A 55950-nucleotide genomic window follows, 5' to 3' on the forward strand; every position below is an offset into this window, starting at 1 on the left:
GAGCTCAATGGTGTCGCGGTCGAACGCAACAAGCAGGCTTTTGCCTGGGGCCGGGTTGCCGCCGCCGATCCGGACTTCCTGCCCAAGACGAACGAGGCGCCGAAGGCCGAGACGCTCGACCAGATCATCGTCAGGCGCTCCGATTTCCTCAGGGCATACCAGGACGAAGCCTACGCGGCGCGCTATCGCGCGCTCGTCGCAAAAATCCGCAACGCCGAAGCTGCTCTCAATAGCGAGGTTCTGACCGAGGCCGTCGCACGTGCCCTGTTCAAGCTGATGGCCTACAAGGACGAATATGAAGTTGCGCGCCTGCACATGCAGAGCGGCTTCCTCGATGAGCTGAAGCGCGAATTCGAGGACGGCTTCAGCGTCCAGTATCATCTTGCGCCTCCTTTCCTGCCGTCTGGCCTCGACGCGCGCGGCCGTCCGCGCAAGCGTGCTTTCGGCCAGTGGATCCAGATGCCGCTCGCGGTGCTGGCGCGGCTGAAGAGGCTGCGCGGAACGCGGTTCGATCCGTTCGGCTACACCGCTGATCGTCGCACAGAGCGGGCGCTGATTGCCTGGTACGAGGGCATCATCGCGCAAATGCCGGGCAAGCTCGACGCCACGCATCTGGCCGACCTCGTCGCCATCGCCAAAGCGCCGATGGAGATCCGCGGCTACGGACCGGTGAAGGACGTCGCGATCGCGACGGTGAAAACCGAGGTCGAGCAGTTGCTCGCGCGGTTAACTGCATCTTCGCCGGCAAAGATGCGCGCCACCGGTTGACGTGACGCCACCAAGGCTTCAGCCTTGCGTAGGAGGCGACTCCCTCATGGAGCCCCGCAATCGGGTGGCGCATCATGGATTTCGACGAGTTGACCCTCACCCAAGCCGTTGCTGAGCTCGCGGCCGGAAAAATCACGAGCCATGCGCTCACCTCTGCGGCGCTCGCCCGCGCCAAGGCCAATGCCGATCTCAATGCCTTCGTCACCCTGGACGAAGAAGGTGCGCTGAAGGCCGCCGTCGCGTTCGATGCGCAGGGCGCAGGCGCTGGAAATAGGCCGCTCGGTGGCGTTCCGATCGTGATCAAGGACAATATCGAGGTGGCGGGTCTGCCCTGCACGGCGGGAACACCGGGGCTCAAGAGCTTCGTTCCAGGCACCGACGCACCTGTCGTGGGGAAGCTGCGGGCCGCAGGCGCGGTGATCATCGGCAAGACCAACATGCACGAGCTTGCGTTCGGCATCTCCGGCTACAACACCGCGTTCAAGACCGGCGCCGAATTCGGCGTACGCAACGCCTATGACCGCGCGCTGATCGCCGGCGGCTCCTCCTCGGGCACGGGGGCCGCAATCGGCTCCCGGATCGTCGCGGGTGGGCTCGGCACCGACACCGGCGGGTCGGTGCGCGTGCCTGGCGCGCTGAACGGTTGCGCCTCGCTGCGGCCGACCGTTGGCCGCTATCCACAAGCCGGCATCGCGCCGATCTCGCACACCCGCGACACCGCAGGGCCGATGGCGGCCACGATGGCAGACGTCGCGCTGCTCGATCGCATCATCGTGGGCGGCGATGCGATTGCGCCGGCCGATCTCAGCCAGGTCCGTCTCGGCCTCGTCAAGAGCATGCTGGCCAACCTCGACGGCGACACGGAAGCGGCCTTCCATGCCGCCCTCAATCGACTGAAGGCGCAGGGCGTGACCGCGGTCGACGTCGAAATGCCTGAGCTTGCCGAGCTCAACGGCCAGGTCGGCTTTCCGGTCGCGCTGTACGAGGCCTATGATGACATGGTCGCCTATCTCAAAAGTACAGGCACGGGCGTGACCATCGAGGCGATGGTCGCGCAAATCGCGAGCCCTGACGTCAAGGGCACCTATGAGGGCCTGGTGCTGCCGCGCAAATTGCCGGCGCCCGACGGCAGCTTCGTCGATGCCAAGCCGCTCTACGACCACGCCCTCGACATCGCGAGACCCGCGCTGCAGGCGCTGTACGCACAGACTTTTGCTGGCAACAAGCTCGACGCCATCGTCTTCCCGACCACGCCGCGGGTTGCAATTGCGTCCAATCCGGAGTCCAGCAGCCTGGAGAATTTTGCATCGTTCATCCAGAACACCGACCCCGGCAGCAATGCCGGGATTCCCGGAATCCAGATTCCGATTGGGTTGGGTGAGACCAGCAAGCTGCCGATCGGGCTGGAGCTGGACGGCCCCGCGGGCAGCGACGAACGGTTGCTGGCGATCGGCATCGCACTCGATACCGTGTTCGGGCGACTGCCGGCGCCACGCTGACGGCACCGTCGTCTTGGCTTCACGAATACGGGTTGATCAGCTTCTGCTGCTCGGCGCTGTGATGCACCAGCATGTCGATGAAGGTGCGCACCTTCGCCGACAGATGATGGCGATGCGGATAGACCGCGTTCATCGACATCTCGACCGGCCGGTATTCCGGCAGCAGCCGCACCAGCCGGCCGGAATCGAGATCGTCGCTCACCAGAAATCCTGCGAGCAGGCCGATGCCGGCGCCCTCGATCACCATCCGCCGCAGCGCCTCGCCGCTGTTGGTGACGAGGCTGCCCGAGATGCGCACCGAGGCCGGCGCGCCCTTGCGATCGAAGAAGCGCCATTCGTCGCCAAACGGGTAATTCAGGTGGCGGCCGCAATTGTGCTCCGAGAGCTCGGCGAGCTGCTGCACCCTCCCGTGCTTTTCCAGATACTCGTGCGAGCAGCACAGCACGTGACGCCAGGTGGCGAGGCTGCGGACGATCAGGCTCGAATCCGGCGGCGGTGTCATGCGCAGCGCGACGTCATAGCCCTCCTCGATCAGATCGACATTGGCTTCGCCCATACGCAAATCGACCTTCACCTCCGGATAGGTCGACAGCAGCTTCGCCACGACGCCCGCCACGAACGGCACCATGTGGGTGGCGGAATGAATCCGCAGCGTGCCCCGCGGCACCGACTGCAACGCGCCGGCGATGTCGTCGGCCTGCTCGATGTCGGAGAGGATCTGGACGCAGCGATCGTAATAGGCCTTGCCGATCTCGGTGACGCTGACCTTGCGGGTGGTGCGGTTGAGCAGCCGTGCGCCGAGCCGCTCCTCCAGCGCCTGGATGTGGTTGCTCACCATGGTCGTGGACATCCCGAGCTTGCGGGCGGCGGCGGAGAATCCGCCGGTATCAACGACCCGGACGAAAGCGGTCAGGCTGGTCAGCCGGTCCATGGGCGCCTCGGATTATGCAGCAGGGGTGGACAATCATTTTGCTTTTTGGCGGATTATCACAAGCTCCGGGACAGCGCATCTTCCACTGCGACAACAGCGCCCCTTCGGAAGGGGACGTCTGGGGAATTCGGAGAGTGCCATGTCGAACGCGGCCTATACCACTGAAACCAATGACAAAATCACCCTGAAGCCGTCCCGGCGGGCGATCAAGCGGGCGGCCCTGGCGCTCGCACTGGCCCTTGGCGTCGCCGCCGTGGGCGACTTTGGCTACAATTACCTGACCACCGGCCGCTACCTGGAAACGACCGATGACGCCTATGTGAAGGCCGATTCCACCATCATCGCCCCGAAGGTCTCGGGCTACATCGCCCAGGTGCTGGTCGGCGATAACGAGAAGGTCCGGGCCGGCCAGGTGCTGGCCAGGATCGACGACCGCGATTTCAAGGCCGCGCTTGGCCAGGCCCGCGCCGACGTCGCCGCAGCCGAAGCCTCGGTCCGCAACCTCGATGCCCAGCTCGAACTGCAACAGCCGATCATCGAGCAGAGCACGGCCGACGTGGCCGCTGCCGACGCCAATCTGAAATTCGCGCAGGAAGAGCGCGCCCGCTACGACGACCTCATGAAGTCGGGCTCCGGCACGATCCAGCGCGCGCAGCAGACCGATGCGGCGCTCCGCGCCAGCAACGCGCAGATGCAGCGTGCCAAGTCGGGCCTGGTCGCCGCCGAGCGCAAGGTCGATGTGCTGACAACGCAGCGTGCGCAGGCCAGTGCGCAGCTCGATCGCGCGCGCGCGGTCGCGGACCAGGCCGAGCTGAACCTGTCCTACACCGAGATCACCGCGCCTGTTGACGGCACAGTCGGCGCCCGCTCCTTGCGCGTCGGACAGTACGTGCAGGCCGGTACGCAATTGATGGCGGTGGTTCCGCTCGATGCGGTCTACGTGGTCGCGAATTTCAAGGAGACCCAGCTCACCCATGTGCGCGCGGGTCAGCCGGTCGAGCTTCACGTCGACAGTTTTCGCAATCGCACGCTGCGCGGCCATGTCGACAGCCTTTCGCCGGCCAGCGGTCTTGAATTCGCGCTACTGCCTCCCGACAATGCCACCGGCAACTTCACCAAGATCGTGCAGCGCGTGCCGGTGAAGATCGTGCTCGACGACCACAGCCTCACCGGCCTGCTGCGACCCGGCATGTCGGCGGTGCCGACGGTCGACACCAAGGCAACAGTGGTGGCTGAGCGAGAGACCACCAAGCGCGTGGCCGACAACGCGCCGCGTCCGAACGGAGGCTGATGTCGCGGAGGGTCGCGGCGGGATTATCAAGTCCTGCCGGATGATCCTTCCCAGACTTCCCCGATTATCGAAACCACCTGGCCAACGCATCCTGTCTCCGCATCAGAGACGAGGCTCCCATGAGCACGCTTCAACCGACCCTCACCGCCGCTTCCGCCGCCGATCTTCCGGCGCCGCAAGCCGCTTCCGTCACGCCTGGCGTCTCCGCCAAGACCTGGATCGCCGTGATCGGCGCCACGCTCGGCGCCTTCATGGCGGTGCTGAACATCCAGATCGTCAACGCCTCGCTTGCCGACATCCAGGGCGCGATCGGCGCCGGGATCGACGACGGCGGCTGGATCTCGACCTCCTATCTGATCGCCGAGATCGTGGTGATCCCGCTGTCCGGCTGGCTGGCGCAGGTGTTCTCGATCCGGATCTACCTGCTCACCAACGCGATCCTGTTCCTGCTGCTGTCGGCAGCCTGCGCGCTGGCGCAGGACCTGCCCCAGATGATCGTGCTGCGCGCCGTGCAGGGCTTCACCGGCGGCGTGCTGATCCCGATGGCGTTCACGCTCATCATCACGCTGCTGCCGCGTGCGAAGCAGCCGGTCGGCCTTGCACTGTTCGCGCTGTCGGCGACGTTCGCACCGGCGATCGGCCCGACCATCGGCGGCTACCTCACCGAGAATTTCGGCTGGCAGTACATTTTCTACGTCAACCTCGCGCCGGGCGCGATCATGGTCGGCATGCTCTGGTACGCGCTCGATTCCAAGCCGATGAAGCTGACGCTGCTGCGCGACGGCGACTGGGCCGGCATCATCACCATGGCGATCGGCCTCTCCGCACTTCAGACCGTGCTGGAGGAAGGCAACAAGGACGACTGGTTCGGCTCGCCCTTCATCGTCAAGCTCAGCGTGATCGCGGTCGTCTCGCTGACCGCGTTCCTGATCATCGAACTGACAGTGAAGAAGCCGCTGTTGAACCTGCGCCTGCTGGTCCGCCGCAATTTCGGCTTCGGCATGCTCGCCAACTTCCTGCTCGGCGTCGCGCTGTACGGGTCAGTGTTCATTCTGCCGCAATATCTGTCACGCATCCAGGGTTACAATGCCGAGCAGATCGGCACGGTGCTGGCCTGGACCGGCTTGCCGCAGCTCGTGCTGATCCCGCTGGTGCCGTGCCTGATGCAGAGGTTCGACGCGCGGATCATCATCGGCATCGGCTTCGTGCTGTTCGCCGGCTCGAACTTCATGAACATCTTCATGACCAGCGACTATGCCGCCGACCAGCTATTGTGGCCCAACGTCGTCCGTGCCATCGGCCAGGCGCTGGTAATGGCGCCGCTGTCGGCGGTGGCGACGGCAGGCATCGAGGCGGAGAATGCGGGCTCGGCCTCCGGCCTGTTCAACATGATGCGAAATCTCGGCGGTGCCGTCGGCATTGCGCTGCTGCAGACCGTTCTGACCAAGCGTGAGCAGTATCACTCCAACGTGCTGATGCAGTCGGTCTCGGCGTTCGAACAGGCCACCCGCACGCGACTGGAACAGCTCACGCAGTATTTCATCAATCACGGCGTGCTCGACCGTGCCGACGCCGCGCATCGCGCCTATGTCGCGATCGGTCATGTCGTGCAGAAGCAGGCCTACATCCTGGCCTTCAGCGACACCTTCTACCTGCTCGGCATGGCGCTGATCGTCGCCTTGATCGCTGTCCTCTTCCTGAAGAAGCCCGGCCATGTCTCGGCCGGGGAAGCCCACTGACCTCAACTCAAAGCAAGGAGAACGACCATGAAGCCACGCATGAATTTCTACCAGGCAGCCCCCGACACGATGAAGGCGCTGATGGCGCTGGAAGAGCAGATCCAATCGACGGGTCTCGAGAAATCGCTGATCGAGCTGGTCAAGATCCGGGCCTCGCAGATCAACGGCTGCGCCTTCTGCATCAACATGCACACCGAGGACGCCCGCAAGCGCGGCGAGACCGAGCAGCGCATCTACCTGCTCAACGCCTGGCGCGAGTCCCCGCTCTATACCGACCGCGAGCGTGCCGCGCTTGATTGGACCGAGTCGGTGACGCTGATCGCTGAGACGCACACGCCCGACGACGTCTATGAGCAGGTCCGTTCGCAGTTCTCCGACGCGGAGACGGTGAACCTGACCATGCTGATCGGCGCGATCAATGCCTGGAACAGGCTGGCGATCGCGTTCCGCGCGGTGCATCCTGTGAAGGTGAAGGCGTCGGTGGCGTAGGGGATGATGGAGACGAATGCGCCTCCACATATTCAACTGTCATGCCCCGCGAAAGCGGGGCATCCAGTACGCCGCGGCCCGTCGATGGAAACACAACCGTGTCGGAGTACCGGATCGTCCGGTCAAGCCGGACGATGACACCGAAGTGTGGGGATGCAATGCTGCGACACTCGCTCTTCGCTGAGCGTGCGGCTTAAACCGCCGTCGCCTTGGCGAACTCCACATAGATCTCACGCAGCCGCGTAGAAAGAGGACCGGGCTTGCCGTCGCCGATCGTCTTGCCGTCGATGGCGATCACCGGTTGCACGAACAGCGAGGCCGAGGTGGCGAACGCTTCCTTCGCAGCCAGTGCTTCCTCAACCGTGAAGGACCGCTCCTCGACGCGGAGCTGGCGCTCCTCGGCGAGCGCGACCACGGCCTTGCGGGTACAGCCCGGCAGGATCGCGTTCGAGTTCTTGCGGGTGACGATGACGTCGTCCTTGGTGAGGATGAACGCGGAGGACGAGCCGCCTTCGGTGACGTAGCCGTCCTGCAGCATCCAGGCCTCGCCGGCGCCGGCTTCGGCAGCGGCCTGCTTCGCCAGCACCTGCGCCAGCAGCGCCACGCTCTTGATGTCACGGCGTTCCCAGCGGATGTCGGGCACCGTGATCACGTTGATGCCGGTCTTGGCCGAGGCGGCGTTGATGATGTCCTTCTCGGAGGTGAACATCACCAGGCTCGAGACGACATCACCCTTGGGGAAGGCGAAGTCGCGGCCCTTGTCGGCGCCGCGCGTGACCTGGAGATAGACGAGGCCGTTTGCGACCTTGTTGCGCGCGATCAGCTCTTTCTGGATCTCGGTGATGCGCTCGAGCGTCTCCGGAAGCTTCAGCTTGATCTCGCCGACCGAGCGCTCCAGCCGCGCCAGATGCGAGGCGTTGTCGACCAGCTTGCCGTCCAACACGGCCGAGACCTCGTAGATGCCGTCGGCGAACAGGAAGCCGCGATCGAGCACCGAGATTTTCGCGTCCGAGAGTGGGACGAATGAGCCATTGACGTAGGCGGTCGAGTCCAAGGCGGGTCTCCTGGTCGGGAATGGGATTTGCGCGCTTATACGCCAGTTGAGGAAACGGATCACCCCTCTATTCGTCATTCCGGGGCGGCGCGTAGCGACGAGCCCGGAATCCATGACCACCAGCCGGGGTTATGGATTCCGGGCCTGCGCCTTCGGCGCATCCCGGAATGACGGCGGTGGTTAGTGGGACAGAATCTTCGACAAGAACTTCTGCGCGCGGTCGCTGCGGGGCTTGCCGAAGAAGTCGTCCTTCGGGGCGTCCTCGACGATCTCGCCGCGATCCATGAAGATCACGCGGTTGGCGACCTTGCGGGCAAAGCCCATTTCGTGGGTCACGACCATCATGGTCATGCCTTCGCGGGCGAGATCGACCATGACATCGAGCACTTCGCTGACCATTTCCGGATCGAGCGCCGAGGTCGGTTCGTCGAACAGCATCACGATCGGATCCATCGCGAGCGCGCGCGCGATCGCGACGCGCTGCTGCTGGCCGCCCGAGAGTTGCGCCGGAAATTTCTGCGCCTGCTCCTTCAGGCCGACGCGCTCCAGCAGTTGCATGCCCTTCGTGACGGATTTGTCGTGCGACCGTCCCAGCACCTTCTGCTGGGCGAGGCAGAGATTGTCGATTATCTTCAGGTGCGGAAACAGTTCGAAGTGCTGGAACACCATGCCGACGCGCGAGCGCAGTTTCGGCAGATTGGTCTTGGGATCGTTGACCTTGGTGCCATCGACCGAAATGTCGCCGCTCTGGAACGGCTCCAGCGCGTTGACGCATTTGATCAGGGTCGACTTGCCCGAACCCGAGGGTCCGCAGACCACCACGACCTCTCCCTTGGTGACGCTGGTGGTGCAGTCGGTCAGCACCTGGAAAGTCGGGCTGTACCATTTGTTGACGTGGCTGATTTCGATCATGTGTCTCTCAGGCCCTGCGGCAGACTCGGTTCACCTCTCCCAAGGGAGAGGTCGGCGCAAAGCGCCGGGTGAGGAGTTCAGGTCTATCGATGGAGCAAACCCCTCACCCGGATCGCTGACGCGATCCGATCTCTCCCTATGGGAGAGGTGAAGGGGCACCGCACGTCGGGATATCAATTTCACATCACACCTAGCGGATGATGGCGATGCGCGCCTGGAGGCGGCGGACACCGAAGGACGCGATACAGGAAATGGTGAAGTAGACGACGGCGGCAAACAGGTACATCTCGACCAGACGTCCGTCGCGTTGCGCGACCTTGCTGGCGGCACCGAGGAAGTCGGTGATCGACAGCACGTAGACCAGCGAGGTGTCCTGGAACAGCACGATGGTTTGCGTGATCAGCACCGGCAGCATGTTGCGGAACGCCTGCGGCAGCACGACGTATCGCATGGTCTGCGCATAGGTCAGGCCGAGCGCGCTGGCGGCGGCCGGCTGTCCGCGCGAGATCGACTGGATGCCGGCACGCATGATCTCGGAGAAATACGCCGCCTCGAACATGATGAAGGTGATCAGCGAAGAAGCGAACGCGCCGACGCTGATGGGACGCGAGGCGTCGGTCAGCCACTGTCCTATATAGGGCACCAGGAAGTAGAACCAGAAGATCACCAGCACCAGCGGCAGCGACCGCATGAAGTCGACATAGAGGCCGGCGATGCGCCCGAGCGCCTTGTAGCCGGACAGCCGCATCAGGGCGATGGCCGTGCCGAAGACGAGGCCCCCGAGCGCTGCGAGGCCCGTCAGCGTCAGCGTGAACGTCATGCCCTCGTAGAACAGATAGGGCAGCGCGCGGCGGATGACGTCGAAATCGAAATTGCCGAGCATTGTCTATTTCCCCGTGATGTAGCCGGGGATCGCGACGTAGCGCTCGAGATAGCGCATGGCAGTCACGACGACGGCGTTGACGAGGAGATAGAGGATGGTCGCGGCCGTGAAGGCCTCGAACACCTGGAACGAGAATTCCTGCATCGAGCGCGCCTCTCCGGTCAGCTCGATCAGGCCGATGGTGATGGCGACCGCGGTGTTCTTGATGGTGTTGAGGAACTCGGAGGTCAGCGGCGGCAGGATGATGCGGAACGCCATCGGCAGCAGCACGTAACGATAACCCTGCACCGTGGTCAGGCCGAGCGCGGTGGCAGCCATCTTCTGCCCGCGCGGCAGCGAGGAGATGCCTGCCTGCAATTGCACCGCGACGCGCGCCGACATGAAGAAGCCGATGCCGATCGCCGCCGTCCAGAACGGCGCGTTCGGCAATTGCTTGAGCCACAGTCCGGCGGCCTTCGGCAGCAGCTCCGGCAGCACGAAGAACCACAGGAACAGCTGCACCAGCAGCGGCATGTTGCGGAAGAACTCGACCCAGCAGAAGCCGAACCAGGAGGCCGCCTTGGAGGGCAGCGTCCGCATCACGCCGACGATCGAGCCGAAGATCAGCGCGATGATCCAGGCGAGCACCGCCGTCTTCAGGGTCACCACCAGCCCCGACAACAGCAAGTCGAGATAGGTGCCGGTGCCCATCGGGTTCGGTTCGAAGAAAATTCCCCAGTTCCAATGGTAGTTCACGTTTCCCCCGCGCGAACGCGCCAATCAAGATTGGCTCGAAAGAAGTCCTGGGCGCTTATGCAAATGTCCGGCCACTCTGGTGTCAAGAGTGACCGGACATGATCCCGATCCTGAGATCGAGGTTATATCTTACTTATAGTCGTCCGGGATCGGCGAGTCCGAGGGTTTTGCGAACTCGTGCTTCAGCTGATCGGAGATCGGGGTGTTGAGGTTCAGACCCTTCGGCGGGATCTTGGACATGAACCACTTGTCGTAGATCTTCTGGCCTTCGCCCGAGGTGTAGAGCGCGGCGGTTGCAGCGTCGACCACCTTCTTGAACGGCGCGTCGTCCTTGCGGAGCATGATGCCGTAGGGCTCGGGCTTGGAGAACGCATCCTTGGAGATCACATAGTCGGACGGCGTCTTCGAGCCGGCGACGAGGCTCGCGAGCAGGATGTCGTCCATCACGAAGGCGACAGCGCGGTCGGTCTCGACCATCAGGAAGGCTTCGGCGTGGTCCTTGGCCGGAATGATGTTGGCGCCGAGCTTCTTCTCGACGTTGGCTTCAGTGAGCTGCTTGATGTTCGTGGTGCCGGCGGTCGAGACCACCGTCTTGCCCTTGAGGTCGTCGATCGACTTCAGGCCGCTCGACTTCTTGAACACATAGCGGCTGGCGGTCAGGAAGTGGGTGTTGGTGAAGGCAACCTGCTTCTGACGCTCGGTATTGTTGGTGGTCGAGCCGCATTCGAGGTCGATGGTGCCGTTCGCCATCAGCGGGATGCGCGTGGCCGAGGTCACCGGGTTGAGCTTGACCTCGAGCTTGTCGAGCTTGAGCTCCTTCTTCACGGCGTCGACGATCTTGTAGCAGATGTCCATCGCGAACCCGACGGGCTTCTGGTTGTCGTCGAGATAGGAGAACGGGATCGAGGAGTCGCGGAAGCCCAGCGTGATGGCGCCGGTGTCCTTGATGTTCTTGAGCGTGCCGGTCAGTTCTTCGGCGCCCGCCTGGCTGACGGCGAAGGTCGCGGCGAGCGCGAGCCCGATGCTACGGAAATGTTTCACTTTTTTGTTCCCCTTTCAGGATGATGCGGCCGAATGCAAGCACAAATCGGGCCGGATTAGAATGTGACTTTCGGCTGGATGACGGATCAGGTTAACGGGGCTCAGGTCAGCGGCTTCTGCAATTCCCCGAGATCCCAGAACAGCCCGGCCATCACCGTCAAGGCCTCTTCAGTCAATGGCAGCAGGATGTGCTCATTCGGCGCATGCTGGGAGCAGCCGGGATAGGAGTGCGGGACCCAGATCGTCGGCAGGCCCAGGACTTCCGAAAACACGTCGTTCGGCAGCGAGCCGCCGAAGTTCGGCAGCACCGCCGGCGCCTTGCCGGTGGTGTTTTGGACGGAATCCGCCGCCCATTTGATCCAGGGGCTGTCGAAATCGGTACGCGATGCGGCAAAGCTCTGTGCCGCCCGCACCTCGACCATCGGAAACCCCTTTTCGACCAGGTGCGCCCTGACGGCATCGATCAGGCCATCGACCTTGGTGCCGACCACGAAACGCAGTTGCAGCACGGCATTGGCGTGGCCGGGAATGGCATTGGCCGGCTTCTCGATGTTGCCCGACGACATCGCCAGAACTTCCAGCGTATTCCAGGCATAGAGCCGCTCGGCTGCGGACAGACCGTCTTCACCCCAATTCTCCGCAAGCGCGGGCTCATCCTCGGTCGGGACAACCTGCACATCGGCCAGATAGCTGCGGATCTGGTTGGTGAGCCGCGGCGGCTTCAGGGCACCGAGCTGAAGCCGGCCATGGCCGTCGACCAGCGTCGATATCGCGTTGACCAGGATGGTCGCGGGGTTGGCGAGGACGCCACCCCAATTGCCGGAATGATGGCCGCCATCGCGCAGGTTCACGTCGAGGTGGATGCGAATGCCGCCGCGGCATCCCAAGAACAGGGTTGGCCGATCCGCCGACAGCCTCGGCCCATCGGAGGCCATGAACAGATCGGCCTTGAGCGCGTCGCGATTGAGGTCGCAGACCTTGCCCAGATCGGGCGAGCCGATTTCCTCGCCCATCTCGACGATGAATTTCGCATTGAAGCCGAGCTTGCCGCCGCGAGCCTCGCGCACCGCGCGGAGCGCGGCCATGTTGATGCTGTGCTGGCCCTTGTTGTCGGCCGTCCCGCGGCCATAGAGGCGAACGCCTGCAGTCGTCGTGCGCCACGGATCGCGGCCATCGCGCCACTCGCCTTCCATGCCGTCGACGACGTCGCCATGGCCGTAGATCAGAACGGTCGGCGCGGACGCATTCTCGTGGTGCTCGGCAAACAGGAACGGCGACTTGCCGCTCGGGGATTCGACGATACGGCTGGTGAAATCGAGCGCGGCGAAGGCCGGCACCATCTCCTGTTCCAGATAGGCGCGCAGTTCGGGGCCGCGTGATGGATTCTGGCTTTCGGTCTTGTAGGCGACGCGGCGGTCGAGTTCGGCGAGGAACGCACCGGATCTGAAGTCGTCCCGGGCGCGGGCGATGGCATCGGCTCTGGTCATTCGTATCGTCTTCAACTCGATGGACGAGGCAGCGTAGCGGACTACGCGGACGCTCGAAAGTGGCGGGGACTTGCGATTTCGTTCTTGCTCTCTCGAGCCTGGCTTGCAGGTCTTTCCATTCTTGGCCCTTGCCAAGGGCCAATTATATGCAAGAACTTCGCCAGGTTGGGGCGCACGTCTATCATTCGAAGAGCGCTCAGTACAGGGCGCCGGGGGACCAGCATGGCCAAGCAGATCAGGCTCAACGCATTTGCGATGAATTGCGTCGCGCATCAATCACCGGGCCTGTGGACCCATCCGCGCGACCGCACCGCCGAGTATAACCGCCTGCCCTACTGGATCGATCTCGCCAGGACGCTGGAACGCGGCCGTTTCGACGGGCTGTTCCTCGCCGACGTGCTCGGCGTCTACGACGTCTATGGCAACAGCCCTGACGCAGCCTTGCGCAATGCAGCACAGACACCGTCGAACGAGCCGCTGCTGCTGCTGTCGGCGATGGCGGCGGTGACGAAGAACCTCGGCTTCGGCGTCACCAGCAATCTCTCGTTCGAGCCGCCCTACCCGTTCGCACGGCGGATGTCGACGCTCGACCACCTCACCGAGGGACGGATCGGCTGGAACGTCGTCACCGGCTATCTCGACAGCGCCGCGCGCGGCGCCGGCAAGGACAGACAGACCGGTCACGACGACCGCTACGACATCGCCGACGAATATATGGAGGTGGTCTACAAGCTCTGGGAAGGAAGCTGGGAGGACGACGCGGTGCTGCGCGACCGCAAGCGCGGCGTCTTCACCGACCCCAGCAAGGTTCACCGCATCAATCATGAGAGCGCGAACTACCGCATCAACAACACCATCCATCTCAGCGAGCCGTCGCCGCAGCGCACGCCCGTGCTGTATCAGGCCGGCACCTCTCCGCGCGGCCGGCAATTCGCCGCCAAACATGCCGAATGCGTCTTCATGTCGGGACCGTCGGCCAAGATCATTGCGCCGCGCGTCTCCGCAATCCGCCAGGAGGCCGCCGCGCTCGGCCGCAACCCGGCCGAGATCCTGATGTTCAACATGATGACGATCATCCTCGGCAACACGGAAGCCGAAGCGGCGGCGAAATATGCCGACTACCGCTCGCATATCAATCCGGAAGGCGCGCTCGCGCTGATGTCGGGATGGACCGGCATCGACTTCTCCGGCTACGAGCTCGACCAGCAGGTCCGTCACGTCCAGAACGATGCCGGTCGCAGCGCGCTCGACAACGTCACCCGCGGCGATCCCGATCGCATCTGGACCGTGCGCGATGTCATCGAGCATGTCGGCATCGGCGGCGCCGGCCCGGTCGTGGTCGGCACACCCGAAAGCGTCGCGGACAAGATCGAGGACTGGTTCGAGAAGACCGACGTGGATGGTCTCAACGTCGCGTTTGCGATCTCGCCCGGCGATTTCGAGGATATCAGCGACATGCTGGTGCCGGAGCTGACCAAGCGTGGCCGCTACAAACCGGAATACGCCAGGGGCACGCTGCGGGAAAAACTATTCGGCGACGGACGCGCGCGGCTCGATGCGCCACATCCCGCGGCCGGGTACCGGGTGGGGAAGACGGGGTAGGCTCGCCGCCTACACCTTCCCATCCACCATCACCTCGATCAGCTTGGTCCCCGGCCGATTGAACGCCGACGCGAGCGTTGCCTTCAACTCCCTGACATCGCTGATCCTGATCGCCTCGCAGCCGAGCGCCTTGGCAACACCAGCGAAGTCGACCGGCGGATCGGCAAAGTCCATGCCGACGTAGTTGTCGTCGCCGTGGAAGGCGAGCAGGCGCTGCTTGATGATGCGGTAGCCGCCATTGTTGGCAATGACGACGTTGAGCGGCAGCTTGTGATGCGCCGCTGTCCACAGCGACTGGATCGAATACATCGCGCTGCCATCGCCGGAGAAGCACACGACGGGCCGATCCGGATTGGCGATGCTGGCGCCGACGGACGCCGGCAGACCCCAGCCGATGCCACCGGAGGCAAGGCCGTGATAGCCATAGCGGTCGCGATGCGGACGCAGATTGGTCACCTGGCGGCTGGAGGTGAGGCCTTCGTCGACCAGAATCGCATGGTCGGGCATGGCCTCGACCATTTGCAGCACCAGATAATCCGGATCGATCGGCGCGCGGCCGGCAGTCTTGCCGATCTGCTCGACCAGTGCAGCGCGCCGCGCAGTCCAGTTCTTCGGCGCAAGCTCCGCGAGACGCTGTTTGGCGCGAGTTGCGAGCGCGGCACCGCCCATCTCCTTCAGCATCGGGATCAGCGCGCGCAGCGTTTCCTTCAGATCCGCCTTCAGCGCGATCTCGGCGCCATAGTTCTTGGCGATCTCCCAGTCGACGAGACCGATCTGCACGATGTCGAGCCCGTCGGGCAGCGCATCGATCTCGCTATGAACCGACATGCGCAGGGGATCGCCGCCGAGCGCGATCAACAGATCGTAAGGCGCCAGCGTATCGCGCGCGACCTTCTGCACGCGGGCCAGCGTGCCGACGAAGCTCGGGCTCTCGGACAGGAAGTGAGAGCCGTAAGGCGTCGAGGATTGATAGGCAGCCGCGCCGAGCAACTCGGCGAGTTCGGCGGCTTCCTCTAGCGCGTCGCTCTTCACCACCTCATCCATGGTGACGATGACCGGGCGCTCGGCCTTTAGCAGCCGCGCGGCAAATGCCCTCAGCGCCTCATCCGACGGCTTCGTGCGCGCATCGATGCGGGTGGAGCGGCCAAGGTCGATGCCGGCCTCGCTGTTGAGGATGTCTCCGGGCAGCGAGATGAACACCGGGCCGGTCGGCGGCGTCATCGCCACCTTGGCGGCGCGGCGCACGATGCGCGGCAGGTCCTCCAGCCGCGTCACCTCGACCGCCCATTTCACCAGCGGCTCGGCCATGCGCGCCAGCGGGCCATAGAGCACCGGCTCCATCAGGCCGTGGCCCTGCTCCTGCTGGCCCGCGGTCAAGATCATCGGCGTGCCCGTGAACTGGGCGTTGTAGAGCGAGCCCATGGCGTTGCCGAGGCCCGGCGCGACATGGACGTTGCAGGCAACGAGCCTGCCCGAAGCGCGGCTGTAACCGTCCGCAATCGCGACCACCAGGCTCTCCTGCATCGCCATTACGTAGGTGAGATCGGGATGGTCCTTCAGCGCATGCATGATCGGCAGCTCGGTGGTCCCGGGGTTGCCGAACAGATGCGTGATGCCTTCGTCCTTGAGCAGCGCGAGAAAGGCGGAACGGCCGGTGATCTTGTTCTTCATGTTTCCTCCAGGAGCGGACGTTGCCGCAAGGACGGACGGCATGATGGCCGAAGTTTTGGGGGCCGCGCAAGGAAGCGCGGTCATGGCTGCGTTGCAAGCGAGCGGCGCGTTACAACTCTTCCCGGCCCAACTCGAACGGATCCTCGCCACCGACGCGTTTCTTCTTTTTCGAGCGTTGCCAGACCACCCCCGGAAACCCCTTCAGCGGTACCAGCGGCTCGCCGGTATAGGCCCATTCCTGAAGCTCCTCGATCGCGATGTGATAGAGCGGCTGGCGGCCGGTGCGCTCCTTGAACAGTGCGCGGGGAATGTTGACCATGTGCGGGCCGCGTGGGCGCTCATAAGCGATCGGCGTGCCGCAATGCGAACAGAAGCTGCGGGCGGTCCTGGTTACCTTGTCCTCGTAACGGGTCAGCGCGGTCTTGCCGGACGTGATGCGAAAACGCTTCTTCCAGCTGCCGACATAGGTCGCGTAGGCCGCGCCATGGGCGCGGCGGCTACTGGCGGAGTGATCATGCCAGGCCCAGCGCGCGGGAACGTCGATCTCGAAGGTGACCTTGCCGCAGAGGCATTGGCCGGTGGCGGTTCCTGCGGCGACTGCGGCTTTGGCCATGGTGTTTCCCCGTCGTCTTTGCGAGGGCGACAATACACGATCGTCATTCCGGGGCGCGACGAAGTCGCGAGCCCGGAATCCATCGGGCGGCGAGCGGGAATGTGAGATGGATTCCGGGTTCGATGCTGCGCATGGCCCCGGAATGACAGGAGAGATCAGGCCGGCGTCAGCTCGTCAAAAACAGGGTAATCCGTGTACCCCTTCTCCTCGCCGCCATAGAACGTCGCGCGGTTGTACGGCGTGATCGGGTAGTCATGCTCGAGGCGCCGCGGCAGATCGGGGTTGGAGATGAAGATGCGGCCGAAGGCGATGATGTCGGCGTGGCCCTCGGCGATCGCCGCATTCGCGGTTTCGCCGGTGAAGCCGCCGGCGGTCATCAGCACGCCGCTGTAGTGCGGGCGGAACAGTACCATGGCCGAAGGCACGTTCTCCCAATGGACATCGGCGCGGCCCGCGCCGCTGGAGCGCGGCTCGATGAAGTGCAGATAGGCGAGACCGAGCTTGTCGAGCGCCTTCACCACTTGGATGTAGAGCGGCATCGGATCGGGCTCACCGGAATCGTTGGCGATGCCGTGCGGGGACAGGCGCACGCCGACGCGGTTGGCGCCCCAGACGTCGATCGCAGCCTGGGTGACTTCGAGCAGAAGCCGCGCGCGGTTCTCGATCGAGCCGCCGTATTGATCAGTGCGCTGGTTGCTGCGCGATTGCAGGAACTGCTCGAGCAAATAGCCGTTGGCGCCATGGATCTCGACGCCGTCGAAGCCGGCCGCGAGCGCGTTCCTTGCACCCTGACGGAACGCCTCGACGATCCCCTTGACCTCGTCGGTCTCCAGCGCGCGCGGCGTCTCGTAGTCGGCGATCTTACCGTCGGCGGTCATTGCCTTCATGCCTTCGGCCTTGATCGCAATCGCCGAAGCCGAGACCGGCAGCTCCCCACCGTGGAAGGAGGAATGCGAGACACGGCCGACATGCCAGAGCTGGAGGAAGATGATGCCGCCCTTGGCGTGCACGGCATCGACCACCTTGCGCCAGCCGGCGATCTGCGCCTCCGAGTAGATGCCTGGCGTCGCCGGATTGCCGCGACCGTGCGACAGCACCGGCGAAGCCTCGGCAATGATCAGGCCGCCTCTGGTCGCACGCTGGCCGTAATATTCGGCGTTGAGCGGCCGCGGCGAGAAGCTGTCGCGCTCCGCACGCATGCGCGTCAGGGGCGCCATCGCGACGCGATGCGCAAGCTTGTACGGACCGACCTGCAACGGTTTGAACAACGCCGGAAATTTCATGACTGCCCCGAATGGCTATGGAAGGACGTGGATCATATAGCGAGGGGCGGCCACCGGGAAAGGCGCCGCCCCACAAAAGAGATATTCCCTCGCGCGGAACGCGGGAGAGATCAGGCCTTACGCCGTCTTGATCCAGACGGCCTTCACGTTGAGGTACTCCTCGACGTGCTGCTTGCCGGACTCGCGGCCATAACCGCTCATCTTGTAGCCGCCGAACGGCACTGCGGGGTCCATTGCCTGGTAGCAATTCACCCACACCGAACCGGCGCGCAGGCGCTTCGCGACCGCATGCGCCTTGGTGACGTCGCGCGTCCACAGGCCGGAGCCGAGGCCGAAGGTGGTGTTGTTGGCGCGCTTGACCAGCTCGTCCATGTCCTTGAACGCGATCGCGGAGATGACGGGACCAAAAATCTCCTCCTGCGCGATGCGCATGTTGTCCTGGACGCCCGCGAACACCGTCGGTGAGACGAAGAAGCCTTTCGACAGTGCGCCTTCGGTGGCCCGGCCACCGCCGGCGAGTGCCTTGGCGCCTTCCTTCTGGCCGATGTCGAGATAGCCGGTGACGCGCTTGAGCTGCTCCTCGGACACCAGCGGCCCGATCTGCACGTTGGGATCGAGACCGTTGCCGACCTGAAGCTTCTTGCCGAACTCGGCGACGCGGCCGACGAACTCCTCGTAGATCGCCTGCTCGACGAACAGGCGCGTGCCGGCGCTGCAGATCTGGCCGGAATTGGCAAATACCGCCATCGCCGCACCGGGCACCGCCGCATCGAGATCGGCGTCAGCGAACACGATGTCCGGTGACTTGCCGCCGAGCTCGAGCGATACGCGCTTGAGGTTGCCCGCGGAGGCACGGATGATCGACTGGCCCGTGACATGCGAGCCGGTGAAGGCAACCTTGTCGACGTCGGGATGCGAGGCGAGCGCCGCGCCGGCAGTCTCGCCATAGCCGGGCACGACGTTGACGACGCCGGGCGGAATGCCGGCTTCCATCGCGAGCTCGGCGATGCGCAGCGACGTCAGCGGCGCCTCTTCGGCGGGCTTGAGCACCACGGTGCAGCCCGTCGCGATCGCGGGGCCGATCTTCCAGATCGTCGCGGTGAGTGGACCATTCCAGGGAATGATGGCGCCGACGACGCCGATCGGCTCCTTCAGCGTGTAGGAGAAGATCTCGCCGGGCAGCGAGTTCTCGATGGTCTCGCCATGGATCGCGGTAGTCTGGCCGGCGTAATAGCGCAGCATGCCGACGGCGCGCAGGCGATAGGCGCGGGTGCGGCTGAGCGGCGCGCCCATATCGAGCGTGTCGAGCTGCGACAATTCGTCGAAATTCTTCTCGACGAGGTCGGCGAGCTTGAGCAGCAGGTTCTGCCGCTCGAACGGCTTGACCTTGCTCCAGGGTCCTTCGAAGGCGCGCCGGGCGGCGGCGACCGCGCGATCGATGTCTTCCTTGTCGCCCTCGGCGACGGTTGCGAGCAGTTCGCCGGTGGCAGGGTTGTGGGTCTCGAAGCGCTTGCCGGAAGCGGCATCCACCCACTTCCCGTCGATCAGCATCTGCTTGTAGGACCCGTTGGCGAACGGATGGCGCGTGATCGGAATAGCTTGCGACACAGCCATGGCTGCACTCCCTGGGTAGTTGATTGATTGGGTTCGATCTGGGTGGGATCGTTAGGTCAAACAGAATACAGCGGCGCCGGAAAGGCGTAAAGTCGGCGTGGAACGAAGCCCTGCCATGCCGACTTGTGCAGGGTCGCGCGAGTACCATCTTATACGCGCGATCAAGAGCCAGTCCGGGAGAAAGTCATGCCGCATCCTGTCATCGCCAAGGGCAATGTCGCCGTGATCACCGGGGGCGCATCCGGCATCGGCCTCGCCGCGGCCATGGCGTTTGCGCGCGCCGGCATGAAGGTGTGCATCGCCGATGTCGACGAGAACCGGCTGGCGGAAGCGGCAACAAAACCGTCATCGATCTCGGGCGCCGCAAATGTGATGACGTCGGTGGTCGACGTTAGCCGCGCCGAGAACCTCACGGAACTCGAACGCGCCGTGAGCGCGCATTTCGGCGGCACCGACCTGCTGATGAACAATGCCGGCATCCAGCCGGGCAGCACGTTGTTTGGCGATCCCGACAATTGGCAGCGCATCATCGGCGTCAACATGTGGGGCGTCATCAACGGCGCGCGCATCTTCGCACCCGCCATGATCGCGCGCGGCAGGGCCGGCCTGATCATCAACACCGGCTCCAAGCAAGGCATCACCACCCCGCCCGGCGATCCCGCCTACAACGTCTCCAAGGCCGGCGTGAAGGCGTTTACGGAGGCGCTGCAGCACGAGTTGCGCAACACGAAAGACTGTCACGTCACCGCGCATCTCTTGATCCCCGGCTTCGTCTTCACGGGGCTCACCGCCAAGGGCCGCACCGAAAAGCCGGCCGGCGCATGGACGCCGGAGCAGACCGTGGACTTCATGATCGCGCGGCTCGAGGCCGGCGATTTCTACATCCTCTGCCCTGACAACGACGTGCCGCGCGCGCTCGACGAGAAGCGCATGCTGTGGGCAGCCGGCGACATCGTCGAGAACCGCCCGCCGCTGTCGCGCTGGCACCCGGATTACGCGGATGCGTTCGCGACATTCGTGAAGGAAAGCTAGGCGAAACGCCTACAGCGTCTCTTGCTTGTGCCCGCAATTCTTGCAGGCGAATTTGACGCGGCTCTGGCCTTTTTCCGCCTGAACCCGGTTCGGCGCGCCGCACTTGCCGCAGACCGCCTCGATGCGGGTGGTGCCCTGCTTCACGACGATGGTCTTCTTTTCCATCGATTCGCGGATCAGGCGCTCAGCCTCTTCACGCAGGGATTGTTTCGACAAAGCTCGTCTCCGCCACTGAAAGCGCGAGAGCCATATCGCACTTGCGTTCGAATCTCAATCGGCAATGCCTGATCAGACCTCGACAATCACATAGGAGTCTTCGACATGCACCGGAAACGTCTCGGCGACATAGGGCCCCTTCTGCAATTCGTCGCCGCGTTCCACCGCAACCGGGTATGACCTGATCTTGAACCGTTTCGGATCGAACCAGGACTGCCCGTTGCGCATGTCGAACTCCCAGCCGTGCCAGGGGCAGCGCAGCATCTCGCCGACACGCGAGCGCTCGTAGACGCCTGGCTCGGGCGAAGTCAGCCGTGCCACGCAGGCCGCCTTCTCAAGCGGCGCGCCTTCGTGCGGGCACCGGTTCAGCAGCGCGAAGAACTCGCCATTGACGTGGAACACGACAATATCACGGCCGGCGACATCGACGACCTTGTTGCCGCCGGGCGGGATCTCGCTGGTTCGCGCGACGATGTGACGGGCCATGGGATTCAGAACTTGTAGACCGCGCGGGCATTGGTACTGAAGATCTTCCTCCGCTCGGCCTCGGTGAGTGGCGTCTTGAAGGCGAAGCGCGGGTCGTCGAAATCCCAGTGCGGATAGTCCGACGAGAACAGCAGCCGGTCGATGCCGACCCATTCGATCAGCGACCGCAGATGCCGCGCCTCGTCGGGCTCGTCGATCGGCTGTGTCGTGAACCAGAAATGCTCGCGGACATATTCCGATGGCTTGCGCTTGAGATGCGGCACCTCGCTACGGAAGCGCTCGAAGTGCTGGTCCATCCGCCACACCGCCGACGGAATCCAGCCGAAGCCGCCCTCGATGAAGACGATCTTCAATTTCGGGAAGCGCTCCGGCACGCCCTCGATGACGAGGCTCGCAAGCTGCGCCGCGATCGTGTGCGCGTTGGACTGGTGCTCCTCGACATAATAGGACGGCCAGCCGCCGCCGGTCGGCGCGTGGCCGCCATAGCCGCCGACATGGATGCCGAGCGGCAGATCGAGTTCCTGCGCGCGCTCGTAGATCGGCCAGTAGCGGCGGCGGCCGAGCGGCTCGTTGGCACGCGGCGAGACGTTGATCTGGATGTACTCGCCTGTCTTGGCGCAGCGATCTATCTCGGCAATGGCGAGGTCCACCCCGTCCTGCCCGACCAGAATCGAGGCCTTCAGGCGGGGATCGCGGTGCGACCAGAACGCCAGCTGCCAATCGTTGATGGCGCGCTGGATGGCGGCGCCGAACTCGAGGTTCTGCTGCGAGAAGATGAAGAGATCGAGCACCTGCAATATCCCGAACTCGACATCAAGCGGATCGAGATGCTGCTTCTGCATGAAGGCGAGATCGGAGCCGGGTACCCCGCCGGTCGGCGGCCAGGCATCGCGCCGCGCGATCAGCGGCGAGGAGCGTGGATAGGGCGTGGTGAAGAGATAGGGTGTGCGCAGATGGCTGCCATATTCCCTCAAGTGCTGCTGCCAGCGTTTCGGCAGGAACTCGTTGAGATCGTCCGTCGATCTCAGGCTCGGATGCACGTCGCAATCGACAATGCGCAGCCTTGATGCCGCGGGCTTCTCGTCGTCACGCAGCGGACGGTCGATGACTTCACTCATGCAGACCTCCAAAATTAGTTAGCGAGCGACAACCGTGAAAACGTCTCCAGCGGATTGTCGACGCACATTTTCTCGATGATGCTCTTCGGCAAATGCGGCGGGATCGGATCGTCGCCATCGAACTGCCAGTGCGGATAGTCGGACGCGAACAGGAACATCTTGTCGGAGCCGATCTGGTCGATGATCTCCTCGACGCTTTTGGCATCGCCGGGCGCATCGAACGGCTGCATGGTGACACGGAAATTGTCGCGGACAATCGATGCCGGCTCGCGCTCGACCCAGGGCACCTCGACGCGCACGCCGCGCCAGGTCTTGTTGGCGCGCCACATGAAGGCCGGCAGCCAGCTCACGCCTGACTCCATCAGCACGACCTTGAGACTAGGGAATTTGCCGAACACGCCCTCATAGATCAGGCTGAGAATCTGCGCCTGAAATGCCTGCGCTTCGACAAAGTAATATTCGTAGCGATGCGACGGCCAGCCGGCCGAGCTCGGTGCCTGCCTATATTGCGTGCCGGCATGGATCGCCAGCGGCAGCTCGTATTTTTCGGCGAGCTGATAGACCGGCCAGAAGTGACGCCGCCCCAGCAGGGTCTCACCCTGCGCCAGCACCAGGATGGAGACGAACCTGACGTCGCCGGCGCGGCGCTCGATTTCCTCGATCGCGAGATCGGGCGCCTGCATCGGCACAACGATGGATGCGCGCAGGCGCGGATCGCGCGACAGCCACTCGGCGGCGATCCAGTCATTGATCGCCTTGCAAAAATCTGCGGCCATGTAGGCATCGAAAACGGCCTGGGCGCCATAGAGCACATTGAGGATTGCGTGGCTGGCGCCCAGTTGGTCGAAGGCGCCCTTCTGCACCATGGCAAGGTCGGAGCCCGGCTTGGTGCCATTGGCCGGCCGCCAGTCGGCGCGGCCTGAAAGCGGCATGCTCGGTGGATAGGAGGTGAGATCGAGGCCGTCGATCGCGCGGCTCACCACCTGCTCTTTCCAGTGATCGCTGAGATAAGGCAACAGCGTCGTGCGGGTGCCACCAACCGCCGGGTGGATGTCGCAGTCGATCCGCGTCACCGCCATGGATGCTTCCTCGGGCAATGTTTATTGGCGGCGTTCTCTGCAACCGCTCGCGCAGAGTGCGCCGCCCTGTGACGACGCGCAAGGGCAATGGCCTGCGTGATCCGTCATGGCTCGGTTGCATTTCGCGATCGCGATATCGTTCAGGCGGCCATCCCGCGATAGAGCGGAAGCGCGTGGCAGCGATGATCAGCGTTTCGCGCGCCGGTTGCAGGGTAAAGGATATCTTTCGGCTGCTGTTCCACATGACCGGAAATGCGCGAGAGTGGCGGACGATCCGACATCCGCCGCCCCGCTCCGACAGGGTCTCCGCTCAAGCCGCCTTGGAGACCTCCATCAGCAACCGCTCGGCCTTGGCGTCTTCGATACGATTCATCAGGCGGCCGCTCTCGTGGTTGTCGCGCACGGTCTTGGTCAGAGTGACGCAGGTCTGGATCAGCATCACGATGCCCATGGTGAGATAGCCCTTCATCCACAGATCGATCGGCAGGAAAAAGACGCCGAGGGCGACGAGGAAGGCGGAAGCCGCGAAGGACGCGTAAGTGAAGGTCACCCAGGCGCTGCTGTGGGGCTGGCCGTTCTGGTTCATGATGCTCTCCTGTTGATTCGAATGATGCCGGGGTTTGAGATCAGGCCGTCGGTGCGCGCTTGGACTTCAACCGCGCCAGCACGTCGTCCGCGGTCGTCTTGAGCCGGGGGCCGAAGCCCTGCTCGGCGAGTTTCTCGGCAGTGGCAAGCGGACCGCTGGCCGCATCGAGTTCGACCAGCGCATCGTCAGCCGCCTGGGCTTCCATCTGGCGGTCGCGCAGGCGCCGCAAGGTGCTCTCCGCCTCCGGCAGCGTGGATTCGTAAGGACGGGTCGCCTCGATGCCGCTACGGCGAAGCGAGCGCACCGCCTCCGAGGCCCGGGCGACACGGCGGCCGCGATCGAGTTCGGTGATACGCGCCTGCGCGTTCGCGACATGCCGCTTCAGTCGGGCAATCTCGGTCGCGAACAGCGCCCGCGCCGTTAGCGCCGCATCGCGATCAGCCTCGAGGCCAGCAATGGATTCAGCGGCCTCCTTGGCGAGATCTTCGCGTCCACCGTCGAGCGCCGCAACCGCGCGGGTCTCGAGATCGGCGATGCGGGCGATGGTCGCCTCCAGCTTGCGGCGCTCCTGCTGATCCTGCGCAATCGCCAGCGCCAGCGCCCGCTTGCTGCGCTCGACGGCTGCGGCCGCATCGCGCATCTGTTGATCGAGGATCAGAAGGGCCGTTCGGTCTTCCAGCTCCTCGCCCGCGGCGGCCACGCTGCCGCGGAAAAGTGTGATGACGGTCTTGAACATTGGCTGCTCCCTGTTATGAGCGTTGCTCACAGGTGCTTTGTAGCACATCTTGAGCATCGCTCAAGATTTATTTGAGCAACGCTCATAATTTTGGTACGCTAATGACTAAAGCCTTGGAACGTCGAGAGAAACTTCGTGCGGACCTGATCCTGGCGGCGGAGCGGATGATCGCGACTCGCGGATTGACGGGCCTGAAAACCCGCGATCTCGCCCGCGAGATCGGCTGCGCCAATGGCGCGGTCTACAATCTCGTTGCGGACGTCGACGAGCTGATCCTGCGCGTCGGCTCGCGCACGCTGCATCGACTGGACGACGCGCTCACCGCCGCTGAAAGCGCCGGCGAGCCCGCGCCGCAGGAGAGGCTGGTCCGCATCGCGATTGCCTATTGCGATTTCGCCGCGGAAAATCTCGAGCTCTGGCGCGCTCTGTTCGAACACCGCATGGAAGCCGACAAGATCGTTCCCGATTGGTCGATCGAGGACCAGATGCAGCTGTTCAGGCACATCTATGTGCCGCTCGCAGCTCTGTTTCCAAAACGCAGCCCAGAAGAGCTCGGCATCACTGCGCGCAGCCTGTTCTCGGCGGTGCATGGCATGGTGGCGCTGGGACTGGAGCAGAAGCTGGTCGCCGTGCCGCTGCCTGCGCTGCGCAAGGAAATCGCAGGCCTCGTGCGCGCGATGATCGACGGATTGATCGCGCGCGCGTCGTAGAGGCCGAGAGCGCAGCTGACTAAAATTTCACCTGTCACATCGTGACCGGCGCGATTAGCTTCGCCGCATTCCGTCCTCTCCCCCTCCTCCGGAGTTCCCATGTCCCTCCTCATCCGCGGCGGCACCGTCGTCAATCATGATCATTCGCGCCGCGCGGACGTTCTGATCGAGGGCGACAGCATCGTCGCGGTCGGCGCCTCGATCGCAGCGCCCACGGGCACGGAAATCCTCGACGCCGGCGGCGCCTACATCCTTCCTGGCGGCATCGATCCCCACACCCATCTCGAAATGCCGTTCATGGGCACCGTCACCGCCGACGATTTCGAATCCGGCACGAAGGCGGCATTGACCGGCGGCACCACCATGGTGGTGGATTTCTGCCTGCCCGATCCCGGCCAGTCGATGCTCGCGGCCTATCAGGAATGGCGCCACAAATCCGAGAAGGCGGCAACCGACTACGGCTTCCACATGGCGGTGACCTCGTGGTCGAAGCAGATCTATGACGAGATGGAGACCGTGGTCAAAACCTACGGCATCAACACCTTCAAGCACTTCATGGCCTACAAGGGCGCGCTGATGGTGAATGACGACGAGCTCTACAACTCCTTCGCTCGCTGCGCCCATCTCGGCGCGATGCCGGTCGTGCACGCGGAAAATGGCGACGTCGTCGCCTTGATGCAGGAGGCGCTGATCGCACGCGGCGTCACCGGCCCCGAGGGCCACGCCTATTCACGGCCGCCGGAGGTCGAGGGCGAAGCCACCAACCGCGCCATCATGATCGCCGACATGACCGGCACGCCGGTCTACATCGTGCACACCAGCTGCCGCGAGGCGCATGAGGCGATCGCCCGTGCCCGCGCCGCCGGAAAGCGTGTCTATGGCGAGCCGCTGATCCAGCATCTGCTGCTCGATGAGCGTGAATACCAGAACAAGGACTGGGATCATTCCGCGCAACGCGTGATGTCACCGCCATTTCGCGACAGGTCGCATCAGGACGTTCTATGGGCCGGCCTCCAGTCCGGCTCGCTGCAAGTGGTCGCGACCGACCACTGCGCCTTCACCACGGAGCAGAAGCGGTTCGGCCTCGGCGATTTCAGGAAGATCCCGAATGGCACCGGCGGTCTCGAGGATCGCCTGGCGCTGCTATGGACCGCCGGCGTTGCCACGGGTCGGTTGACGAAAGAGGAATTCGTCGCCGTGACCTCGGCAAACATCGCCCGCATCCTCAACATCTTTCCGCGCAAGGGTGCGGTCGCCGTCGGCTCGGATGCCGATCTCGTGGTGTGGGATCCGAAGGCAACCAGGACCATCAGCGCAAAGCGCCAGATGAGCCGGATCGACTACAACGTGTTCGAAGGCTTCGCCTGCACCGGCGGCGCGGCCGCGACGCTGTCACGCGGTCGTATCGTGTGGAAGGACGGCGATCTGCGTGCCGAGGCGGGCGACGGGCACTATGTCGAGCGTCCGGCTTTCCCGCCGGTGCATGTCGCCAATTCGACGTGGAAAGAGCTCACCGCCCCGCGTGCAGTGGCACGCGGAGCGGTCACGCCCTGACGTTCAGGCAGCCGGTCGAGCACCGGCAGCAGTTCGGACGGCCTAGATCGCAAACACCCAGGCGGCGACGATGGTGCCGATGGTGACGAGACCAGCGATGGTCCAGCCGGCGGCGTATTCCAGCTCAGGATGGCCGGTCGCCCGCATGATCTCTGCCGGATCGGCGGTATGCTTCTCTGCCATGACAGCCTCGCACGTTGTTCCCCGTGTCATGGATAAGTCGCACCAGCCGCGATTAGGTTCCATCACGGACGGGCGAGATAGCAAAAAAGTCGAAAACGACCCCATGCAAAGTAGAACGACTGTACCGGGATAAGCCGCGGTCGCGCTGCGCAACCGTTTGACCCGTCGAGCCAAAACCGCCGCACCGCGCAAATCCCCCCGCGCGCTTCATCTTGCGCCGCAAAATCGGATCGCATGCTAGAGTGGAAGCGCGTCCAGGGCAGGAGAGAAACATGGCCGACGACAAGACCAAGCGGGGCGGAGCGGACCGCAAGTTGATTGCGCTCACCGAGAAGTACGAAGTCGCCTACTGGTCGAAGAAATTCAAGGTCACCCCGGCAAAGCTGAAATATGCCGTCAAGAAAGTCGGCCACTCCGCCAGGAAGGTCGAAGACTACATCAAGCTGCAAAAACACCGCGCCGCCGACAAGAGCCGGATCGCGCTGAGCGAAGCCTATGAAGTCCGCTACTGGTCGAAGAAGTTCAAGATCACGCCGGCGAAGCTGAAGGCCGCCGTCGCCGCCGCCGGCCATTCCTCCAAGAAGGTCGAGGCGTATCTGACCGCCCAGAAGGCGGCGAAGAGGAAGGCCGCCAAGAAGAGCGCGAAGAGGACGACCAAGCGGAAGAAAGCCGGCTAGAGCTTCCGACACCTCTCATCCAGCCGGACACATCAGCCGGCGTGCATTCGCGCGCTCGGCGACGCGCGGATATCGCGTGGTCCTGCAAAATTCCGGTTGGCCCGACGAACGACAAAGCTCCTAGAGCACCACGACTTTCGTGTGCAGGGGCACCCTCCCGTAGAGATCGATGACGTCCTGATTCATCATGCGGATGCAACCGGACGAGACCGCCTTGCCGATCGACTCCGGCTCGGTCGTGCCGTGGATGCGATAGCGGGTATCTTGTCCACCCCTGAACAGATAGAGCGCACGCGCGCCCAGCGGGTTGCTCTCTCCGCCATCCATGCCGCGCGCCCATCTGGCATAGCGCTTCGGCTCGCGTGCGATCATGGCCTCGGTCGGCGTCCAATGCGGCCACTCCCGCTTGAGCTGGATGTTCGCCGTGCCGGTGAATTCGAGGCCGGCGCGACCGACCCCGACCCCGTAGCGAATCGCCTTGCCACCCTTCTCGACGAGATAGAGAAAGCGATTGTGCGGATCGACTACGATGGTCCCCGGAGGCTCCGTCGTGCGGTAATCGACGACTTGGCGCAGAAAGCGCGGATCGACCACCGATACGTCGATCGCATCGACCCTGAACTTCTCCGACGGTATCGCTGCGTAGCGTGCCGTTCCGGCCGTTTGGCGTTGGTCAAGGCCCGCAGCGTCGGTTGTCACGCAACCCGCCACGGTAATGGGAAGTGTGACCGCCAGGAACAGCGTCCTGGCGGCTTTCTGAAGATGAGCGAGCATGGGCTGGTATTCCCGAATTTGGAAGCCGATCAACCGGCCTTCTGACCGGCCTGCCTGGCGCGGGCGTCGGCCGCGACGCGCTGGAAGCCTTCGTAGGTGAGCGCCTGGTTGACCTTGTAGGGCCCGACGAGAAAGCCCGGCGTTCCCTGGAAGCCGACAGCATCGGCGATCGCCAGGTTTCGCTTGAGCAGACCGGTGATGGCCGCATCATTTGCCTTGATGTCGGCATCGAGGCGGTTCATGTCGACGCCCGACTTGTGCACGGCGTCGATCATCTGCTGTTGCGAGATCCCGTAGCCGGGAACGCTCATCAAGGCGTGATGCGCCGCGAGATATTTGTCTTGATATCTGGCCCCGAGCGCGAGCTTGGCGCCGACGATCGAGGTTGGGGTCAAGACCGGCCAATCCTTGTAGACGAGCTTTATCTTTCCATCGGCCTTCACCAGACGCTCGAGATGAACGGCGGCATCCTTGCAGAACGGACAATTGTAGTCGAAGAAGTCCACGATCGTGAGATCTCCGTCCGGATTGCCCGCGGTCGGGGCTTCGGGATCGGCAAGAATCATCTCGCTCGTGATTTCATTCTCGGCGCTGTGCGCGAGGGTCTCGGTGAGCAGCAGCGCGGCGGCTCCGGCAAGGCGCAGGAAGGTCGAGCGAGAGACTGCTTTGTTCATGTGTTGCTCCAGGGGATGTTTGCTTTAGCCGCGCTCGGCTACGGCGATCTTGTCCAGCAAATCGTGCACGGCGGTCGTGCCGATCATTCTGGTGCCGTCGACTTCCCGGCCCATGGTATTGAGAAAGACCAGCGTTGGAGGACCAACCACCGCGAACCGCTCCATGAGCTTCTTGCTCGCAAGGTCGTATCGGGTCATGTCGGCCCGGATCAGACGCAACGCGCTCAGCCGCTGGCGGACTGCCTCATCCGCGAAGACGGTGCGCTCCATCAACCGGCACTCAGTGCACCACTCGGCCGAAAAGTCGATCAGGACCGGGCGCCCCTCGGCACCGGCGGCCGCGATCGCCGCGTCGAGATCACCCTCATTGGTTACCGTCTGAAAGCCGTCGGCTTCGAGGCCAGGCGCAGCGATCGGCAGCGTCACACCCGCCCAGGCGAATGGTTGCAGAGGCGCATACCAGCCGGTGATGCCGCCAACGGCCACAAGCCCACCATAGATCGCAAGCGCACCGGCCGCCATCGCGGACGCCACGCGTCCCCAATGCCGCGCCGACCGCGCCCGGCCGGGTTCCGGCCAACCGAGCCAAAGTGCGATGCCGACAGCAAACGCGCCCCACGCGAATGCGATCGAGGGCAGCGGCAGGATCCGCGACATCATCCAGATTGCGACGCCGATGAAGACGATACCGAACGCCTGCTTGACACGGACCAGCCACGGCCCGGACTTCGGCAGAGCCGTCGCCCCGAACGTTCCAAACGCCAGCAGCGGCAGGCCCATACCCAGGCCGAGCGAGAACAGTGCCGCCGAGCCGCGCGTCGCGTTTCCGGTCTGCGCAATATAGACCAATGCCGCGGCCAGTGGCGGCGTCACGCAGGGACCGACGATCAGGGCGGAGGTGAAACCGAGCAGCGCGGCCCCACCGATCGATCCTGCGCGGCCCGCTCCGAACGTCAGCCGCGCGCTCCATGCGTGCGGCACCTGCAGCTCGTAGAATCCGAACATCGAGAGGGCCAACACGACGAACATGAGACTCATCAGGCCGACAGCGACCGGTGTCTGCAGGGTCGCCTGAAGGTTGCCGCCGAACCAGGCGGCGAAAATCCCGAGCACCCCATAGGCGCCTGCCATCGCGAGCACATAGGTCGCGGACAGCAGGAAGCCCCGCCCCGGCGATAGCTTCTCCGCCGAGCGCGTCAGCATGCCCGACAAAATCGGCACCATGGGAAGAACGCACGGCGTGAAGGCGAGCAGCACTCCGAAACCGAGAAAGGCGAACAAGGTCGAAGCGAGGCTGCCGCCAAGATCAGGTGTCGTCGCACCGGCAGGCGAAAATTCACCCGGAACCGCAGGACCCGGCTCCTCGGCCGCCGACGAGGACAGCGAGTGCATCCCGTCCTCTCGGGCGTCGGCATCGCGAACGATCAACGTTGCGAGGTCGATCACCTTGGTGATCGGCGGATAGCAGATCGTGTTCTCGCCGCAGCCCTGATAGGTGACGCGAAGCTCGCCGGTTTCGGGCAAGGCATCGATGAGGGCGGTGGCCTCGTGGTGGTAGACCTCGGTCGATCCGAAGGTTGGATCGTCCTTGGTCTCGCCGCGTGTCGTCGCGACCTTGAGCGGCTTGCCACCGAGGCTCGCCGCGATCCGGTCGCGATAAAGATAGTATCCCGGCTCGATCGACCAGAGGAGTTCCACGCCTTCCTCTTCGCCCTGCGTGACGTCGAATCTGAAGGCCTCGTCGGGTGGCTTCGGACCCGCCGCGGCCGCGCCGAGCCAAAAGGCCTGAAGAAGAAAGGTAACAAACCAGATCGTCCGCACGTAAGACATGGAAAGCCTCGCCTGATTGCGGCCGCCGATCTGGGGAGCGCACCTTAAGCCAGCCTTAAGGCTGCAGGGCGACGGGCTCGAAGTCAGAGGCAAAACCATGCGCATTCTCGTCGTCGAAGACGATCCTGTCCTGTCCGACGGTTTGCGGGTCGGGCTCGGCATGTTCGGCGCTACGCTCGACGTGGTGGAGAGCTGCGCCGACGGACGCGCGGCGCTGGCAAGCAGCGAGTTCGACGCTCTCGTTCTCGACCTGATGCTCCCGGACGGGTCTGGGCTCGATCTGCTCGCCGACATGCGGGCGGCCGGCGACCGCACGCCGGTGCTTCTGTTGACCGCGCTCGACGAAATCGCCGATCGCGTCAAGGGCCTCGACGCTGGCGCAGACGACTATCTCGGCAAGCCGTTCGACCTGGATGAGCTAGGCGCGCGGCTGCGCGCCATCGGCCGGCGTCAAAATGGGCGGGCCTCGCCGCTGTTGTCCTGCAACGGCATCGTGCTCGATCCCGCCACCATGTCGGCGACCGCGCACGGCGAGAAGGTCAGCCTGTCGCGGCGCGAATTCGCCGTACTGCAGGCGCTGATGGAGCGGCCAGGCGTGCTGCGCTCCAAGGACGCGCTGGAGGCTCGCCTCTACGGCTGGCAAGAGGAGATCGAGAGCAATGCGGTCGAGGTCCACATCCACAAGCTGCGCGCCAAGCTCGGACGGCAGGCGATCGAGACCGTGCGCGGCATCGGCTATCGCATCCGGGTGAGCGCATGATGATGTCGCTGCGGACGAGACTCTTTCTGATCCTGGTCGCGGCTACAGGCGTGATCTGGCTGTTCGCCATCGGCTGGATCTATGTCGGCACGAAACACGAGGTTGAAGGCGTGCTCGACGCCCGGCTCCAGGAAGCCGCGCGCATGGTGGCTTCGCTCGTTCCGACCAAGGGCGTCGCGACCCCTGAGGCAAGCCACGATGCGCTTCCCGGAATACCGATCTACGAGCGCCAGCTTTCCTGCCAGATCTGGTCGCTCGACGGCCGCCTGGTCGCGCGGTCGAGCGGGGCGCCGCGCTCGCGGCTCAGCGATACCGAAGGCGGCTTCTCCGAACGCGACATCGACGGCGAGAGCTGGCGCGTTTTCACCGTCGAGGATGCCGACAAGGGCATCCGCGTGCTGGTCGGCGACCGCCTCGGCATTCGCGAGCATCTGGTCGCAGGCATCGTCAAGGGGCTGCTCACTCCGACGCTGCTGATCGTTCCACTGCTCGGTTTCCTGATCTGGTCCAGCCTCACCAGCGGCTTGCGTCCGCTCCGCGCGCTTGCGCGCGAGCTTCAGACCCGCAACGCGGATGACATGAGCCCGGTGCAGGGGGACCAGGCCTCGGCCGAGATCCTGCCGATGACGGCCGCCATCAACGCGCTTTTCGAGAAGGTCGAGAGCGCACGACGGCATGAGCGGGAGATCACGGCGTTTGCCGCCCACGAACTGCGCACGCCGCTGGCAGGCCTGCGGACCCAGACGCAAGTCGCGATCGGCGCGAGAGACCCGGCGGCGCGCGAGCGGGCGCTGCGGCAGATCCTGGTTGCGGTCGACCGCACCACGCGCCTCGTCCGGCAATTGCTGGCGATGGCGAATCTCGACGCCTCCCACGACGCGCTACCAGACGCCGCCGTCAATCTCGGCGCCGCCATCGACGAGATCGTCGACGCCGTCCCGGGCCATGATCGCATCCGCGTGGAGATCGAACCGGCGTTGAGCAGGACGACGGTGACGGCAAACGCCGCGTTGCTCGTGCTCGCGCTACGCAATCTGCATGAGAACGCGGTTGAACACACCTCCGACTCCGGCCTCGTGCGCTGGCGCGTCGACAGCAACGCCGACGCCATCCTGATCGCCGTCGAGGACGAAGGCCCCGGCATCCCGCCGGACGAATTGCAACTGGTCACACGCCGCTTCTTCCGCGGCCGGCTCAAGCGCCCCAGCGGCAGTGGGCTGGGGCTGTCAATCGTCGAGCTCGCGCTACGCGCCAACGGCGCCCGGCTCAACCTCGTCAACCGCGGTGACCGCAGCGGACTGCGCGCCGAGATCGTCTGGCCGTTGCCTTCGGACAAGACGCCCGCCCGGGCTCCGCGATCCGCCGCGGTCCTTCGTTTTGCGACAAAGACATCGTGAGACTGGAGCTCGCACATCGCAGGAGCGTCAGGCGATGAAGACGGAGCAACTCATCAACGCAATGGCGGCCGACACCGCGCCGCGGCGCTCCTTCCTTCGCTCCTTCGTCTACGCCACCGCCTCAGGCGTCGCCGTCGACGCGTTGATCTTCCTTGCAGCGATCGGACCCAGGCCGGACATTGCGGCCGCTGCCGAGACCTGGCGGTTTCTGTTCAAATTCGTGGTCACGCTCTCACTGGCCGTGCCAGCTACGACGCTGGTCTACCGGTTGGCCGCGCCCGCAATGTGGCGCCAATGCCGGCTCGAGATTCTCGGGGTGCCGCTCTGCCTGTTGCTTGCGGCGGCGGCTTTCGAGCTCGATCTGGTGCCCCGCTCGCTGTGGATGGTTCGCCTGATCGGTTCGAACTCGGTCAACTGCATCACCCTGATTCCGCTTCTGGCTCTGGCTCCACTGACCTGCTTCCTCATCCTGCTGCGGGACGGAGCCCCGCGCGATCCGGGATCCGCCGGCGCGGTGGCCGGCCTCGCCGCGAGCGCGATCGCCGCAACGTTCTATGCGCTCAACTGCTTCGACGACAGTCCGCTGTTCGTGATCACCTGGTATCCGCTCGCGGCGTCGATCGTCGTGGCGGGAGGCTATCTCGGCGGGCGCCGGTTCCTCGCCTGGTGACGGAGGATCTGCCCTTAAGATCCACTTAAGCCTGTACGGCGATCGCAGCGCACTCGAATTCAAGGATCAGGATGGACCTCATGAGTGCATTGTCATCGGACCGCCCCGCCTTCTCCGTCACGGGCTGGACGAAACTGTCCGGCACTCTTTCGGGCTGGAGCGCATGGCCGCTTCGTCTCATCGTGGGTTATGGATTCATCGTCCATGGCTGGGCGAAGCTGAGCCGCGGCCCGGAGAGCTTCGCGGCGTTTCTACACGCCGTCAACGTGCCTCTCCCGCTGTTCTTTGCCTGGGCAACCACGGCAACCGAGCTGATTGGCGGCCTCTGCGTTCTGTGCGGCGCGTTTGTCGCAGCGGCGAGCCTGCCGTTGTCGGTCGTGTTGCTGACCGCGCTCTTCACGGTTCATCTTCCTTACGGCTTTTTCTCCGTCAAGCTTGCGGGCATTTCTCCGGACGGAGTGAAGTTCGGCCCGGTCGGGTACGAGCACATCCTGCTCTATCTTGCCGGTCTGATCAGTCTTGCAATCAGCGGCACGGGACCATTCTCACTCGACAGTTGGCGTACGCGACGTGCTGGCAGAGACAGCCAGGAAGACGGCGATGTCGGGCGCAAAGGACAATCTTACGAAGATTCCCCGAGATGACATCACCGACTGACTTCAGACCCATCTCACCGACCCGACCTGTCGGCACAGCCGATCCGCTGCGCTCGCCGAAACGGACGTCCGCCCGGCCCTTACGAGTGCACATCAAGCAACTCCGCTACGCTCACTCTCCCCAGACTGTGACGATAGCCCTCCCCCAAATGGGAAATCTGTCATAGGCTCGGCGCGCCTGCGCGGCGGCGAAGCCGTGGCCTCTGAGGAGAGACGCCCATGAAACTCGCGATGTCGGCCTGCCTCGCCGGTGCCCTGCTCGTCGCCGGCGCCACTCATGTCGCTGGCGCCTCCGCCGCCACGCCCGCGAAAATCTCGGGCTCCACGGCGCTGGCGCTGGCGGGCGTGATCGCACCGCTGTCGCCGATCCTGTCGGGCGCCGAGAAGAAGGCGGTGGCGATGCTGTTCGCCGCCAATGCCGACATTCCCTACAAGAAGCCGATCGTGGTGACCGCGGACAAGATCGTCTGCCGCACCAGCAATGTTGACATCACCATCCGCAACTGCGAGGTGACCTTCGGCAAGAAGGTCAAGACGGTGAACGGCTCCACGGCCAACGAGATCTTCGCGACCGAGGCGCTATCGGGCGTTCCGGCCGATGGCGCGGCGGGATCGAATTTCGAGAGCCTGAGCAAGCTGAGCTGCACGATCGATCCCAACGCCATCAGGCAGAAGGACGGGAGCGGGGCGGATTGCACGTTTCAGCCGGGGAATTGAGCCAGCGCGAGGGGCAGGTTCGAGCCGCCGTGAAATCGCCGCATCATGGACCAACAACATCACGTCATAAGGCGAATTGAAAAGACAGGTCCATCAGGCGCACCAATATGAGCGCGCAAGGCCGGCACCCTCACGATGAAGAACTGTCTCGCATTTTTGCTTCTCCTGACCGCGACGGCGGCCTCCGCCCATGGCCTGCTGCCGGTGCGGCCGACCGCCCCGTCCGATCTCGTCCTGACAGGCCTCACCGATAGCGACACCACCGCCGGCGGCGTCGCGCGGCTGTGCGAGCAGGTCACCTTCTCGCGCGGCCTGCGCTATGGCGACAGCGAGGCCAACGTGCTCGACGTCGCCACCAGCGAGACCAACAAGGCTGACACGCCGCGGCCGGTGCTGCTGTTCGTGGCGGGCGACACGTTCACCGGCGACCGCGGGGCGCCGGACCTGTCGCGCGACATCCAGGACGAGGCGATGTGCTTTGCCGCGCGCAACGGCATGATCGGGGTGCGCGCGAACTACCGCCTCGCGCCATCGGCGACCTGGCCGATGGGGTCGACCGACGTCGCGGCGGCGCTGTCCTGGATCCACGGCAATATCGACCTGTTCAACGGCGACGCCCGCGAGATCGTCGCAGTCGGCTATGGTGCCGGCGCCTTCCATGTCGCAAGCCTGCTGGCGCATCCCGAACTCCAGGCCGACCGCGCCGATGTCGCCGCGGTGGTGCTGGTCTCGGGCATCTACCGCGCCGGCAAGGACGCCAGCGACAGCGAGAAGGCGTATTTCGGCACGGATACCGCTCAATATGACAAGCGCTCGGTATTTCCCGGCATCCTCAATGTCGACGCGCCGATCGTGCTGGCCTGGGCCGCGAACGATCCGGCGAACCTCGTTGCACAAGGCGAGACCCTGAAGAAGACGCTCTGCGGCGCCGGCCACTGCCCGCGCACCACGCTGCTGCGCAGCCGCGACGGCATCGCGGCGGCGTTCGGGCTCGACGGCTCCGGCGACAGTCTCGCGGAGCCGACGCTGCTGCTGGTGCATCAGCTCGAGGCGCGGGGGTTGCCGTAAGGGGCGTTCCTCACCCGCCAGCGCCGTCAGTGATCTGTCCGGGCCAAACACTTGTCCCGGCATCGACGGCTCACCCGCGGCGCAAGAACGGAGGTGCCCGGGACAAGCCCGGGCATGACGACTTGTCGCGGCGCGTCAGTAGGCCTGCCGTTTCGTCCGGCACGTCACCCGGCCACAGGATTGCCAAACGCTTGACGTAGATCAACTCGCCTTGGTGCAGATCGAGCCGTCCTTTCCGGGGGCCAACAACATCAAGGCGTCGAGCATGCGCGTCAGCAGCAGACTGCTGTTCGTTTCGATCGCTGCGCTCGCCTCGCTCGGGGCGATGTCGCAGCAGCGTTCGGACCAGCCCGACTCCGATCCCGGTTCGGACAAGGAAATCCGCATCGGCAACATCGTGCCCTATTCGGGGCCGCTGTCGGAATTCGGTGCGATCGGCAAGGCGGAGGCCGCCTATTTCGACATGGTCAACGATCGCGGCGGAATCAACGGCCGCAAGATCCGCTTCATCACCCGCGACGACAATTCCGATCCCGCCGCTGCGCTGGACCTGACCCGCGATCTCGTCGAGAAGGACGACGTGCATCTGATGTTCGGCTCGTTCGGCACGCCGGGCAATATCGCCACGCGCTGGTATCTGAACCAGAAGAAGATTCCGCAGCTGTTCGTCGCCTCCGGCGACGAGGAGCTGAGCCAGCCCAAGGCGTTTCCCTGGACCATGGGCTGGCAGCCGCCGTTCCGCTCGGAGGGACGCATCTACGCCAACTACATCCAGGCCTATTATCCCCGGAAGAAGATCGTGGTGCTGTGGCAGAACGACCAGTTCGGCCGCATGCTCTACAAGGGCATCCAGGAAGGTCTCGGCGATATGAGCCGCCAGGTCCTCGTCGACGTCGCCTTCGACATTTCGGACGAACATCTCGAAGGACACGTCTCGATCCTCAAGCGCGCCGGCGCCGACATCTTCGTCTTTCTCGGCGTGCCCTCGACCGCGGCCAAGGTGATCCAGCTGGCGGCGTCGCTGAACTGGCACCCGGTCTTCATCGTCAACGATGCCTCCGCCTCGATCGCAAATGCGATGGCGCCTGCGGGGCTGGAGAATTCGGCCGGCGTGGTCTCGGCGGCGTTCCTGAAGGACCCGAGCGATCCCGCCTGGAAGGACGATCCCGCCATGAAGGACTGGTTCGCCTTCATGGACCGGTACCACAAGGTCGAAAGCACCAACAACAGCGCGGCGCTCTACGGCTACGCCGCGGCCGAAACGCTGACGCAGGTGCTGAAACAATGCGGCGACGACCTCTCGCGCGACAACATCATGCGCCAGGCGGCCTCGCTCAGGGACTTTCACCCCTCCGTCGCGCTGCCCAACATCAGGATGAACACCTCAACGGGCAGCTATCTGCCGATCAAGCAGATGCGGCTGGTGCAGTTCGACGGACGATCCTGGCAGCCGTTCGGGGCGGTGATCGAGACGGCGTTCACGGAAGGGGCGGCAAGGTGAGTCCTGTCATGTCCACCTTTTGCTGAGTTACCCCTCTCCCCCGCCCTCCCCCACAAGGGGGGAGGGAGCGCGGCGGAGTGCGTCGCTACATTGTGCTTCATCGCACTAACCGGAGCGAGCTCGCGCCACAACAAAGGTGCGTTCCCTCCTACTCTCTCGATCAGAAAGATCTCACGCCGGCTTCAGCGACGCCAGCGCGTTCTCCAGCAGCGAGCGCACGCGCGCCGCATCGCCGGACTTCACGACCGCCGGATCGAGATAGAGCTCGAGCCCCGGCGCGCGCTCGGTGATGACGCCGCTTCTCTCCGCAGCCGCATCGCTCAGCGCATCGACCGAATAGGGAATCACCTCGCGGCTGATGCCCTTCATCGTGATCGCGGGCAGCGCGTGGGCGCGGACGATGTCGCTGACCAGCGCAAACGTTTCGTAGCTCAGCACGATGCCGCCGGGCTCGGCGATCGATTGCAGGCGCGCTGCGAGATTCGCTTCGGCCCCGATGATGGTGTAGTCCATGCGGTCGCTGCTGCCGAAATTGCCGACATTGCAATAGCCGGAATTGATGCCCATGCGCGAGCGGAACGGCTGCTCGATGCCGGAGGCCCGCCACTTCGCGTTGAGCTCGGTGAGACGCTGCTGCATGCGCCAGGCCATCTGGAGACAGGCCTGCGCATCGGCGCGGTCGCCCCTGGTCTCGGGGTCGCCGAAGAAGATCAGCATGGCATCGCCGATGAACTTGTCGACCGTGCCGCCGTGCTCGTGCGCGATCGCCGACATCTCGGTGAAATACTCGTTGAGGAGCTGGGTCAGCAGTTCGGGCTGGAGCCGCTCGGTGGTCGCGGTGAAATTCTGGATGTCGGAGAAGAAGATCGTGAGCTTCTTGCGCTCGGTGTGGATGGTGACGTCCTTCTGGCCGGAGAAGATGCTCTTGTAGACCTGCGGCGGGATGTAGCGCGAGATCTTCATCGAGAGCGAGGCCAGGAAGTCGTTGGCGGATTCGAGCTCCTTGTTCATGCCCTTGATGCGGCGCGCCTGCCGGCGCTGGAGCGAGAGGAACGACAGGCCACTGCCGGCGGCGATCAGGAAATAGGCCAGCAGGAACTTGAACGAGAAGATGTTGGCGGCGATCGGCTGGGCGATGATCACCTCCTGGATGCCGCGGACGTCGCCGACCTTCCAGTCCTTCTTCGGGCTCTCGGGATGGCTGTTGTGGCAGCTCACGCAGGCCGGCGCCATCGTGACGGGCGCGACCAGGCGGACCTTGTCGGAGAACAGCGAGGTCTCGGTGTCGACGATCTTCCGTTCGGGATCGGCGCGCAGCGCGGCCAGTGCATCCTTCTCGAACTTGTCGAGCTGGTGCGGGGCGCGGTTCTGGAACGGGAAGTCGGAGACGAAGCGGTAGGTGATGTTCTCCTGCTGCGCGCCGATGACCCGGCCGAGCTCCAGCGACAGCGTCGCCGGGATCGGGATCGCGCCGGGGACGGATTCGTAGTTGTGCACGACCTTGGTGGTGCCGTTGGGGTTGGCGAGCACGCGCCCGACCACGTTGGACGCATAATAGCTGCGCACGCTCGATATGACGGAATTGAGATCGATCGCCTGCCGGCGGAGCGCGTTCTTGCTGAGCTCGGTCAGGTCCAGCCAGACCGCGAGCGGCAGGGCGAGCAGGAGGAAGGCGATCACGGCGCCGATCAGGATGCCGCTCTTGCGCTGCTCTTCGGCGATCTCTTGTTTCACTTGATGGCTCCGTTGTGTGCGTTTTTGGCGCAAATCCGGGGATTTGCGGCCAGCATGCGGTCTGCACAGAGCCCATAAACCCGCGCCCGCGCAACCCCATTTTATGGTGGTCGCGGCACCGGGCTTTTCGTTTCATGTCGAATGTCTAAGATCGGCATCAACCTGCATTCACTCCGCCGGGAGGGCCCATGACCGAGAACATCCGCATCATCAGCTTCAACGCGCGCCCCGTGATCGTGCCGATGAATTTGCCGCTGAAGACCTCGACCGGGGCGGTGGCGAAGGCGCCGCTGGTGCTGATCGACTGCGAGACCGACCAGGGCGCGGTGGGGCACGCCTATTTGTTCTCGATCACGCCGTCGGCCTTGATGCCGCTGACCGCGATGGTCACGGAAATGTCAGAGCTGCTCAAAGGCGACGAGCTGCTGCCGTTCGAGATCGAGCGCAAGCTGACCCAGCGTTTCACGCTGCTCGGGCTGGCCGGCCTGCAACGGCTGGCGCAGTCCGGCATCGACATGGCGGCATGGGACGCGCTGGCGCGCATACGCGGCCTGCCGCTGGCGCGCCTGCTCGGCGGCGCGCCGAAACCGGTGAAGGCCTACAATTCGAAGGGGCTCGGCATCATGCCCGCGGGTGCCGCGGTGGAGGAAGCCCACAAGCTGCTGGCCGAGGGCTTTCACGCCGCAAAGATCCGCGTGGGCCGGCCCGATGCGCGGGAGGATCTCGCCGTGGTCCGCGCGGTGAGGAAGGCCGTCGGGGACGAGGTGACGCTGATGTGCGACTACAATCAGGCGCTGACCGTGACGGAAGCGATCCGCCGCGGCGAGATGCTCGACGACGAGGGCTTGAGCTGGATCGAGGAGCCGATCCGCCACGACGACTATGCGGGCTGCGCCCGCATCGCGGATGCATTGCGCACGCCGGTCCAGATCGGCGAGAATTTCGACAGCGCGTTTTCGATGCAGGCCGCCCTCTCCGCCGAAGCCTGCGACTACGTGATGCCCGACGTGCAGCGCATCGGCGGCGTCACCGGCTGGCTCCGCGCCGCCGCGCTCGCGCATGCCGCCGGCATCGAGATGTCGACGCATTTGTTCTCGGAAGTCAGCGCGCATCTGCTCTGCGTGACGCCGACAGCGCACTGGCTGGAATATGTCGACTGGGCGAACGCGGTGCTGGCGACGCGTTTGCAGATCAAGGACGGGTTTGCGCTGCCGGGCGAGGAGCCGGGCAACGGGATTGAATGGGACGAGGCGGCGGTGAGGAAGTATCTGGTGGGGTAGATACGCTGAAATCTCCACATCGTCGTGGCCGGGCTTGTCCCGGCATGACGGCCTCTCGCGGTGAGCGCCCTCACCGTGCCGCCGCGTTCAGGTCCATCGTCTCGAGCAGGCTGTTCTGCCGCCAGTCGATGAAGGCGTCCTTGAGGCGGCTGATCTCGCCGGCGTGCTCGGGCACTCCCCAGAGATTGTGCTGCTCGAGCGGGTCGGTCTCGAGGTCGAACAGCTGACCGTCCTCGGCGCCGTGGATGAACACGACCTTCCACCTGACATCGCGCACCATGGTGATCAGCCTTGCGCCGGTCATCGCGACGTCGCCGGCCTGCTCGCTGAACACGAAATCGCGGCCGGCCCATTCCTCGCCCTTCAGCGCCGGCAGCAGGCTGCGGGCCTGGAACGGTTTGGGATGCTCGGCGCCGGCAATATCCAGAATGGTGGGCGCAAGGTCGAACAGCTGGCACTTCTCGCGGATGCGGCGGCCGCCGGCGAACAGGCTGGGCGACCAGAGCAGCAGCGGGATGCGCGTCACTGGCTCGTACATCGACCATTTCTGGCTGAGGCCGTGCTCGCCGAGATTGTCGCCATGGTCGGACATGAAGACGACGACGCAATTGTCCAGGTACCCCTTGTCCTCGAGCATGGTGATCAGGCGGCCGATCTGCTCGTCGATCATGGTGACGTTGGCATAGTAATGCGCGCGCAGGCGGCGCATCTCTTCATGCGTGGGCGCAAGCTTCCATGAGACAGCGTCGTGGTCGACCTCGGTGTCGTGACGGCGCTTCTCTTTCAGGTACGCCGGCAGGCCCTCGATCTCGGCCTCGGTCGGCTGCGGTACGGGCAGGTCGTTGCGGGCGAGATAGTGCTCCAGATATTCCGGCAAGGGATCATAGGGCGGATGCGGCCCGGGCAGGCCGATCTGCATGAACAGCGCCTCGGGCTTGGGCCGCGTCTGGAGCCACCACATCGCGGTCTCCGCGACGAAGATGTCCGGGTGCAGCGACTTCGGCATCTCCCAGGTGAAGGCGCCCATGCGGTCGCCATAGTCGGGCAGGCTGCGGTAGCCGGCGCGTGACGGCTTGGTCAGCTTGTGCGCGGCAAAGGCCTTGTCCAGCTCGTCGGCGAACCAGCGCCCCTCGAAGAAGCGATCCTTGTTCTCGACCACGAAGCGCTCGTGGAAACCGGCCTTCGCGTCATAGGGGATGGTGTGCATCTTGCCGACATTGACGCAGTGATAGCCGGCCTCGCCGAGCTTGCTGACCCAGGTCCTCTGCCAGCGCTGCCCGTTCTTCAGCACGCCCGAGGCGTGCGGATAGAGGCCGGAGAACAGCGCGGCGCGCGAGGGCACGCAGCTCGGCGCGTTGATGAAGCAATTGTCGAAATAGACGCCCTCGCGCACCAGGCGATCGAGATTCGGCGTCTTCATGTACGGATGGCCCGTCGCCGCGATCGTGTCGAAACGCTGCTGGTCGGTCATGACCAGGATGATGTGGGGCTTTGTCACGATGGCTTTATCCTGCGCGGCGTTGAGTCAATAGAAAATATGTCTGACATAATAATTCTTGTCAAACCAGCCCGGATTTGATTATCTGAATTCAGAAGCCTAATTCTGCATGCCTCTTCGCCGTCCCTTGTAATAAATCAGACATTTTATTCCAAGAAACCGGAACCACCGTGGCAAAATCTCCCAGCAAGGACAGCCCGCAATCGAGCGCCCAGGTCGCCCGCGAGGTGGCGCGGATGATCCTGACCGGCGTCTGGCGCGAGGGCACGACGCTGCCGCGCGAGATCGAGCTGGCATCCCGCTTCAATGTCAGCCGCGCCTCGATCCGCGAGGCGCTGTCGCTGCTCAAGGCCAAGGGGCTGATCGCCTCGAAGCAGAAGGCCGGCACGCATGTGCGGGCGCGGTTCGACTGGAACATGCTCGACGAGGAATTGCTGAACTGGACGCTCTCGGCCTTGCCGACGCAGGAGTTCGCCAAGCAGATTTTGGAGGTTCGCCGGATCGTCGAGCCCGAGGCCTGCGCCATCTGCGCCGTGCGCGGCACCGACGAGGACTTTGCACGGATCGAGCGCGCCTATCGCGGCATGGATGCGGCCGGCATGGACCGCGTCGCGTATGCCGAGCCGGACTTGCAGTTCCACCGCGGCATTCTCATCGCCACCGGCAACGATTTCCTGATCGCCTTCGGCGCGACGGTCGCGGCCGCGTTGCGAATGTCGTTCGACCTGTCGAGCACCAATCCCGGCGCGCCGCGCAAGAGCCTGCCCTATCACCGCGCCGTGCTCGACGAGATCTGGGCGCGCAACGCCGACGGCGCGCGCCAGGCCATGCACAAGCTGATGGACCTGACCGAGCAGAACATCGTCACGGCCATGTCGCGTCAGAAGAAGAAAGACGCCGAGGTCGACGAGAACGTCCGCACCAGACGGACGCGTTGAAGCCAGTAAACCATGATGAGGGAGAGAAACATGAACAACGCATCGCGTGCGAACTCGATCACCCGTCGCAAGCTGCTCAAAGCGAGCGCTGCAGGCGCGGCACTGGCCGCATTCCCCGCGCCGCTGATCGCGCAGACCAAGCCGTTTGCCGGCGTGACGCTGCACGGCGCCTCGTTCCAGCACCGCTTCTTCACGCTGCTGCAGAAATACATTCCCGAGTTCGAGGAAAAGACCGGCATGAAGATCGACCTCCAGCTCTCGGCCCTGCCCGTCTACAACCAGCAGGCCAATCTCGAGCTGTCCTCGGGCGGCTCGGCCTATGATTTCGTCAATGTCACCTTCACGCTCGCGACCCGCTGGATCGCGGCAGGCCTGCTCGCCAATCTCGACGAGTTCACGGGCGATGCCAATCTGACGCCGGCCGAGTGGAATCCCAAGGATTTCGTCGACGGCGCGCAGGTGCCCTATCGCGACGCCAAGGGCGCCACCTACGGCTATTCCTGGGAAGGCGGCGCCATGCTGATGGGTCTGTCGCGCATGGACCTGATGGAGAAGAAGGGACTGAAGATCCCAAAGACCTTCGCCGAGCTGCAGCAGGTCTGCGCCGAGATCAACGGCACCGACGGCGTCAGCGGCATGGTGTCGTGGTTCCTGCATAACTGGAATCTGCCGCCCTACATCCAGGGCTTTGGCGGCAACATCTTCAGGAACCCGCCCGGCGACCCTATGCCGACGCTGAATACGCCGGAGGCGATCCAGGGCGTCGAGTTCTATGCGAAGCTCCTGAAGAGCGCGCCGACCGGCGTTCTGACCTATACTGAGGATCAGGCACGGCAGGCGATGCTGACCGGCCGCGCCAACATCTTCATCCATTCCAGCGCCTGGGTGACGCCGATCCTGCTCTCGGACGAGAGCAAGGTGAAGGAGACCTCCCGCGTCGTGCGCTCGCCCGCCGGTCCCGTGCACGATTATCCGGCCTCGAACAGCCAGGGTCTCGGCATTCCCAAGAACGCGAAGAACCAGAAGGCGGCGTGGGAATTCATCAAATGGGCGCTCAGCCCGGATATCTCGATGAGGCTGGTCAAGGAGCACGGCCACTCGTCGATCTGCCGGCGCTCGATCATCACCAGCGACGAATATCGCAAGCTCAATACGGTGAATGGCCAGGACCTCGGCGCGCTCTATCTCGAAGTGCTGGAGCTGCCGGGCAAGGGCGAGAACTACATGGCCTATCGCACGTCGAAGGAGTTTCCGATCGTCGGCGACGTCCTCAACAAGGCGTTCGAGCAGGTCGCCACCGGCCAGCTGCCCGCCAAGGACGCGATGAACGCAGCGCAGGACCAGGCCATCGCCGCACTCCGCCGCGCCGGGACAAAGCTTTGAGCGAGAGCGGAATCGACGGTGAGCGCCGCAGGTTCATCGCCTTCGCGCTCACACCAAGCCTGATCGTTCTGTTCGCCGTCGCCGTGCTGCCGGCGATCTATCTGATCGTGACCAGCCTGACGCCGTTCCAATTGACGACGCCGGGCTCGGCCACCGATTTCAGCGATCCCTTGCGCAACTATGCCCTGCTGCCCGGCGATCCCCGCTTCGTCAATTCGCTGGCCGTGCAGGCCAAGCTGTCGGTTGCGAGCGTGCTGTTCCAGGTGCTGCTCGGCATGCTGCTGGCGCTGCTGCTGAACGTACCGTCGCGCTTCGTCGAGTTCGCGCGCACCTTCTTCCTGATCCCGATGGTGCTGCCGCCGATCGTGGTCGCGGTGATCTGGAAGCTGATCTACGCGCCCGACATCAGCCCGCTCTATTACGCTGCGCGGGCGCTGCACTTCACGCTGCCGGCCCTGACATCCAGCGTCGATTTCGCGCTGACATCGATCATCATCGCCGACACCTGGGAGTGGACGCCGTTCACCTTCCTGATGGTGCTGGCGGCGCTGCAGACGATTCCCGACGAATATTCGGAAGCCGCCCTCGTCGACGGCGCCAATCGCTTACAGATCTTCTGGTACGTGACGTTGCCCTTCATCACGCCGATCCTGGTCATCTCGGGCATGTTCCGCCTGATCGACAGCGTGAAGGCGTTCCCGCTGATCTTCCTGCTCACCGGCGGCGGCCCCGGCACCGTCACCGAGGTCACCAACTATTACGCGTACCTCCTCGCCTTCGACACCAACGAGATCGGCTATTCCAGCGCGGTTACCGTGGTGATGCTGCTCCTGGTCTGCGGCATCAGCTTGGGCCTGGTCTGGATGGGCCGGCGCAGGGAGGCGCTGGCATGAACGAGTCGTCCCTGCGCAAGGCCACCCCCGGCCGGCTGATCGCGATCACGGTCGTGCTGCTCATCCTGCTGTCGCCGTTCCTGTGGCTGCTGCAGATGAGCTTCAAGACCAACGACCAGATCCTGCAATTCCCGCCGCCGCTGATCTTCAGGCCGACGCTGGAGAACTACGTCGCGCTGTGGCACAGCGCGTTCTCGGCGTCCTTCGTCAACAGCCTCCTGAGCGCCTCGCTCTCGACCGCACTGGCGCTGCTGTTCGGCGTGCCCGCGGCCTATGCGCTGTCGCGCTGGTCCGGCCGCGGCAAGCATGGCCTCTCCTTCGCCATCCTGGTGACGCGCATGGCGCCGCCGATCGCGTTCACGATCCCCTTCTTCCTGTTCTACCGCTGGATCGGCCTGCTCGACACCATCACGGGGCTCGTGCTGGTCTACACCAGTTTCAACCTGCCGCTGGTGATCTGGATGATGCAGCCGTTCTTCGATACCATCCCGGTGTCGCTGGAGGAGGCGGCCCTCGTCGACGGCGCGCGGACGCGTACCGTGTTCACAAAAATCGTGCTGCCGATGGTGACGCCCGGCATCGCCGCGACCGCGATCCTGTGCTTCCTCTACGCCTGGAACGACTTCTTCTTCGCGCTGATCCTGACCCGCACCAATGCGCGCACCGCGCCAGTGGCCGTCGTGAACTTCATGAACTACGAGGGCTGGGAATGGGGTAAGATCGCTGCCGGCGGCTCGCTGGTGATGGCGCCGGTACTGATCTTCTCGCTCGCGGTGCGCCGCTATCTCGTCTCCGGGCTCACGGCGGGTGCCGTCAAGGGCTGACATCATGAAGTTTCCGACCGGCGCCTCGCGCACCGTCTTCATCTTCGCCCATCCCGCCAGCCATGTCGCAGCGCCCCGCTACTACACGCCCTATTTTTGGGAGCAGGGTCTCGACTGGCACATGACGGCGATGGACGTGGCGCCGAAGCATCTCGCAGAGACGATCCGCGCCTTGGCGAAGTCGCCGAGCACCGCGGGCTTCAACCTGACCATTCCGCACAAGCCCGCTGCGTTCGAGCTCTGCGACGAGGTCGGACCTGCGGCAAGGTTCGAAGGCGTGGTCAACACGATCCGCATCGAGGCCGACGGAAAACTCGTCGGCGAGTCCTTCGACGGCGAGGGCTTCCTGAAGGCCGCGCGAGAGGCCGGCATTTTCAACCCTGACCGCCGCACCGTGGTGATCGGCGCGGGTGGCGCCGGCCGTGCGATCTGCCATGGGCTGGCGGCAGGTGGTTTGAAGCGCCTGCGCATTCTCAACGAGGTCCCCGGCCCGGTCGAGACACTAGCTGCAAAGCTGCGCGGACAATTTCCTGATCTCGACATCGACCTCGAGGCGCGCTTCGACGATGCCGGGCTCTGCGTGAACGCGACCTCGCTCGGACTGAAGGCGACCGATGCGCTGCCGATGGACCCGGCCAAACTGCCGAAGGATTGCGCCGTGTTCGACATCATCGCGGCCCGGCGCACCGGCTTCATGGAGGCCTGCGCCGCGCGGGGGCTGAAGGTCGTCGACGGCGTCGCGATGATCCGGCAGCAGCTGCCGCTGCAAACGGCGTTCTGGCGGGGTGACCATCAGGTCTAGCAGACGCATTGCGAAACCGCCCAGCGCCGACTATCCATTCCCCATGACCACATGGCGCCCGCATCCCCATATCCGCGTCGTCGCGATCGGCCTGCACTGGCGGGACGGGCGGCTGCTTGCGGCCGAGGTGCGCGACGATGCGGGACGGATCAAGGGCGTGCGCCCGCTTGGCGGGGAGATCGAGTTCGGCGAGAATTGGCGGGCTGCGCTCATTCGCGAATTCGACGAAGAGCTCGGCATCAACGTCAGCATCATCGGCGAGCCGCTGCTGATGGAGAACATCTATGCCCACGAGGGCGCGACCGGGCACGAGGTGATGTTCATCGCCGAGGTCGCCTTTCCGCAAGGCGCGTTCAGCTCTCAGGACCGCATCGACTTCCGCGAGGACAATGGCGAGGAGATCGTCGCCCGTTGGTTCGACCTCGCCGATCTCGACATGCCTGATGGCCCTAGCCTCTATCCCGCCGGGCTGAAGGATTTGCTGCCCAGGCTAAAGAACGGGCGCGACTGACAGCCGCGGCTCCCACGTTTCCGCGCCGGGGATTTTCCTGCGCACGGCCATGCGCTGGATCCAGATGCAGCGGCGGACCGATCTGTTGGAGCGGCCGACGGCGGATATGCCTTCACCGGCCTGAAGCAGCGGCGCCACGTTCGCGCGCACCGCACGGCAGCGCTCCATTTCGGCCTGCCAGTCGATGATCGCAGCCTTCACGCTTGATGCCATCAGCGCCGGGACCGCTCCGACAAGAACCGCGATGGCAAGGCAAATCGTCCGCATCAGCAGCATCCCCCTCATCCCGCGCCAGCCGTATCACGCCGGTAGCGGAAGTCGCAATGATCGGCGCCTTGCATGATGGTCTGCGTGCGCGTGAGCCTGACGTCGGGGCCAAACCCTTCCGCGGTCGCAAAGTCGGCGGTGCAGACCATGAGGAAGCCGAGCTCCGGCTCGCCGAGCGCCTTGTAGAACTCGGCATAGGCGCATCGCTTCACGTCGAACGCGAATGCGTCCTGGGTCTGCTCGATCACGTCGTATTCAAGCGCGCCGTCGCGCGCATAAGTCCTGAAGGCGGAGGCGACGGCCTGGCCGAGATCGGCGTCGTTCTTGTCTTTGTTCCTGGCCTTCCAGAACTCTTCGCCGAAGCCGCGATAGAGATCGCCCAGCGTGTTGCGCACCAATGCATTCGCACGCGCCTCGCCGAGCTCGGCCTGAAGCGCCTTGACCAGCGGCACAAGGACCTGCGCCTGGATTTTTGCCTGCTCGATGACGGATACGCTCATGGGCGGCCCTCTCGTCTGCGGTGCTTCGATGCGCGCCTGGTCTGCGACTCTTGCGGTTGTGAAATGGAACACACTTGAAGCAGCCTTCAGGTTGTATCATACTCAAGATGTAACCAAGACGAACGGGGCGAACGACCCCGTATCTGTTTCTCGATTATTTCATTTGCGAACACCGAGTTGGAGTCCCCCCTTCCAGGGTGAGGCCAACGATCCCTGCGGCGGACGCGCCCCAAGAGACCGCAACAAGAGATCGCGATCAGTTTCGAAAAATTCCGACGTCTCGCCGAATTCGGCGACGCGACGGCCGCCTCGCGCTTGCAGCCATCGAGAGGAACGCCCCATGGACGAACCCAAGCCGCTCACCAGCGCCTTCAACAGAACCGCAAACTTCTCCATCCACCAGGTCGATAGCGTGTTCAGGGCTGCCGCACACGCCGCTGCTGTACCCGCAGCCGTGCCGGTCACCCTGCCGCCGACGCTCGGGCCGCTGTCGGCTTTCACCGGCACGTTCACGGGCCAGGGGTTCAACACGATCTTCCGGCCCGACAGCGCGACGACGCCGACCCAGATGCCGGGGCCGATCAACACCACCGACCCGCCCGACAACGTGCTGGAGTTGAATCTCACCGACGAGACCATGTCGTTCTCGAACAATCTCGGTTCGATCCCCAATCGCGGCTCGGGGCCGCAGGCGGATGCCTTCCTCAACGGCGTGCCGTATCTCCAGACCATCAACGACGTGACCACGGGAACGCCTGTCGGCATTCACTTCGAGCCCGGCATCTGGCTCGCGGTGCCGGCGACCACCAATCCGCACGAACCATTCACCGTCGCGCGCATGGCCTCGATCCCGCACGGCACGACGATCACGGCGCAAGGCGCCGCGCTGCCGGCGATCGCCGGCAAGCCTGTTATCGCAGCGGTCGACATCACGCCGTTCCTGAACGGCAATCCGGCCAACAAGATCACTTTTCAAAACCAGACCGCGACCAATAGGACCACGCGCAGGCTGCCGCAGGACCTCACCGCGCTGATCGCCTCCGGCAAGCTGACGCAGGCCATGATCACCGACCCCAACACGGTGCTGCGCAACCAGATCGCACATCAGACCATCAGCCAGACCGTCATCATCGAGACCTCGACCAAGCCCGGTTCTCCGCTGTCAGGCGGCCCGCTGCCGGCCGTCCCATCAGCAGGGCCACATCCGCAGGCGCCGAATTTCGCGGGCGGCACTGCGAACATCGCCTTCCTCCAGGGCGTGCCCGTGCCGCCGCCGGGCGGCAATGGCGCCAACGCCAACGCATTCCAGATGGACGCCGTGTTCTGGATCGAGACCGTCATCTACGACGTCGACGTGCCGCGCATCGCGTCGGGCGAGCCGCCGATCATCCTGCAGCCGTTACAGAAGGGCACGGTGCCGCTGGTGCCGAGCTTCGTCGCCACGCTGCCGATCGTGCCGGGCAAGGGATTTGCCGGCGGCCGCGTGCGGGTGGCGACGACGCAGATCCAATACTCGCAAAAGGTCATGCTGGATTTCAACGGCCTGACCTGGCCGCACGTCTCGGTCGCCTCGCTGGTGCCGGCCGCGCCAGTGCCGATTCCGGAGCATTTGTTGCCGTTGACGTGAGGGGGCGAAGGAATGGACGAGAGGAAAAGTGCAGCTAGACGCACCAGTCCGTCTTCGCTCTTCGAGCTACGCCGGACACGCTTCGTATTGAGATTGGAGCGTGGCTTGCCGAGCCGTAGCTCGCGGCGCCAGCCCGCCTGCGCCCGTTGGGCTTCGGCGTGGCATCCTTCTCTCGCTTCGCGAGCGAAGGATGGTGGGCACGACAGGGATCGAACCTGTGACCCCTACCATGTCAAGGTAGTGCTCTCCCGCTGAGCTACGTGCCCTAGAAGTCCACTTGCGTCGGGTGGGGGTCCCTATAACGGCTCAGGGGAGCGTGCGCAAGGACGGAACGCGGCGGATTTAGGCCGCCAGCATCTTGTTCACTTCGCTCACCAATTCGCGCAGGTGAACCGGCTTCGAGAGCACCTTGGCGTTCTTGGGGGCGTCCGAATCCGAGTTCAGGGCGACAGCGGCGAAGCCGGTGATGAACATGATCTTGATATCGGGATCGAGTTCCGAGGCCCGGCGGGCGAGTTCGATCCCGTCCATCTCCGGCATCACGATGTCGGTCAGCAGCATCTCGAACGGCTCTTCCCTGAGCCGCTGATAGGCGGCCATGCCATTGTCATGGGACGAAACCTGAAAACCGGCGTTTTCCAGCGCCTTGACCAGGAAACGGCGCATGTCGTTGTCGTCTTCGGCGAGCAGGATCTTTGGCATGGCAGGAACGTCGAATCCCCAGAGGATATGCAGAGGTCACTAAGCCCGACAGAGGGTAAATTTGGGGTGAAAATCTTAACCCTCGGGGCTCGCGCTGCCGGGGTGTTGTGAACCGGAATGGGCTCCGAATCAATTCTGCCGCAACCACTGATCCCCGCCTGCCTGCTCGCACGGTTAAGACGTGTTCCAGCACCCCGTCACATCTTTTCGCTTGGCAGAATGGTTGCGATTCCGGACAATGACGACACATAAGAGCCGCTCGACCGGCCGAATCACTCGATCTGGACCCATGCTGGATCGTGCGGCGTGAAGGGACGAAGCCTGAGAAGATGACCCGGTTTGACGGCGAGGTGTCGCCAGCCTTCGAGATCGTGGAGCCCGCCGAGTGGCGCGCGCCTGTTATCTTCAACTCGCCCCATTCCGGCTCGACCTACCCGGACGAATTCCTGAGCGCTTCGCGGATCGACTTGCCGCAACTGAGGCGGTCCGAAGATTCCTTCATGGACGAACTGATCGGCCATTTGAGCGGACGCGGCTTTCCGACCGTGCGGGTCAACTTTCCCCGCTCCTATGTCGACGTCAACAGAGAGCCCTATGAGCTCGACCCCCGCATGTTCACCGGCCGCCTGCCGAGCTTTGCCAACACCCGCTCGATGCGGGTCGCGGGGGGCCTCGGCACCATTCCGCGCGTGGTCGGCGACGGCCAGGAGATCTATCGCGACCGCATCGCGGTCGACGACGCGCTGGCGCGGATCGAGACGCTGTACAAGCCCTACCACCGGGCGCTGCGCAGGCTGATCAACAAGGTGCATCAGACGTTCGGCACCGTGGTGCTGGTCGACTGCCATTCGATGCCGTCGGTCGGCGTCAGCAGGGACGAGCCGCGCCGGCCCGATATCGTGATCGGCGACCGCTACGGCACGAGTTGCACGCCGCTGCTGCCCGACCGGGTCGAGGAGACCATGACCGGGCTCGGCTATTCGATCGGCCGCAACAAGCCCTATGCCGGTGGCTTCATCACCGAGCATTACGGCAATCCGGCGAGCGGCCTGCACGCGGTGCAGCTGGAGTTCAACCGCGCGATCTACATGGACGAGCGCCGCCGCGAGCGCGGTCCGCGCTTTGGCCAGGTGGCAAGCGACTTCGGCGTCCTTGCCGACGTGCTGGCGACCACGATCCCGTTCGGCGATCTCGGCCCGTTCCAGGCCGCGGCGGAATAGACTCGCCTCTTTCTCGAACGATCGTGCCCTCCGCAAGAAGCGCGGATGCGTTTTCGCTTCGCAAGCGTATGCGCGCTAAACTGAAAACAGAGACCCAAAGAAAAAAGGGCCGCTTCTAATGAAGAAGCGGCCCAAGTCTAGGGAGGAAACGCCCAAGGAGGGCAGCGGTAACGCCAAGCGCTACCGCACCGCAACAATATGCGGCCGCGCCGCACAAAGCGCAAGGGCTTTTGAGCCATTTCCCATGCAAAAACACATGGCTCAATTGCTCCCAGAGAAACCCAGATTCAGTTTCTTTGATAAGGAAATTCAATGGGTTGATTGTCATTTGCATACGAACGAGGCATGCTCGGAACTAAGTTTTCAACTCTGTGATCGATATTTGGCCAGCATATGGCTCGCCCGACGGTTCACTTGGGGCAGAAGGTAACCGGATCCAAAATACCAGGGTGCAAATCAAGACAGCGCTGCACGCGAGGGGCGAATTGAGCTAGGCAGATGCGAGCTTCACCCAACTTTCGTTTTGAGGATGCGCCGTGACGGTGATCGACTTCTCAGCCTTCATCGGACGGCTTGCCACCGCCTCCGGCGAGACCATCCTGCCGTTCTTCCGCACCTCGCTGTCGATCGACGACAAGAGCAAGACCAAGGATTTCGATCCGGTCACGGAAGCCGACCGCGCCGCGGAGGCCGTGATGCGGCGGCTGATCAAGGCGAGCTTCCCCCAGCACGGCATCGTCGGCGAGGAATTCGGCAATGAGCGCGAGGACGCAGACTATGTCTGGGTGCTCGACCCCATCGACGGCACCAAATCCTTCATCGGCGGCTTTCCGATCTGGGGCACGCTGATCGCGCTCCTGCACAAGGGCACGCCGGTCTACGGCATGATGCACCAGCCGTTCATCGGCGAGCGCTTTTCCGGCGACAACGGCTCGGCCAATTATAGAGGCCCGTCCGGCGAACGCCGCCTCCAGGTCCGCCGCTGCGCCTCGCTGTCGGAGGCGACGACCTACACCACATCGCCGCTGCTGATGAACGAGCGCGACCGCGCCATCTTCGGCCGGATCGAGCAGGGCGCGCGGCTGTCGCGCTATGGCGGCGATTGCTATTCCTATTGCATGCTGGCGGCCGGCCATGTCGATCTCGTGGTCGAGACCGAGCTGAAACCCTATGACATCGCGGCCCTGATCCCGATCGTGACCGGCGCCGGCGGCGTCGTCACCACCTGGGAAGGCAAGCCGGCCCAGGGCGGCGGTCGCATCATCGCGGCCGGCGACGCGAGAGTTCACGAAGAAGCCCTGAAACTGCTCAACCAATGACCAACGCGAGCGGGAGGCTTGCATGACCATCTCACGCAGGCCGCTCGTTCGATTGTTCTTTGGATTGCTCCTGCTGCTGCCATCACTGGCGGCGGCCGAGAATTTTCCCGCCAAACCGATCAAACTGATCGTGCCGTTCCCGGCCGGCGGGCCCAATGACATCATCGCGCGCGTGATCGGCCAGCGCATGTCGGAACTATCGGGCCAGCCGGTGCTGATCGACAATCGCGGCGGCCAGGGCGGCGTGCTCGGCACCGACGCGGTCGCCAAGGCCGCGCCCGACGGCTACACCATCGCCATCTCCTCGGCCGGCGCGCTCGCGATCAGCCCGAGCATGGAGAAGGTCGCCTACGATACGCTCAATGATTTGACGCCGGTGACGCTGGTGGCGACCGTGCCGGAAATGCTGGTCGTGGCCGCCAACGTGCCGGCCAAGGACATCGGCGAGTTGATTGCGCTCGCCAAGGCGCAGCCGGGAAAGCTCAACTTCGCCTCCTCCGGTCCCGGCAGCCTGCCCCATCTCGCCGGCGAACTCTTCAAGCTGACGGCCAAGATCGACATCGTGCACGTGCCCTATCGGGGTGCCGCGCCTGCGGTGAACGATCTCTTGGGCCAGCAGGTGCAGATGACGTTCCTCGATCTCCCGGTGCTGCTGCCGCAGGTCAAGGCCGGTGCGCTCAAGCCGATCGCAGTCGGCTCGGCCGAACGTGCCCCGACAGCACCCGACGTGCCCACAACGAAGGAAGCCGGCTTTCCCGATCTGCGCATCGAGAACTGGTACGGCATGGTCGCGCCCAAGGACACACCGAAGGAGATCGTCGCCGCGCTGCACGATCTCGCGACCAAAGCCATGGCGGATCCCGCGGTGAAGGACAAGCTCGCGCAACAGGGCGCAACACTCGTCGGCGACGAGCCCGAGCATTTTCGCAGCTTCATCGCGGATGAGACGAAGAAGTGGGCGAAGGTGATCAGGGACGCCGGGGTGGAAACGGCTAAGTAGGAGCGCCGTTGAGTGCGCGGCTGCAGTGCCGGCTCACATCAGCATCACACCGCCTCTGCCCGCAGATGCTCCACCAGCATCTTGGCCGGGCGCGGCAGCGCCTTGAAGCTGCGCGCGCAGATCACGAGTCTCCGATTGGCGAAGGCGTCGCGCAGGCGGACGATGGCGAGCGGCATCAGCTTGGCGCAGCGACGGGCGGCGGATTCCGGCACCAGGGCAACGCCGACGTCGGCGGCGACCATCTGGCAGATCGCGTCGAAATCGCGCAGGCGCGCGCGGAAATGCGGGCGCATGCCGAGCCGCGCGGCGTGCTTTGAAATATGCATCTGAAGCGCGGTGGCGCTGGTCAGGCCGACGAACTCGCAGGCGCCAGCCTCCTGGAAGTCGATCTGGCGGCGGCCGGCGAACGGGCCTCGTTTGGACGTCACCAGCGTCAGGCGGTCCTCGCTGAACACGAAACGCTCGATATGGTCGGGCAATGCGTGCTCGGCGGCAAAGCCGAGATCGGCAGCGCCCGCCGTGATCGCGGCCGCGATGTCGGTGCTCTCGCGCTCCTCGATGTCGATGGCGACGTCGCGATGTTCGCGCAGGAAACCGGCGAGCGCCTTCGGCAGATGCTCCGACAGGCCCGAGGTGTTGGCGAGGAAGTGCACGCTGGCACGCACGCCGCTGGCAAAGCCTGCGAGATCGCCGCGCATGGCATCGACCTGGTGGATGACGAGCCGCGCGTGGTCGAGCAGGCTCTCGCCGGCCGCGGTCAGTTCGACACCGCGCCGCCCGCGCTTGAGCAGCGCGACGCCAAGCGCCTGCTCGAGACCCTTGATGCGCGCGCTGGCCGATGCCAGCGCCAGATGCGAGCGCTCGGCGCCGCGGGTGATGCTGCGCTGGTCGGCAACCGCGATGAAGAGCTGGAGATCGACGAGATCGAAGCGCACGGATGTCTCCTCCGATTTTGCCTTCGCCGTTGGCGAAGGCTGTCTCCGTAACCTCCAGATTGTGCCCGCGCGCGGCTTCGGTCAATGTACTGACATGATCGACCCGCTTCTCATTCTCATCGCCGCGGTCTTCCTGGTCGCCGGTTTCGTCAAGGGCGTCGTCGGGCTCGGCCTGCCGACCGTGTCCATGGGGCTGCTCGCGGTGAACATGGCACCCAGCCGCGCGATCGCCATCGTGATCGTGCCCGCCATCGTCACCAACATCTGGCAGACCTTTGCCGGTCCCTATTTGCGCGACATCCTGAGGCGGCTGTGGCCGCTGATGATCGGCACCGTGATCGGATGTTGGCTCAATGCGGGCGCGCTGACCGGCCCGCATGCGCGCTACGGCACGATCGTTCTCGGCATCCTGCTGGTGATCTACGCAATCATCGGCCTCAGCAAGTTCAAGTTCCACGTCGCCCCTCGGAACGAGAAATGG

56 protein-coding genes and 1 tRNA gene (2 of these 57 running past the window's edge) are annotated in these 55950 nt (G+C 64.3%); 29 read left to right on the plus strand and 28 right to left on the minus strand.

What is annotated here, in order from left to right; all coding sequences use genetic code 11:
• Both XH90_RS30315 and iaaH read left to right on the plus strand, forming a co-directional pair.
• Positions 1-768, plus strand: partial view of an indolepyruvate ferredoxin oxidoreductase family protein gene (locus XH90_RS30315; protein ID WP_194477921.1) — the 3' end only. Its footprint begins 2682 nt before the window's first position; 768 of the gene's 3450 nt are visible here — the last part of the coding sequence; its start codon lies off the left edge, out of view; it ends in the stop codon at positions 766-768.
• Between the two features lie 74 nt (positions 769-842).
• The gene (iaaH, locus tag XH90_RS30320; protein ID WP_194477922.1) at positions 843-2267 is read left to right on the plus strand and encodes an indoleacetamide hydrolase; all 1425 of its coding nucleotides are present in this window, start codon (positions 843-845) and stop codon (positions 2265-2267) included.
• Between the two features lie 19 nt (positions 2268-2286).
• Here iaaH and XH90_RS30325 read toward each other — a convergent pair whose 3' ends face one another.
• Positions 2287-3198, minus strand: a complete 912-nt coding sequence (locus XH90_RS30325; protein WP_194477923.1) for a LysR family transcriptional regulator — start codon at positions 3196-3198, stop codon at positions 2287-2289.
• 139 nt (positions 3199-3337) lie between these two features.
• On the opposite strand from XH90_RS30325, the gene XH90_RS30330 reads away from it, so the two are divergent.
• The 3 genes from XH90_RS30330 (at position 3338) to XH90_RS30340 (ending at position 6717) form a co-directional block, all read left to right on the plus strand.
• The gene (locus tag XH90_RS30330) at positions 3338-4489 is read left to right on the plus strand and encodes an HlyD family secretion protein (RefSeq protein ID WP_194477924.1); all 1152 of its coding nucleotides are present in this window, start codon (positions 3338-3340) and stop codon (positions 4487-4489) included.
• A gap of 119 nt (positions 4490-4608) precedes the next feature.
• Positions 4609-6228 (plus strand): MDR family MFS transporter, encoded by a 1620-nt coding sequence (locus XH90_RS30335; protein WP_194477925.1) that lies wholly within the window; start codon positions 4609-4611, stop codon positions 6226-6228.
• Positions 6229-6255: 27 nt separating this feature from the next.
• Positions 6256-6717, plus strand: a complete 462-nt coding sequence (locus tag XH90_RS30340) for a carboxymuconolactone decarboxylase family protein (protein WP_194477926.1) — start codon at positions 6256-6258, stop codon at positions 6715-6717.
• A gap of 193 nt (positions 6718-6910) precedes the next feature.
• On the opposite strand, the gene XH90_RS30345 is transcribed toward XH90_RS30340, so the two are convergent.
• The 6 genes from XH90_RS30345 to XH90_RS30370 form a co-directional block, all read right to left on the minus strand.
• The gene (locus tag XH90_RS30345) at positions 6911-7771 is read right to left on the minus strand and encodes a D-amino-acid transaminase (RefSeq protein WP_194477927.1); all 861 of its coding nucleotides are present in this window, start codon (positions 7769-7771) and stop codon (positions 6911-6913) included.
• A 180-nt stretch (positions 7772-7951) separates the two neighbouring features.
• Entirely contained in the window at positions 7952-8683 is a 732-nt protein-coding gene (locus tag XH90_RS30350) for an amino acid ABC transporter ATP-binding protein (RefSeq protein WP_194477928.1), read from the minus strand.
• Between the two features lie 190 nt (positions 8684-8873).
• Complete coding sequence (locus tag XH90_RS30355) at positions 8874-9566, minus strand: amino acid ABC transporter permease (protein WP_194477929.1); 693 nt, start codon at positions 9564-9566, stop codon at positions 8874-8876.
• Positions 9567-9569: 3 nt separating this feature from the next.
• Complete coding sequence (locus XH90_RS30360) at positions 9570-10301, minus strand: amino acid ABC transporter permease (RefSeq protein ID WP_194477930.1); 732 nt, start codon at positions 10299-10301, stop codon at positions 9570-9572.
• Between the two features lie 129 nt (positions 10302-10430).
• On the minus strand, positions 10431-11342 hold the full coding sequence (locus XH90_RS30365) for an amino acid ABC transporter substrate-binding protein (protein ID WP_194477931.1): 912 nt from the start codon (positions 11340-11342) through the stop codon (positions 10431-10433).
• Between the two features lie 101 nt (positions 11343-11443).
• Positions 11444-12829 carry a M20 family metallopeptidase gene (locus tag XH90_RS30370; RefSeq protein WP_194477932.1) on the minus strand — a complete coding sequence of 462 codons (1386 nt, stop codon included), beginning with the start codon at positions 12827-12829 and terminating at the stop codon, positions 11444-11446.
• A gap of 222 nt (positions 12830-13051) precedes the next feature.
• Here XH90_RS30370 and XH90_RS30375 point away from each other — a divergent pair, with 222 nt between their 5' ends.
• Positions 13052-14431: an LLM class flavin-dependent oxidoreductase gene (locus XH90_RS30375; protein ID WP_194477933.1), complete on the plus strand. Its 1380-nt coding sequence runs from the start codon at positions 13052-13054 to the stop codon at positions 14429-14431.
• A 9-nt stretch (positions 14432-14440) separates the two neighbouring features.
• Here XH90_RS30375 and XH90_RS30380 read toward each other — a convergent pair whose 3' ends face one another.
• From XH90_RS30380 to XH90_RS30395, 4 genes are all read right to left on the minus strand, one after another.
• Positions 14441-16102, minus strand: coding sequence for a thiamine pyrophosphate-binding protein (locus XH90_RS30380; RefSeq protein ID WP_194477934.1), 1662 nt, complete (start codon positions 16100-16102; stop codon positions 14441-14443).
• Positions 16103-16211: 109 nt separating this feature from the next.
• Complete coding sequence (locus XH90_RS30385) at positions 16212-16715, minus strand: GFA family protein (protein ID WP_194477935.1); 504 nt, start codon at positions 16713-16715, stop codon at positions 16212-16214.
• Between the two features lie 155 nt (positions 16716-16870).
• Positions 16871-17998, minus strand: a complete 1128-nt coding sequence (locus XH90_RS30390) for an alkene reductase (RefSeq protein ID WP_194477936.1) — start codon at positions 17996-17998, stop codon at positions 16871-16873.
• Between the two features lie 117 nt (positions 17999-18115).
• Complete coding sequence (locus tag XH90_RS30395) at positions 18116-19612, minus strand: aldehyde dehydrogenase family protein (RefSeq protein ID WP_194477937.1); 1497 nt, start codon at positions 19610-19612, stop codon at positions 18116-18118.
• A 186-nt stretch (positions 19613-19798) separates the two neighbouring features.
• Here XH90_RS30395 and XH90_RS30400 point away from each other — a divergent pair, with 186 nt between their 5' ends.
• Positions 19799-20644, plus strand: coding sequence for an SDR family NAD(P)-dependent oxidoreductase (locus XH90_RS30400; RefSeq protein ID WP_194477938.1), 846 nt, complete (start codon positions 19799-19801; stop codon positions 20642-20644).
• Positions 20645-20653: 9 nt separating this feature from the next.
• Here XH90_RS30400 and XH90_RS30405 read toward each other — a convergent pair whose 3' ends face one another.
• From XH90_RS30405 to XH90_RS30430, 6 genes are all read right to left on the minus strand, one after another.
• Positions 20654-20860 carry a hypothetical protein gene (locus XH90_RS30405; protein ID WP_027562959.1) on the minus strand — a complete coding sequence of 69 codons (207 nt, stop codon included), beginning with the start codon at positions 20858-20860 and terminating at the stop codon, positions 20654-20656.
• Positions 20861-20932: 72 nt separating this feature from the next.
• On the minus strand, positions 20933-21346 hold the full coding sequence (locus tag XH90_RS30410) for a Rieske (2Fe-2S) protein (protein WP_194477939.1): 414 nt from the start codon (positions 21344-21346) through the stop codon (positions 20933-20935).
• A gap of 5 nt (positions 21347-21351) precedes the next feature.
• Positions 21352-22464 carry an amidohydrolase family protein gene (locus XH90_RS30415; protein WP_194477940.1) on the minus strand — a complete coding sequence of 371 codons (1113 nt, stop codon included), beginning with the start codon at positions 22462-22464 and terminating at the stop codon, positions 21352-21354.
• Positions 22465-22478: 14 nt separating this feature from the next.
• A complete protein-coding gene (locus XH90_RS30420) occupies positions 22479-23543 on the minus strand; it encodes an amidohydrolase family protein (RefSeq protein ID WP_194477941.1) in 1065 nt (354 codons plus the stop codon).
• Positions 23544-23853: 310 nt separating this feature from the next.
• Positions 23854-24129, minus strand: a complete 276-nt coding sequence (locus tag XH90_RS30425) for a YiaA/YiaB family inner membrane protein (protein WP_194477942.1) — start codon at positions 24127-24129, stop codon at positions 23854-23856.
• 40 nt (positions 24130-24169) lie between these two features.
• On the minus strand, positions 24170-24865 hold the full coding sequence (locus tag XH90_RS30430; RefSeq protein WP_194477943.1) for a PspA/IM30 family protein: 696 nt from the start codon (positions 24863-24865) through the stop codon (positions 24170-24172).
• Positions 24866-24966: 101 nt separating this feature from the next.
• Here XH90_RS30430 and XH90_RS30435 point away from each other — a divergent pair, with 101 nt between their 5' ends.
• Together XH90_RS30435 and hydA are read left to right on the plus strand one after the other, a co-directional pair.
• Positions 24967-25575, plus strand: a complete 609-nt coding sequence (locus XH90_RS30435) for a TetR/AcrR family transcriptional regulator (RefSeq protein ID WP_194477944.1) — start codon at positions 24967-24969, stop codon at positions 25573-25575.
• A 99-nt stretch (positions 25576-25674) separates the two neighbouring features.
• Positions 25675-27129 carry a dihydropyrimidinase gene (gene hydA, locus XH90_RS30440; RefSeq protein WP_194477945.1) on the plus strand — a complete coding sequence of 485 codons (1455 nt, stop codon included), beginning with the start codon at positions 25675-25677 and terminating at the stop codon, positions 27127-27129.
• Between the two features lie 42 nt (positions 27130-27171).
• Here the strand turns inward: hydA and XH90_RS30445 are convergent, their stop codons facing one another.
• On the minus strand, positions 27172-27312 hold the full coding sequence (locus XH90_RS30445) for a hypothetical protein (protein ID WP_007597071.1): 141 nt from the start codon (positions 27310-27312) through the stop codon (positions 27172-27174).
• A 272-nt stretch (positions 27313-27584) separates the two neighbouring features.
• Between XH90_RS30445 and XH90_RS30450 the strand changes: the two genes are divergently transcribed.
• Positions 27585-27989: a DUF3606 domain-containing protein gene (locus XH90_RS30450; RefSeq protein WP_194477946.1), complete on the plus strand. Its 405-nt coding sequence runs from the start codon at positions 27585-27587 to the stop codon at positions 27987-27989.
• A 120-nt stretch (positions 27990-28109) separates the two neighbouring features.
• Here XH90_RS30450 and XH90_RS30455 read toward each other — a convergent pair whose 3' ends face one another.
• The 3 genes from XH90_RS30455 to dsbD are packed head-to-tail and all read right to left on the minus strand — an operon-like array spanning position 28110 to position 31267.
• Entirely contained in the window at positions 28110-28763 is a 654-nt protein-coding gene (locus XH90_RS30455) for a L,D-transpeptidase (protein ID WP_194477947.1), read from the minus strand.
• Between the two features lie 29 nt (positions 28764-28792).
• Positions 28793-29437: a DsbA family protein gene (locus tag XH90_RS30460; protein ID WP_194477948.1), complete on the minus strand. Its 645-nt coding sequence runs from the start codon at positions 29435-29437 to the stop codon at positions 28793-28795.
• Between the two features lie 24 nt (positions 29438-29461).
• The gene (gene dsbD / locus XH90_RS30465; RefSeq protein WP_210348705.1) at positions 29462-31267 is read right to left on the minus strand and encodes a protein-disulfide reductase DsbD; all 1806 of its coding nucleotides are present in this window, start codon (positions 31265-31267) and stop codon (positions 29462-29464) included.
• Positions 31268-31364: 97 nt separating this feature from the next.
• On the opposite strand from dsbD, the gene XH90_RS30470 reads away from it, so the two are divergent.
• The 7 genes from XH90_RS30470 (at position 31365) to XH90_RS30500 (ending at position 38036) form a co-directional block, all read left to right on the plus strand.
• Positions 31365-32027 carry a response regulator transcription factor gene (locus XH90_RS30470; RefSeq protein ID WP_194477950.1) on the plus strand — a complete coding sequence of 221 codons (663 nt, stop codon included), beginning with the start codon at positions 31365-31367 and terminating at the stop codon, positions 32025-32027.
• Entirely contained in the window at positions 32027-33424 is a 1398-nt protein-coding gene (locus XH90_RS30475) for an ATP-binding protein (protein WP_194482860.1), read from the plus strand. Before XH90_RS30470 ends, XH90_RS30475 begins: the two co-directional genes overlap by 1 nt.
• A 34-nt stretch (positions 33425-33458) precedes the next feature.
• A complete protein-coding gene (locus tag XH90_RS30480; protein ID WP_194477951.1) occupies positions 33459-34094 on the plus strand; it encodes an NrsF family protein in 636 nt (211 codons plus the stop codon).
• Positions 34095-34174: 80 nt separating this feature from the next.
• Positions 34175-34738: a DoxX family protein gene (locus XH90_RS30485; RefSeq protein WP_194477952.1), complete on the plus strand. Its 564-nt coding sequence runs from the start codon at positions 34175-34177 to the stop codon at positions 34736-34738.
• A gap of 231 nt (positions 34739-34969) precedes the next feature.
• Positions 34970-35467 (plus strand): hypothetical protein, encoded by a 498-nt coding sequence (locus XH90_RS30490; protein WP_246755628.1) that lies wholly within the window; start codon positions 34970-34972, stop codon positions 35465-35467.
• Positions 35468-35602: 135 nt separating this feature from the next.
• Positions 35603-36535: an alpha/beta hydrolase gene (locus XH90_RS30495; RefSeq protein ID WP_194477953.1), complete on the plus strand. Its 933-nt coding sequence runs from the start codon at positions 35603-35605 to the stop codon at positions 36533-36535.
• Between the two features lie 265 nt (positions 36536-36800).
• Positions 36801-38036 (plus strand): ABC transporter substrate-binding protein, encoded by a 1236-nt coding sequence (locus XH90_RS30500; protein ID WP_194482862.1) that lies wholly within the window; start codon positions 36801-36803, stop codon positions 38034-38036.
• Between the two features lie 171 nt (positions 38037-38207).
• Here XH90_RS30500 and XH90_RS30505 read toward each other — a convergent pair whose 3' ends face one another.
• Positions 38208-39770 (minus strand): adenylate/guanylate cyclase domain-containing protein, encoded by a 1563-nt coding sequence (locus tag XH90_RS30505; protein ID WP_194477954.1) that lies wholly within the window; start codon positions 39768-39770, stop codon positions 38208-38210.
• A 188-nt stretch (positions 39771-39958) separates the two neighbouring features.
• On the opposite strand from XH90_RS30505, the gene XH90_RS30510 reads away from it, so the two are divergent.
• On the plus strand, positions 39959-41050 hold the full coding sequence (locus XH90_RS30510) for an enolase C-terminal domain-like protein (RefSeq protein WP_194477955.1): 1092 nt from the start codon (positions 39959-39961) through the stop codon (positions 41048-41050).
• 70 nt (positions 41051-41120) lie between these two features.
• Here XH90_RS30510 and XH90_RS30515 read toward each other — a convergent pair whose 3' ends face one another.
• A complete protein-coding gene (locus tag XH90_RS30515; protein WP_246755629.1) occupies positions 41121-42548 on the minus strand; it encodes a sulfatase in 1428 nt (475 codons plus the stop codon).
• A 170-nt stretch (positions 42549-42718) separates the two neighbouring features.
• Between XH90_RS30515 and XH90_RS30520 the strand changes: the two genes are divergently transcribed.
• From XH90_RS30520 to XH90_RS30545, 6 genes are read left to right on the plus strand one after another with little or no spacing between them, the layout of a single operon-like run.
• The gene (locus XH90_RS30520) at positions 42719-43486 is read left to right on the plus strand and encodes a FadR/GntR family transcriptional regulator (RefSeq protein ID WP_194477956.1); all 768 of its coding nucleotides are present in this window, start codon (positions 42719-42721) and stop codon (positions 43484-43486) included.
• A gap of 30 nt (positions 43487-43516) precedes the next feature.
• Entirely contained in the window at positions 43517-44869 is a 1353-nt protein-coding gene (locus XH90_RS30525) for an ABC transporter substrate-binding protein (RefSeq protein ID WP_194477957.1), read from the plus strand.
• On the plus strand, positions 44866-45762 hold the full coding sequence (locus tag XH90_RS30530) for a carbohydrate ABC transporter permease (protein ID WP_194477958.1): 897 nt from the start codon (positions 44866-44868) through the stop codon (positions 45760-45762). Before XH90_RS30525 ends, XH90_RS30530 begins: the two co-directional genes overlap by 4 nt.
• A complete protein-coding gene (locus tag XH90_RS30535) occupies positions 45759-46586 on the plus strand; it encodes a carbohydrate ABC transporter permease (RefSeq protein WP_194477959.1) in 828 nt (275 codons plus the stop codon). The genes XH90_RS30530 and XH90_RS30535 overlap by 4 nt, the downstream gene beginning before the upstream one ends.
• 4 nt (positions 46587-46590) lie before the next feature.
• Positions 46591-47388 carry a shikimate dehydrogenase gene (locus XH90_RS30540; RefSeq protein ID WP_194477960.1) on the plus strand — a complete coding sequence of 266 codons (798 nt, stop codon included), beginning with the start codon at positions 46591-46593 and terminating at the stop codon, positions 47386-47388.
• A 43-nt stretch (positions 47389-47431) separates the two neighbouring features.
• Complete coding sequence (locus XH90_RS30545) at positions 47432-47899, plus strand: NUDIX hydrolase (RefSeq protein WP_194477961.1); 468 nt, start codon at positions 47432-47434, stop codon at positions 47897-47899.
• Here XH90_RS30545 and XH90_RS30550 read toward each other — a convergent pair.
• Complete coding sequence (locus XH90_RS30550; protein ID WP_194477962.1) at positions 47879-48166, minus strand: hypothetical protein; 288 nt, start codon at positions 48164-48166, stop codon at positions 47879-47881. The two genes, XH90_RS30545 and XH90_RS30550, sit on opposite strands and share 21 nt — an antisense overlap.
• 14 nt (positions 48167-48180) lie before the next feature.
• Entirely contained in the window at positions 48181-48666 is a 486-nt protein-coding gene (locus tag XH90_RS30555) for an L-2-amino-thiazoline-4-carboxylic acid hydrolase (protein WP_194477963.1), read from the minus strand.
• Positions 48667-49006: 340 nt separating this feature from the next.
• Here XH90_RS30555 and XH90_RS30560 point away from each other — a divergent pair, with 340 nt between their 5' ends.
• Positions 49007-50293: a heme-binding protein gene (locus XH90_RS30560; protein ID WP_194477964.1), complete on the plus strand. Its 1287-nt coding sequence runs from the start codon at positions 49007-49009 to the stop codon at positions 50291-50293.
• 191 nt (positions 50294-50484) lie between these two features.
• Here the strand turns inward: XH90_RS30560 and XH90_RS30565 are convergent.
• Positions 50485-50559, minus strand: a tRNA-Val gene (locus XH90_RS30565).
• 76 nt (positions 50560-50635) lie between these two features.
• Entirely contained in the window at positions 50636-50995 is a 360-nt protein-coding gene (gene cpdR, locus XH90_RS30570) for a cell cycle two-component system response regulator CpdR (protein WP_007597092.1), read from the minus strand.
• A 329-nt stretch (positions 50996-51324) separates the two neighbouring features.
• Here cpdR and XH90_RS30575 point away from each other — a divergent pair, with 329 nt between their 5' ends.
• From XH90_RS30575 to XH90_RS30585, 3 genes are all read left to right on the plus strand, one after another.
• Positions 51325-52215 (plus strand): N-formylglutamate amidohydrolase, encoded by an 891-nt coding sequence (locus XH90_RS30575; protein WP_194477965.1) that lies wholly within the window; start codon positions 51325-51327, stop codon positions 52213-52215.
• Positions 52216-52751: 536 nt separating this feature from the next.
• Positions 52752-53534, plus strand: coding sequence for a histidinol-phosphatase (hisN, locus tag XH90_RS30580; RefSeq protein WP_194477966.1), 783 nt, complete (start codon positions 52752-52754; stop codon positions 53532-53534).
• 22 nt (positions 53535-53556) lie between these two features.
• Positions 53557-54534 (plus strand): tripartite tricarboxylate transporter substrate binding protein, encoded by a 978-nt coding sequence (locus tag XH90_RS30585; RefSeq protein WP_194477967.1) that lies wholly within the window; start codon positions 53557-53559, stop codon positions 54532-54534.
• Positions 54535-54578: 44 nt separating this feature from the next.
• On the opposite strand, the gene XH90_RS30590 is transcribed toward XH90_RS30585, so the two are convergent.
• Positions 54579-55469 carry a LysR substrate-binding domain-containing protein gene (locus tag XH90_RS30590; protein ID WP_194477968.1) on the minus strand — a complete coding sequence of 297 codons (891 nt, stop codon included), beginning with the start codon at positions 55467-55469 and terminating at the stop codon, positions 54579-54581.
• Positions 55470-55563: 94 nt separating this feature from the next.
• Here XH90_RS30590 and XH90_RS30595 point away from each other — a divergent pair, with 94 nt between their 5' ends.
• On the plus strand, positions 55564-55950 hold the 5' portion of the coding sequence (locus tag XH90_RS30595; protein ID WP_194477969.1) for a sulfite exporter TauE/SafE family protein. Its footprint extends 366 nt past the window's final position; only the first 387 of its 753 coding nucleotides appear in the window; its start codon is at positions 55564-55566; its stop codon lies off the right edge, out of view.

Source organism: Bradyrhizobium sp. CCBAU 53338 (assembly GCF_015291665.1).
Taxonomy (GTDB): domain Bacteria; phylum Pseudomonadota; class Alphaproteobacteria; order Rhizobiales; family Xanthobacteraceae; genus Bradyrhizobium.

Bases quoted from the DNA above. Each gene is read 5' to 3' on its own strand.
- iaaH (WP_194477922.1), top strand. From the start codon at position 843: ATGGATTTCGACGAGTTGACCCTCACCCAAGCCGTTGCTGAGCTCGCG.
- XH90_RS30325 (WP_194477923.1), bottom strand. From the start codon at position 3,198: ATGGACCGGCTGACCAGCCTGACCGCTTTCGTCCGGGTCGTTGATACC.
- XH90_RS30330 (WP_194477924.1), top strand. From the start codon at position 3,338: ATGTCGAACGCGGCCTATACCACTGAAACCAATGACAAAATCACCCTG.
- XH90_RS30335 (WP_194477925.1), top strand. From the start codon at position 4,609: ATGAGCACGCTTCAACCGACCCTCACCGCCGCTTCCGCCGCCGATCTT.
- XH90_RS30340 (WP_194477926.1), top strand. From the start codon at position 6,256: ATGAAGCCACGCATGAATTTCTACCAGGCAGCCCCCGACACGATGAAG.
- XH90_RS30350 (WP_194477928.1), bottom strand. From the start codon at position 8,683: ATGATCGAAATCAGCCACGTCAACAAATGGTACAGCCCGACTTTCCAG.
- XH90_RS30355 (WP_194477929.1), bottom strand. From the start codon at position 9,566: ATGCTCGGCAATTTCGATTTCGACGTCATCCGCCGCGCGCTGCCCTAT.
- XH90_RS30370 (WP_194477932.1), bottom strand. From the start codon at position 12,829: ATGACCAGAGCCGATGCCATCGCCCGCGCCCGGGACGACTTCAGATCC.
- XH90_RS30375 (WP_194477933.1), top strand. From the start codon at position 13,052: ATGGCCAAGCAGATCAGGCTCAACGCATTTGCGATGAATTGCGTCGCG.
- XH90_RS30380 (WP_194477934.1), bottom strand. From the start codon at position 16,102: ATGAAGAACAAGATCACCGGCCGTTCCGCCTTTCTCGCGCTGCTCAAG.
- XH90_RS30385 (WP_194477935.1), bottom strand. From the start codon at position 16,715: ATGGCCAAAGCCGCAGTCGCCGCAGGAACCGCCACCGGCCAATGCCTC.
- XH90_RS30390 (WP_194477936.1), bottom strand. From the start codon at position 17,998: ATGAAATTTCCGGCGTTGTTCAAACCGTTGCAGGTCGGTCCGTACAAG.
- XH90_RS30395 (WP_194477937.1), bottom strand. From the start codon at position 19,612: ATGGCTGTGTCGCAAGCTATTCCGATCACGCGCCATCCGTTCGCCAAC.
- XH90_RS30400 (WP_194477938.1), top strand. From the start codon at position 19,799: ATGCCGCATCCTGTCATCGCCAAGGGCAATGTCGCCGTGATCACCGGG.
- XH90_RS30410 (WP_194477939.1), bottom strand. From the start codon at position 21,346: ATGGCCCGTCACATCGTCGCGCGAACCAGCGAGATCCCGCCCGGCGGC.
- XH90_RS30415 (WP_194477940.1), bottom strand. From the start codon at position 22,464: ATGAGTGAAGTCATCGACCGTCCGCTGCGTGACGACGAGAAGCCCGCG.
- XH90_RS30420 (WP_194477941.1), bottom strand. From the start codon at position 23,543: ATGGCGGTGACGCGGATCGACTGCGACATCCACCCGGCGGTTGGTGGC.
- XH90_RS30425 (WP_194477942.1), bottom strand. From the start codon at position 24,129: ATGAACCAGAACGGCCAGCCCCACAGCAGCGCCTGGGTGACCTTCACT.
- XH90_RS30430 (WP_194477943.1), bottom strand. From the start codon at position 24,865: ATGTTCAAGACCGTCATCACACTTTTCCGCGGCAGCGTGGCCGCCGCG.
- XH90_RS30435 (WP_194477944.1), top strand. From the start codon at position 24,967: ATGACTAAAGCCTTGGAACGTCGAGAGAAACTTCGTGCGGACCTGATC.
- hydA (WP_194477945.1), top strand. From the start codon at position 25,675: ATGTCCCTCCTCATCCGCGGCGGCACCGTCGTCAATCATGATCATTCG.
- XH90_RS30445 (WP_007597071.1), bottom strand. From the start codon at position 27,312: ATGGCAGAGAAGCATACCGCCGATCCGGCAGAGATCATGCGGGCGACC.
- XH90_RS30450 (WP_194477946.1), top strand. From the start codon at position 27,585: ATGGCCGACGACAAGACCAAGCGGGGCGGAGCGGACCGCAAGTTGATT.
- XH90_RS30455 (WP_194477947.1), bottom strand. From the start codon at position 28,763: ATGCTCGCTCATCTTCAGAAAGCCGCCAGGACGCTGTTCCTGGCGGTC.
- XH90_RS30460 (WP_194477948.1), bottom strand. From the start codon at position 29,437: ATGAACAAAGCAGTCTCTCGCTCGACCTTCCTGCGCCTTGCCGGAGCC.
- dsbD (WP_210348705.1), bottom strand. From the start codon at position 31,267: ATGTCTTACGTGCGGACGATCTGGTTTGTTACCTTTCTTCTTCAGGCC.
- XH90_RS30470 (WP_194477950.1), top strand. From the start codon at position 31,365: ATGCGCATTCTCGTCGTCGAAGACGATCCTGTCCTGTCCGACGGTTTG.
- XH90_RS30475 (WP_194482860.1), top strand. From the start codon at position 32,027: ATGATGTCGCTGCGGACGAGACTCTTTCTGATCCTGGTCGCGGCTACA.
- XH90_RS30480 (WP_194477951.1), top strand. From the start codon at position 33,459: ATGAAGACGGAGCAACTCATCAACGCAATGGCGGCCGACACCGCGCCG.
- XH90_RS30485 (WP_194477952.1), top strand. From the start codon at position 34,175: ATGAGTGCATTGTCATCGGACCGCCCCGCCTTCTCCGTCACGGGCTGG.
- XH90_RS30490 (WP_246755628.1), top strand. From the start codon at position 34,970: ATGAAACTCGCGATGTCGGCCTGCCTCGCCGGTGCCCTGCTCGTCGCC.
- XH90_RS30495 (WP_194477953.1), top strand. From the start codon at position 35,603: ATGAAGAACTGTCTCGCATTTTTGCTTCTCCTGACCGCGACGGCGGCC.
- XH90_RS30500 (WP_194482862.1), top strand. From the start codon at position 36,801: ATGCGCGTCAGCAGCAGACTGCTGTTCGTTTCGATCGCTGCGCTCGCC.
- XH90_RS30510 (WP_194477955.1), top strand. From the start codon at position 39,959: ATGACCGAGAACATCCGCATCATCAGCTTCAACGCGCGCCCCGTGATC.
- XH90_RS30525 (WP_194477957.1), top strand. From the start codon at position 43,517: ATGAACAACGCATCGCGTGCGAACTCGATCACCCGTCGCAAGCTGCTC.
- XH90_RS30535 (WP_194477959.1), top strand. From the start codon at position 45,759: ATGAACGAGTCGTCCCTGCGCAAGGCCACCCCCGGCCGGCTGATCGCG.
- XH90_RS30540 (WP_194477960.1), top strand. From the start codon at position 46,591: ATGAAGTTTCCGACCGGCGCCTCGCGCACCGTCTTCATCTTCGCCCAT.
- XH90_RS30545 (WP_194477961.1), top strand. From the start codon at position 47,432: ATGACCACATGGCGCCCGCATCCCCATATCCGCGTCGTCGCGATCGGC.
- XH90_RS30550 (WP_194477962.1), bottom strand. From the start codon at position 48,166: ATGCGGACGATTTGCCTTGCCATCGCGGTTCTTGTCGGAGCGGTCCCG.
- XH90_RS30555 (WP_194477963.1), bottom strand. From the start codon at position 48,666: ATGAGCGTATCCGTCATCGAGCAGGCAAAAATCCAGGCGCAGGTCCTT.
- XH90_RS30560 (WP_194477964.1), top strand. From the start codon at position 49,007: ATGGACGAACCCAAGCCGCTCACCAGCGCCTTCAACAGAACCGCAAAC.
- cpdR (WP_007597092.1), bottom strand. From the start codon at position 50,995: ATGCCAAAGATCCTGCTCGCCGAAGACGACAACGACATGCGCCGTTTC.
- XH90_RS30575 (WP_194477965.1), top strand. From the start codon at position 51,325: ATGACCCGGTTTGACGGCGAGGTGTCGCCAGCCTTCGAGATCGTGGAG.
- XH90_RS30585 (WP_194477967.1), top strand. From the start codon at position 53,557: ATGACCATCTCACGCAGGCCGCTCGTTCGATTGTTCTTTGGATTGCTC.